53 protein-coding genes, 7 tRNA genes and 1 pseudogene are annotated in these 48598 nt (G+C 38.3%); 5 read left to right on the forward strand and 56 right to left on the reverse strand.

Going from position 1 to position 48598, the window contains the following annotated elements; translation table 11 throughout:
• Window positions 1–809 precede the first annotated feature (809 nt).
• Window positions 810–1601, reverse strand: coding sequence for a carbon-nitrogen family hydrolase (locus FC19_RS10705; RefSeq protein ID WP_057876936.1), 792 nt, complete (start codon window positions 1599–1601; stop codon window positions 810–812).
• Between the two features lie 237 nt (window positions 1602–1838).
• Here FC19_RS10705 and FC19_RS10710 point away from each other — a divergent pair, with 237 nt between their 5' ends.
• Entirely contained in the window at window positions 1839–2753 is a 915-nt protein-coding gene (locus tag FC19_RS10710) for an L-lactate dehydrogenase (RefSeq protein WP_057876937.1), read from the forward strand.
• Window positions 2754–2885: 132 nt separating this feature from the next.
• Here FC19_RS10710 and FC19_RS10715 read toward each other — a convergent pair whose 3' ends face one another.
• The 6 genes from FC19_RS10715 to FC19_RS10745 form a co-directional block, all read right to left on the reverse strand.
• Window positions 2886–3833 (reverse strand): metal ABC transporter substrate-binding protein, encoded by a 948-nt coding sequence (locus tag FC19_RS10715; protein WP_057876938.1) that lies wholly within the window; start codon window positions 3831–3833, stop codon window positions 2886–2888.
• Window positions 3830–4672, reverse strand: a complete 843-nt coding sequence (locus FC19_RS10720; protein ID WP_057876939.1) for a metal ABC transporter permease — start codon at window positions 4670–4672, stop codon at window positions 3830–3832. Before FC19_RS10720 ends, FC19_RS10715 begins: the two co-directional genes overlap by 4 nt.
• A gap of 1 nt (window position 4673) precedes the next feature.
• Window positions 4674–5396, reverse strand: a complete 723-nt coding sequence (locus FC19_RS10725; RefSeq protein ID WP_057876940.1) for a metal ABC transporter ATP-binding protein — start codon at window positions 5394–5396, stop codon at window positions 4674–4676.
• Window positions 5397–5584: 188 nt separating this feature from the next.
• Entirely contained in the window at window positions 5585–6562 is a 978-nt protein-coding gene (locus FC19_RS10730) for a DUF3114 domain-containing protein (RefSeq protein WP_057876941.1), read from the reverse strand.
• Between the two features lie 276 nt (window positions 6563–6838).
• Entirely contained in the window at window positions 6839–7207 is a 369-nt protein-coding gene (locus tag FC19_RS10740; RefSeq protein ID WP_057876943.1) for a hypothetical protein, read from the reverse strand.
• 252 nt (window positions 7208–7459) lie between these two features.
• Entirely contained in the window at window positions 7460–11701 is a 4242-nt protein-coding gene (locus tag FC19_RS10745) for a 2-hydroxyacyl-CoA dehydratase (protein WP_057876944.1), read from the reverse strand.
• Window positions 11702–11886: 185 nt separating this feature from the next.
• Between FC19_RS10745 and FC19_RS10750 the strand changes: the two genes are divergently transcribed.
• Window positions 11887–12492, forward strand: a complete 606-nt coding sequence (locus FC19_RS10750; RefSeq protein ID WP_057876945.1) for a TetR/AcrR family transcriptional regulator — start codon at window positions 11887–11889, stop codon at window positions 12490–12492.
• Window positions 12493–12762: 270 nt separating this feature from the next.
• On the opposite strand, the gene rpsI is transcribed toward FC19_RS10750, so the two are convergent.
• The 35 genes from rpsI to rpsJ all read right to left on the reverse strand — a co-directional run bounded on the left by rpsI (window position 12763) and on the right by rpsJ (window position 31416).
• Window positions 12763–13155, reverse strand: a complete 393-nt coding sequence (rpsI, locus tag FC19_RS10755; protein WP_057876946.1) for a 30S ribosomal protein S9 — start codon at window positions 13153–13155, stop codon at window positions 12763–12765.
• A gap of 12 nt (window positions 13156–13167) precedes the next feature.
• Window positions 13168–13611, reverse strand: a complete 444-nt coding sequence (rplM, locus tag FC19_RS10760; protein WP_057876947.1) for a 50S ribosomal protein L13 — start codon at window positions 13609–13611, stop codon at window positions 13168–13170.
• 123 nt (window positions 13612–13734) lie between these two features.
• The gene (gene truA / locus FC19_RS10765) at window positions 13735–14514 is read right to left on the reverse strand and encodes a tRNA pseudouridine(38-40) synthase TruA (RefSeq protein ID WP_057876948.1); all 780 of its coding nucleotides are present in this window, start codon (window positions 14512–14514) and stop codon (window positions 13735–13737) included.
• A 17-nt stretch (window positions 14515–14531) separates the two neighbouring features.
• A complete protein-coding gene (locus FC19_RS10770; RefSeq protein WP_057876949.1) occupies window positions 14532–15329 on the reverse strand; it encodes an energy-coupling factor transporter transmembrane component T family protein in 798 nt (265 codons plus the stop codon).
• A gap of 1 nt (window position 15330) precedes the next feature.
• Window positions 15331–16197: an energy-coupling factor ABC transporter ATP-binding protein gene (locus FC19_RS10775; protein WP_057876950.1), complete on the reverse strand. Its 867-nt coding sequence runs from the start codon at window positions 16195–16197 to the stop codon at window positions 15331–15333.
• Window positions 16173–17012 carry an energy-coupling factor ABC transporter ATP-binding protein gene (locus FC19_RS10780; protein WP_057876951.1) on the reverse strand — a complete coding sequence of 280 codons (840 nt, stop codon included), beginning with the start codon at window positions 17010–17012 and terminating at the stop codon, window positions 16173–16175. The genes FC19_RS10775 and FC19_RS10780 overlap by 25 nt, the downstream gene beginning before the upstream one ends.
• Window positions 17013–17297: 285 nt before the next feature.
• Complete coding sequence (gene rplQ / locus FC19_RS10785; protein ID WP_057737874.1) at window positions 17298–17681, reverse strand: 50S ribosomal protein L17; 384 nt, start codon at window positions 17679–17681, stop codon at window positions 17298–17300.
• 26 nt (window positions 17682–17707) lie between these two features.
• Window positions 17708–18652 carry a DNA-directed RNA polymerase subunit alpha gene (locus tag FC19_RS10790; RefSeq protein ID WP_057737872.1) on the reverse strand — a complete coding sequence of 315 codons (945 nt, stop codon included), beginning with the start codon at window positions 18650–18652 and terminating at the stop codon, window positions 17708–17710.
• Between the two features lie 84 nt (window positions 18653–18736).
• Window positions 18737–19126, reverse strand: coding sequence for a 30S ribosomal protein S11 (gene rpsK / locus FC19_RS10795; protein ID WP_057876952.1), 390 nt, complete (start codon window positions 19124–19126; stop codon window positions 18737–18739).
• 31 nt (window positions 19127–19157) lie between these two features.
• Window positions 19158–19523 carry a 30S ribosomal protein S13 gene (rpsM, locus tag FC19_RS10800; protein WP_057876953.1) on the reverse strand — a complete coding sequence of 122 codons (366 nt, stop codon included), beginning with the start codon at window positions 19521–19523 and terminating at the stop codon, window positions 19158–19160.
• 25 nt (window positions 19524–19548) lie between these two features.
• The gene (gene rpmJ / locus FC19_RS10805) at window positions 19549–19662 is read right to left on the reverse strand and encodes a 50S ribosomal protein L36 (RefSeq protein WP_003689393.1); all 114 of its coding nucleotides are present in this window, start codon (window positions 19660–19662) and stop codon (window positions 19549–19551) included.
• Window positions 19663–19696: 34 nt separating this feature from the next.
• Window positions 19697–19915 carry a translation initiation factor IF-1 gene (gene infA / locus FC19_RS10810; protein WP_003689399.1) on the reverse strand — a complete coding sequence of 73 codons (219 nt, stop codon included), beginning with the start codon at window positions 19913–19915 and terminating at the stop codon, window positions 19697–19699.
• A gap of 186 nt (window positions 19916–20101) precedes the next feature.
• Window positions 20102–20755: an adenylate kinase gene (locus FC19_RS10815; protein WP_057876985.1), complete on the reverse strand. Its 654-nt coding sequence runs from the start codon at window positions 20753–20755 to the stop codon at window positions 20102–20104.
• A 164-nt stretch (window positions 20756–20919) separates the two neighbouring features.
• Window positions 20920–22215: a preprotein translocase subunit SecY gene (gene secY / locus FC19_RS10820; protein ID WP_057876954.1), complete on the reverse strand. Its 1296-nt coding sequence runs from the start codon at window positions 22213–22215 to the stop codon at window positions 20920–20922.
• Window positions 22215–22649 carry a 50S ribosomal protein L15 gene (rplO, locus tag FC19_RS10825; RefSeq protein ID WP_057876955.1) on the reverse strand — a complete coding sequence of 145 codons (435 nt, stop codon included), beginning with the start codon at window positions 22647–22649 and terminating at the stop codon, window positions 22215–22217. The genes secY and rplO overlap by 1 nt, the downstream gene beginning before the upstream one ends.
• A 46-nt stretch (window positions 22650–22695) precedes the next feature.
• Entirely contained in the window at window positions 22696–22878 is a 183-nt protein-coding gene (gene rpmD / locus FC19_RS10830) for a 50S ribosomal protein L30 (RefSeq protein ID WP_057876956.1), read from the reverse strand.
• 13 nt (window positions 22879–22891) lie between these two features.
• Window positions 22892–23392 (reverse strand): 30S ribosomal protein S5, encoded by a 501-nt coding sequence (rpsE, locus tag FC19_RS10835; RefSeq protein WP_057876957.1) that lies wholly within the window; start codon window positions 23390–23392, stop codon window positions 22892–22894.
• A gap of 21 nt (window positions 23393–23413) precedes the next feature.
• Window positions 23414–23779 (reverse strand): 50S ribosomal protein L18, encoded by a 366-nt coding sequence (gene rplR, locus FC19_RS10840; RefSeq protein ID WP_057876958.1) that lies wholly within the window; start codon window positions 23777–23779, stop codon window positions 23414–23416.
• Between the two features lie 40 nt (window positions 23780–23819).
• Window positions 23820–24356: a 50S ribosomal protein L6 gene (rplF, locus tag FC19_RS10845; RefSeq protein WP_057876959.1), complete on the reverse strand. Its 537-nt coding sequence runs from the start codon at window positions 24354–24356 to the stop codon at window positions 23820–23822.
• A gap of 30 nt (window positions 24357–24386) precedes the next feature.
• Window positions 24387–24785 (reverse strand): 30S ribosomal protein S8, encoded by a 399-nt coding sequence (gene rpsH, locus FC19_RS10850; protein ID WP_057876960.1) that lies wholly within the window; start codon window positions 24783–24785, stop codon window positions 24387–24389.
• Between the two features lie 27 nt (window positions 24786–24812).
• A complete protein-coding gene (locus FC19_RS10855) occupies window positions 24813–24998 on the reverse strand; it encodes a type Z 30S ribosomal protein S14 (RefSeq protein ID WP_057876961.1) in 186 nt (61 codons plus the stop codon).
• Window positions 24999–25011: 13 nt separating this feature from the next.
• Window positions 25012–25554 (reverse strand): 50S ribosomal protein L5, encoded by a 543-nt coding sequence (gene rplE / locus FC19_RS10860; protein WP_057876962.1) that lies wholly within the window; start codon window positions 25552–25554, stop codon window positions 25012–25014.
• Window positions 25555–25574: 20 nt separating this feature from the next.
• Window positions 25575–25904, reverse strand: a complete 330-nt coding sequence (gene rplX, locus FC19_RS10865) for a 50S ribosomal protein L24 (RefSeq protein ID WP_057876963.1) — start codon at window positions 25902–25904, stop codon at window positions 25575–25577.
• A gap of 34 nt (window positions 25905–25938) precedes the next feature.
• Window positions 25939–26307, reverse strand: a complete 369-nt coding sequence (gene rplN / locus FC19_RS10870) for a 50S ribosomal protein L14 (protein ID WP_034989706.1) — start codon at window positions 26305–26307, stop codon at window positions 25939–25941.
• A 69-nt stretch (window positions 26308–26376) separates the two neighbouring features.
• Window positions 26377–26643, reverse strand: coding sequence for a 30S ribosomal protein S17 (rpsQ, locus tag FC19_RS10875; RefSeq protein WP_057876964.1), 267 nt, complete (start codon window positions 26641–26643; stop codon window positions 26377–26379).
• A 25-nt stretch (window positions 26644–26668) separates the two neighbouring features.
• Window positions 26669–26863, reverse strand: coding sequence for a 50S ribosomal protein L29 (gene rpmC, locus FC19_RS10880; protein ID WP_034989704.1), 195 nt, complete (start codon window positions 26861–26863; stop codon window positions 26669–26671).
• Window positions 26853–27287 carry a 50S ribosomal protein L16 gene (rplP, locus tag FC19_RS10885; protein ID WP_057876965.1) on the reverse strand — a complete coding sequence of 145 codons (435 nt, stop codon included), beginning with the start codon at window positions 27285–27287 and terminating at the stop codon, window positions 26853–26855. Before rplP ends, rpmC begins: the two co-directional genes overlap by 11 nt.
• A 3-nt stretch (window positions 27288–27290) precedes the next feature.
• Entirely contained in the window at window positions 27291–27947 is a 657-nt protein-coding gene (gene rpsC, locus FC19_RS10890) for a 30S ribosomal protein S3 (RefSeq protein WP_057876966.1), read from the reverse strand.
• Between the two features lie 13 nt (window positions 27948–27960).
• Window positions 27961–28308, reverse strand: coding sequence for a 50S ribosomal protein L22 (gene rplV / locus FC19_RS10895; protein ID WP_057737836.1), 348 nt, complete (start codon window positions 28306–28308; stop codon window positions 27961–27963).
• A 14-nt stretch (window positions 28309–28322) separates the two neighbouring features.
• Window positions 28323–28607: a 30S ribosomal protein S19 gene (gene rpsS, locus FC19_RS10900; RefSeq protein ID WP_057876967.1), complete on the reverse strand. Its 285-nt coding sequence runs from the start codon at window positions 28605–28607 to the stop codon at window positions 28323–28325.
• A 51-nt stretch (window positions 28608–28658) separates the two neighbouring features.
• A complete protein-coding gene (gene rplB, locus FC19_RS10905; protein WP_057876968.1) occupies window positions 28659–29489 on the reverse strand; it encodes a 50S ribosomal protein L2 in 831 nt (276 codons plus the stop codon).
• A gap of 26 nt (window positions 29490–29515) precedes the next feature.
• Window positions 29516–29800: a 50S ribosomal protein L23 gene (gene rplW, locus FC19_RS10910; RefSeq protein WP_057876969.1), complete on the reverse strand. Its 285-nt coding sequence runs from the start codon at window positions 29798–29800 to the stop codon at window positions 29516–29518.
• Complete coding sequence (gene rplD, locus FC19_RS10915; RefSeq protein ID WP_057876970.1) at window positions 29800–30423, reverse strand: 50S ribosomal protein L4; 624 nt, start codon at window positions 30421–30423, stop codon at window positions 29800–29802. The genes rplW and rplD overlap by 1 nt, the downstream gene beginning before the upstream one ends.
• Window positions 30424–30446: 23 nt before the next feature.
• Window positions 30447–31076: a 50S ribosomal protein L3 gene (gene rplC, locus FC19_RS10920; RefSeq protein WP_057876971.1), complete on the reverse strand. Its 630-nt coding sequence runs from the start codon at window positions 31074–31076 to the stop codon at window positions 30447–30449.
• A 31-nt stretch (window positions 31077–31107) separates the two neighbouring features.
• Window positions 31108–31416 carry a 30S ribosomal protein S10 gene (rpsJ, locus tag FC19_RS10925; protein ID WP_034989694.1) on the reverse strand — a complete coding sequence of 103 codons (309 nt, stop codon included), beginning with the start codon at window positions 31414–31416 and terminating at the stop codon, window positions 31108–31110.
• 266 nt (window positions 31417–31682) lie between these two features.
• Between rpsJ and FC19_RS10930 the strand changes: the two genes are divergently transcribed.
• Window positions 31683–32234 (forward strand): cysteine hydrolase family protein, encoded by a 552-nt coding sequence (locus tag FC19_RS10930; protein WP_057876972.1) that lies wholly within the window; start codon window positions 31683–31685, stop codon window positions 32232–32234.
• Between the two features lie 83 nt (window positions 32235–32317).
• On the opposite strand, the gene fusA is transcribed toward FC19_RS10930, so the two are convergent.
• From fusA to rpsL, 3 genes are all read right to left on the reverse strand, one after another.
• On the reverse strand, window positions 32318–34411 hold the full coding sequence (gene fusA / locus FC19_RS10935; protein WP_057876973.1) for an elongation factor G: 2094 nt from the start codon (window positions 34409–34411) through the stop codon (window positions 32318–32320).
• Between the two features lie 112 nt (window positions 34412–34523).
• Window positions 34524–34994, reverse strand: coding sequence for a 30S ribosomal protein S7 (gene rpsG, locus FC19_RS10940; RefSeq protein WP_057876974.1), 471 nt, complete (start codon window positions 34992–34994; stop codon window positions 34524–34526).
• A 28-nt stretch (window positions 34995–35022) separates the two neighbouring features.
• On the reverse strand, window positions 35023–35436 hold the full coding sequence (gene rpsL / locus FC19_RS10945; RefSeq protein WP_057876975.1) for a 30S ribosomal protein S12: 414 nt from the start codon (window positions 35434–35436) through the stop codon (window positions 35023–35025).
• 276 nt (window positions 35437–35712) lie between these two features.
• Here rpsL and FC19_RS12020 point away from each other — a divergent pair.
• Together FC19_RS12020 and FC19_RS11875 are read left to right on the forward strand one after the other, a co-directional pair.
• A pseudogene (locus FC19_RS12020) lies at window positions 35713–35970 on the forward strand (prepilin peptidase); the annotation flags it as partial.
• 51 nt (window positions 35971–36021) lie between these two features.
• A complete protein-coding gene (locus tag FC19_RS11875) occupies window positions 36022–36414 on the forward strand; it encodes a prepilin peptidase (RefSeq protein WP_235809380.1) in 393 nt (130 codons plus the stop codon).
• Between the two features lie 495 nt (window positions 36415–36909).
• Here the strand turns inward: FC19_RS11875 and rpoC are convergent, their stop codons facing one another.
• The 11 genes from rpoC to FC19_RS11005 all read right to left on the reverse strand — a co-directional run bounded on the left by rpoC (window position 36910) and on the right by FC19_RS11005 (window position 48542).
• The gene (gene rpoC / locus FC19_RS10955) at window positions 36910–40572 is read right to left on the reverse strand and encodes a DNA-directed RNA polymerase subunit beta' (RefSeq protein ID WP_057876977.1); all 3663 of its coding nucleotides are present in this window, start codon (window positions 40570–40572) and stop codon (window positions 36910–36912) included.
• Between the two features lie 70 nt (window positions 40573–40642).
• A complete protein-coding gene (gene rpoB, locus FC19_RS10960; protein WP_157061324.1) occupies window positions 40643–44239 on the reverse strand; it encodes a DNA-directed RNA polymerase subunit beta in 3597 nt (1198 codons plus the stop codon).
• Window positions 44240–44674: 435 nt separating this feature from the next.
• Window positions 44675–47155, reverse strand: a complete 2481-nt coding sequence (locus FC19_RS10965) for an ATP-dependent Clp protease ATP-binding subunit (RefSeq protein ID WP_057876979.1) — start codon at window positions 47153–47155, stop codon at window positions 44675–44677.
• A gap of 17 nt (window positions 47156–47172) precedes the next feature.
• A complete protein-coding gene (locus FC19_RS10970; protein WP_057876980.1) occupies window positions 47173–47640 on the reverse strand; it encodes a CtsR family transcriptional regulator in 468 nt (155 codons plus the stop codon).
• A gap of 226 nt (window positions 47641–47866) precedes the next feature.
• Window positions 47867–47940 (reverse strand) — tRNA-Pro (locus FC19_RS10975).
• A gap of 56 nt (window positions 47941–47996) precedes the next feature.
• Window positions 47997–48070: transfer RNA gene (locus tag FC19_RS10980), tRNA-Pro, on the reverse strand.
• 7 nt (window positions 48071–48077) lie between these two features.
• A tRNA-Arg gene (locus FC19_RS10985) sits at window positions 48078–48151 on the reverse strand.
• Window positions 48152–48169: 18 nt separating this feature from the next.
• Window positions 48170–48255 (reverse strand) — tRNA-Leu (locus FC19_RS10990).
• A gap of 31 nt (window positions 48256–48286) precedes the next feature.
• Window positions 48287–48358, reverse strand: a tRNA-Gly gene (locus tag FC19_RS10995).
• Window positions 48359–48364: 6 nt separating this feature from the next.
• A tRNA-Thr gene (locus tag FC19_RS11000) sits at window positions 48365–48440 on the reverse strand.
• Window positions 48441–48457: 17 nt separating this feature from the next.
• Window positions 48458–48542: transfer RNA gene (locus FC19_RS11005), tRNA-Leu, on the reverse strand.
• Window positions 48543–48598 lie beyond the last annotated feature (56 nt).

Below are 48598 nucleotides of genomic sequence, written 5' to 3' on the forward strand. Positions count from 1 at the left end.
GCATGTATTTTACACTAATATGTTTAAAAATTCTAAAAATATGTTTCTAGCTAAAAACATGCTATCTATATTACTCTCAGCACATCCTTGGTGCAATTATTACAGAATTATCTATAAACATACCAGCACTAAACTACATAATCTCTATTCTACTATTTCTTTGCCAAAATTTAAATAACATATCGTAATATGTATTATTTAAATTATTAAAAATGATAATTTTTTACTTATTAATATTCACACCCTACCGCAACTAATCAATACTCTGATTTATCAATAGCATTTCCCTCTCTTTAATAAACAATTGCCTAATCCTCAGCAGCATTTTGGTCACTCTTGCCACTCACTACACTTAACAGTAAAAAAGTCATTACAGTAGCACAAAACCAGCCCTTATTCATTCTACATTTTTTCAAGGCCGTAGTGGTTGGACAATGACATTGCCAGAAGTAGTTATATAATGTTTTACCTGTTTTTTCACCTTAGTAAGTATTGAAACAATGAACCCACAAACCTTTCTCTCTTCAATTGAGCTCGCTGAATGTCATTTTTTATATAGATTAAAAAGATTGATATCCATTGTTTTTTGACCATTTAAATTTAGATAACAAATTAAATGAGTCTGTTTTTTTCTTTTACTACTATTTCTATTGTAGGACTATTTTTTATAGCCTCGATCGTTAAAAAGCTCATGGAAGCATTACTTTACAAAAAGATAATGGGCAGACAGTATACATACTTTGTTGCTGATATTACACCTCACTTCGCAAAACATGAACCATCTAGCTCGCTTTTTAAGCTTTTCGTAACTAATGATACAGTTCCGTCCGTCGATCTGAAAAAACTGGTATTTCACCACGTATTTTTTCGAGAGAACCCATATTCAAATTAACTGTAAAGCCACCTTCCTTGTCATCGGGGACCCTTAGCAATATATTCCCTAATGGATCAATTGCAAGTGAATGCCCACTAAAGTGTTCACCATTGGGACCTTCACCAATTCGATTAACAGCTACCACAAAAGCCTGATTTTCAATTGCGCGTGACTGCAACATAATTTTCCACTGCTCTATTCTTTCCTTCGGCCACTGTGCACTAACAAATAAAATTTTACCACCCTTACTCATCAAAGTTCTTTCCCATTCAGGAAAACGGATATCATAACAGATAACTCCCGCCGCTGGAATATCATCCAAAACAAAACGATTCATTTTTTTACCTGCTGTTATCCACTTATCTTCATGCATCAATCCAAAAAGGTGAACTTTGTCATATTCGCTGCAAAGTTCACCTTCGCGGTTGAAAACATAACTAGTATTATAGTATGCATTCCCTTTTGCTGTAGCCACTGACCCTCCCACAATATTCACATGGAAGCGCTGAGCAAGACCTGCAAGAAAACACTTTGTCGTGCGGCCGTCTTTGTCAGCTACTTCATTCAATTTCTCCAATGCATATCCAACATTCCACATCTCAGGAAGAACAATCACATCTGGGTTCTCGACAACCGCTTCTTCAATCAATCGCTGTACCCTTTCATAATTAGCATTTGCTCGTGCATATTCCACATTCATCTGTATCAAGCTCACTTTTAAAACCATTCGTTATCATCCCTTCTATAACTGCATCTATTCCATTTCAACTTTGATCAATTATTTTCAGTGCATCATTTCTATTAAAAAAATATTTCTAACCTAAACTTAATCTTACCAAAAAAAATCCTGTTTTTAAAAGTAATTTACCAGTTAAAAGTTCCTGTCTTTAGTTGACTTTACACACAGAACATTTAAAATTGGCATTATAATAAATTTAGATTATTTTAATGGAGGCTTTTATACATGAGAAAAATTGGTGTGATAGGTCTAGGACATGTAGGTGCGACCATTGCTTATACACTTGTGACCAAGGGAATTGCTGATGAACTTGTTCTAATCGATTCAAATGCGGAAAAAGCAGTTGCAGAGGAATATGATCTTAGAGACACAATCTCACGTTTAGATACTTTCACAAAAATTATTCCTCAAAAGTATAGCGCCTTACAAGATGCAGATGTCATTATAACGGCTTTTGGGAATATTTCGTCTATCAAAATGGATGGAGATCGTTTCGGTGAATTGAACTACAACGCTAAAGTTGTTTCAGAAGTCGCACAAAAAATTAAGAATTCTGGATTTAACGGTGTTTTGATTAATATAAGCAATCCATGTGACGTTATTACCACTCTTCTACAACGTCAAATTGGTCTTAGTAAAAAGCAAGTACTCGGTACAGGAACTTTTCTAGATACTGCAAGAATGCAGCGTGCAGTCGGTCAAGCAATACATGAAGATCCTAAGAATATAAGCGGTTATGTCCTTGGAGAACACGGTGAATCCCAATTCACAGCTTGGTCAACGGTGGAAATTAAGGGACATCCAATTGCAGAAGTCGCCTCTGCAAGGGGCCTCGATCTTGATGAATTGGACCAGCGTGCTAGACGTGGAGGCTGGCTTGTTTTTTCCGGTAAACATTATACCTGTTACGCGATTGCAACCTGTGCCATCAAACTGACTCTTGCTGTTCTTTCTGATGCACACCTCGCGTGTCCCACATCAGTTTATCTAGAAAACTACGCTCATTATATTGGTTATCCATCTGTTATAGGTCGTCAAGGTGTGATTGAGGTGAATAAAATTAATCTCACTGTCGAAGAACAAGCTAAGTTAGACAATTCTGCCAAGGTCATTTCTGAAAAGTTAGGTACATTAAAGTAACAGCCTTTTTATATTTTTTACAGGATCAAAACAAGGGAATGGGCAAAAATAATTACTTAGCCCACTCCCTTGTTTTAGCCTTATATTTTGAAACTCAACGTTCCTACTTCGACGTATATAAAGTCTGATCTCTTATTGAGACAATCCGCTAATTATTTTTTCTAAGTTCCACTTCATCATTGCATAATAACTGTCTCCAGCTCGACCTTTTTCTGCAACTGAATCGGTAAATAATTCAGAATAAATTGGAATTCCAGTATCCTTAGAAACAGTCTTCATAGATCTTTCATCGACACTATTTTCTACAAAAAGCACCGGAATAGAGGAATCGGTAAGTCTGGAAATCAATCTTTCTAACTGCCTTGGTGTTCCCTCTTGTTCTGTATTTATTCCCCAGATATAAATTGAAGGAATATTATAAGCCCTAGAAAAATATCTAAAACTTCCTTCGCTTGTGACAATCATTTTTTTCTTAGTGGGAATATCTCCAAATTCACGCTTAGCTTTATTATGAAGAACATTCAGTTTCTTTACATAAGCTCTTCTATTCTTTTTATAAAAGGCTTTGTTTTTTGGATCTTTAGCTGAAAGCTGCTTTTCAATATTTTTAGCATAGATCATCCCATTCTTAAGATCCATCCATGCATGTGGATCTTCCTTACCTTTTTCTGCTTTTCCTTCTAAATAAATTTTTCTGACCCCATCGCTAACTGCATAATAGTCTTTATTTGATCTCTTTCTTGTATTTTTAACTAACTTTTCAAACCAAGCGTTACCACCAGTTTCTAGATTAAGCCCATTATAAAAAATAAGATCTGTTTCAGCTGTCTTCTTTATATCTTTTGGTAATGGTTCATATTCATGGGGATTTTTCCCAACTGGAACAATACTATGCACCGTGATCCTATCTTTCCCGATATTTTTAGCAATATCAGCTATGATGGAATTGGTTGCTACCACTTTTAAAGTCTCTGTCTCCTCTGCTGTTTTATTTTTATCCAGAGAAGAACATCCTACCAGAAAAAAAACAACTAAAATAACTGAAAAAAAACATCCCAGCCATGAACCTATCGCTTTCATTTGTCATGTCCCCTCTTTTTTAAATACCTCTGTTTTGGAGAGACGAAAAAACTGATCAAGAAAACTACTGCCGCCGTTAAAACGATGCTTGAACCAACAGCAATGTTATAACTATATCCTACAAAAAGCCCTACAACTGAAACCACAGCCCCGATTGCTGCTGACAAAAAGATCATCTTTTTCAAGGTCTTAGTAAATAAGTAGGCTGTAGCGGCAGGAGTAATCAGCAATGCAACAATTAAAATCGTTCCAACGCTCTGCATTGCTGTAACAGCGACTAGCGTCAATAGCATCATCAGCATATAATGATAAAAATTAACACGCATTCCTAAAGCTTTTGCCATCTGCGGATCAAAAGATGTTAATAAAAGTTCCTTGAAATAAAGAACAATCATTACGATCACAAAAATTGAAACTGCGATTGTCATCCACTTGTCACTATCTTGCACTGCAAGAATATTCCCAAAAAGTATGTGAAATAAGTCAGTCGAAGTGCGTGCAACCCCAATCAGAATAACTCCAAGCGCTAAAAATGAGCTAAATGTTATTCCAATTGCAGTATCACTTTTAATAACACTGTTTTCTTTAATATAGGTGATAATTACAGAAGATAATATTCCAAAGGCAATTGCTCCAATGAAAAAATTGATATTCAAAATGTAAGAGATGGCTACTCCTGGGAGGACGGCGTGCGAGATTGCATCTCCCATTAGTGACATTCCTCGCAGAATAATGAAGCATCCCACAACTCCAGAAACAATTCCAACAACAACCGCAGTTATCAAAGCATTTTGTAAAAAGTGAAATTCCAGTAATCCTTGAATAAACTCTGCGGCCATCCTATTCACCTCCATCTATAAAAATTTTTTCTCCATAGGTACGCTTCAAATTGTTTGTGTTAAAGACATCACTAGTTTTTCCAACAGCAATCATTTTATTATTTAACATTACTAGCTGATCAAAATAATCCTCAACTTTACTCAAATCGTGGTGCACAATTAATATCGTTTTTCCACTCTCTTTTAAATCTTTTAAAATTTTTACTATAATATTTTCACTTACCATATCAACCCCTACAAAAGGTTCGTCCAAAAACAAATATTCAGCATCTTGAACTAGGCACCGTGCAATCAGAACACGTTGAAATTGCCCCCCTGACAAGGCATTGATTTGTCTTTCCTGCTGTTCTTTCAAGCCAACCACTTCTAGAGCTTCTTCAACTTTTTTCCATTCGCCCTTTCTGATTGTTTTAAAAAGACCTACATTTGATATTGTCCCCAACGCCACACATTCCTTAACTGTTATTGGAAACGAAAGGTCGATCAGAGTTTTCTGAGCAACATATGCGACTTTTTTTAGCATTTTTTTAGAAGAAACACCATTTATGCTAACCTCGCCTGTTAACTGAATCATTCCCAATATCGCTTTCAATAGCGTGGATTTACCAGATCCATTTGGTCCGATTATCCCCATTATTGTTGGCCCCTTAATCCTCAAATTAATTTTCTTCAAAGCTTGTACTCCATTATTATACGTAACGCTGATATTTTGGCATTCAATCATTTCCGTCACCTCTTGTCTAAAAATCAAACATTTATCTCTTTTGTTTTTTAGGTTACCCGAAACATTTAATCTAGTCAATTTTAAAAACTGATATTGCTTCCGAATTTTCCCAGGAAATATTATTTCAACCATTTTGATGAGTTTCTGAAATTAGATGGCATTCAATTTGCTAAAATTTCATTTCAAATTTAAGACAACTTTTTTTCAAATTCGCGCACTGCGAGCTGATTTATTTGATATGCACTTTGATTAGCAGCAGCATATATTGGATCATTTTTAAGCTTGTATCTTATCAAAGAAGGCGCTTTATATCTCCTCGTAAATTCTGTGCGGAATTCAGGCTCCATTTTTTTAGGGATGTTAATATCTAATATATAATGCTTCGATCGTTTAGAATTCCATTTTGCCCCGTTTTTACCCCTATAATCGTTCGCATCTGCATAATTAAAACTGGCGCCATTAACTACTCCGTTTTCATTTTCCTTAGATTCTTTTTCCGTTTCAATTTCATTAACAAAACTACCATTGTCGCTAAGAATAAACTCTGAATGGAAATTGACCACCACTTTGATATTTGTTTTCAAATAACCTCTAGGTCCTTGTCCATTTTTAGATTTACGTTTTTGGTGAAGACGCGCCGATTCCTTCAGAGAATATTGTTCTCTCCTTAATCCACTTAAATAGCATGCCAAAGCTGCTTCATCATTCATGTTCAATCGTGAATAATGTTCCCTTATGAATTCCATTTGCTGCAACGAAATAACATAACGAAACTGATGAATTTTTTGGGCTAGCACTTGGTTTGAAGATACCGCCAATCCTTTGGGAAAAGCAATCTGAACTGTCTTTGCCAAATCATTCCAAAAAAAACTATCTGGAGTTATCTCTCCAAAAGACCGCAATAATTTTTGGGTCTGTTTTCTACTTCCATCTAAGGTTTCCATTTCAACTATAGACATTAGTAAAGTAAGTTTATTTTGTGCATTTTCTTTCCGTTTGTTGACCGCATAACTTCTCCACATTTGTGTGAAAAGTTTTGACCCTATCCGATTACTCTCATTTTTGTCGTTACTATAATTTTGCCCTTCGCTCAACCGTTGTTCTATCAGAACTTTGATACTTTCGAACGGCCAATGTATTGAATTTGCCTTACATACTTCCTGCAAAATTTCACCTTGATAAGATAAGATTCAGTTTTTTTAAATCTATCTTCAGATTCTTCACACTTTTTTTTATCAGTTGTTTCAACCAGCATTCATTGAGCCCTTCAGTCCAGTTTAAATTAAGAGTGCTTTTCCTTTCACTTTCATATTTTTTAAGAGCTTGCATCGCACCTTGAATGTTGAGCCACATTTTTTTTAATTGCTCACTATTTTCCTTTAGAGAAATGATGTTTTTTTTGAGCGTTTTTTCTTTGCTTTTGCCTTGCAGGACAATTTTTCTCACCGTTTGATTATTTTTAATTTCAATTTTTTGCCAAATTTTTTTACACCACGGAAAGTTTTTTTCATTTTGGATAATATTCTTTTAAAAAAAAGCAAACGCATTGCGCATTCTCTGTTCTTTTTCCGTTCTCTTACACTTTTTTCGACCTTAAAGAAAAGAACATTAATCATACAAACTTGATCCACATAAACAAACATCCCATTAACGATGCTTAATTTGTTTGCATAATAATTTTCATCATATTTACTTTGCTTTTCACCAACCGTGTTCAAAGAATAAAGAATTTTTGCGCTTTGTTTTTTTAATTGTTCCTTTATTCTCTTTTCGGTTAGAAACTTTATCCTTAATAAGCATCTAGTGATCATTCCTCTGCCTTCTCCCAGTTAGACCGATTTAACAGTCCTCCTAAAGTAACTCTATAAAACTCCTTTCATAAGTGCAATAAAAAAACACTGCCGTTCTGAAAACACAAAAAAAGCAAGAAATTAATTAAAGTCAGAACTTCATCCTGCTTCAGTCATTTTCTTACTCTTCACAACTAAAAAGATTTGCTAGTCAGTGTTGGAATATATTAACCGCTTTATTTACTCTAAAAAAATCCTTTTTGAAGACCTTTATTATCTCACTAAATTTTTGTTTGCAGTTGCTAGCATTAATCGTATCCGATTAAGCTGATTAACAAAGGAAACACTAGGATCATAGTCAATCATTGTAATGTTCGCACCTGGATACTGGCTACGCAGCTCCTTCACGACTCCTTTGCCTACAATATGATTGGGTAGGCATCCAAAGGGCTGCATACAGACGATATTATTAATTCCCATTTTTAAGCACTCTATCATTTCTCCCGTCAAGAACCAGCCTTCACCAGTTTGATTACCCAACGATAAAATAGCACTTGCATCGTCTGCCATTTGTTCAATTGCTTCGATCCCTGTAAACCTATTAGATGCTTTTAGTGCCACATTCATCGGTTTTTCACACCATTTGATTACTTTGAGAGCTAACTCTGCAAAGAGCTTACTTTTGCCTGAAAATCCTAGATGATCGTGTCGATAAATTTGATTATATAAAGAATAATTCATAAACCCGACAATATCAGGACAAATAACCTCTGCACCCTCCTCTTCAAGGAGACGAACGATATTGTTATTCGCAATTGGTGAGTATTTGACAAGTATTTCTCCTACAATACCAACTCTTGGTTTTTTTATATCTCTAAGCGGTAAGTTGTCAAAGTCTCTTACAATGTTTTGCACATTTCGCTTAAATTCTCGAAAACTACCATTGATCACATTTTTTCTGACACGCTTCAACCATGCTGCATGTAACTTATCAACTTGTCCAAGCTGAATCTCATACGGTCTAGTTCGATAAACAACCCTTTCGAACAGATCTCCATATAAAAACGCCAAAGCAGTTCTTTTTGCAAGCGGGATCGTCAGTTTAAAACCAGGTGTTTCTTCAACCCCTTGATTACCAAGTGAAACAGAAACAACTGGAACCTGTCCAAAACCGGCATCATTTAAAGCCTTCCGAATTAATGGAATATAATTTGTTGCCCGGCAACCGCCCCCGGTTTGGCTCATCATGACTGAAGTATTATTGACATCATATTTTCCACTTTTTAACGCTTCAAGCATTTGACCTATTGTTATGATTGCTGGATAACAAGCATCATTATTAACATATTTAGTCCCCATATCAACAGCGTTAGAATCTTTTACAGGTAAATTAACCACATTATATCCAGAAGCCTGCAGAGCAACATCTACCAGCTGTGCTTGGTGAATCGGTGATAACATTGGCATTAATAATGTATGCTTTTTTTTCATTTCTTTAGTAAACTTAACTGGCTGCGGAAGATCATAAAGTTTTTTAGGCTCAACATGCTGTGCATGCCGCTCATTAACAGCTGCCTTTAAGGAACGAAGTCTAATTCTAATCGCACCAACGTTAGTTCCTTCATCAATTTTAAGAACAGTATATAGTCTATTATGCTGTGCAAGTATTTCTTCAACCTGATCTGTTGTTATTGCATCAATCCCGCATCCAAAAGAGTTTAACTGTACAAACTCCAACTCAGGTGTTTTTGCAGCAACTTTAGCGGCTGCAAACAAACGTGAGTGATAGGTCCATTGATTGACAACTCTCAGTCCTGCAACATCTTCCATGTGTGAAATACTGTCCTCTGTCAAAACATGAAATCCTTCTGCAGCAATAATCTGCGAGATCCCATGATTTATCTGTGGGTCTAAATGATAGGGGCGGCCCGCTAAAACTATTCCTTTTTGATGATTTTGTCGCATTAGACGTAAGGTTTCTTCACCACGATTTTGAACCCATTGTTTGAATTTCTTCAGTTCTTTATAACCCTCTTCAAGTGCATCTTCTACTTCACCAAGCGTCACACCCTTATCTTTAAAGGTTTCATATAAATTACGTGCAGCTGATTTATGGTCGTTAAGATTTAAATAAGGATTACGATAGTCGATTTCTCCACTACGAATCTGATCAACATTGTTGCGGATAACATCTGGATAAGATTGGACGATTGGACAATTATAATGATTATCTGCATTCTTGCTTTCTTTGCGTTCAAAAACGATACTTGGGTAAAAAATTGTTTTAATGCCGCGGTCGATCAGCCATTGTACATGACCATGCACCATTTTAGCTGGATAACAAACTGTATCACTAGGAATCGTCTCGATGCCCTTCTCATACATCTGCTCACTCGATCGAGTTGAAAGTTGCGCTCGAATACCCAGTTTTTTAAAGAAAACAGCCCATAAAGGATAATTTTCATAAATGTTCAAAACACGAGGTATCCCAATAATTCCGCGAGTCGCTAATCGTTTGCGTAACGGACGATAATCAAAAAGATGGTGATATTTTTCCTTGACTAGATTAACTCGCTGATCTTGCGGTTGCAACTTGATTCGAAGACCCTTTTCACATCTATTGCCTGTTATAAATTTGCGCCCATCATTAAAAACAGTAATTGTCAACAGGCAATTGTTTTCACAGCGTCCACAATGATCAAATTGTCTCGTAGATGAGAGTCCATCCATTTCTTCTGTTGTCAAGAGACTGGAAACATCTCCAGCTTTAGAACGCTCCTGGGCAATTAATGCTGCTCCATACGCCCCCATCAAGCCTGCAATATTGGGGCGAATCACATCTTGCCCGCTTAACTTTTCAAACGCCCGTAACACAGCTTCGTTATAGAAAGTTCCACCCTGACAAACAATATGTTTACCTAAATCTTTAGCGCTGCGTGCTTTGATAACTTTGAATAATGCATTTTTGATGACTGAAATTGATAAGCCCGCAGAAATATCTCCCACAGAGGAGCCCTCTTTTTGTGCTTGTTTTACTTTTGATTGCATAAAAACAGTACAACGTGAGCCTAAATCAGCTGGATTTTTTGTTAATAATGCTATCTGCGCAAACTTCTTCACATCATACTTCAAAGAATTCGCAAAAGTTTCAATAAAAGATCCACATCCTGAAGAACATGCTTCATTCAACTGAATGGTTGACAATGCACCATTTTTAACATGCATTGCCTTCATGTCTTGACCACCTATATCCAAAATAAAATCAACGTCTGGCATAAAATAATGAGCCGCCTTATAATGTGCCACAGTCTCAACTTCACCCAAATCAGCTTTTAATGCACTCTTTATTAGTTTTTCGCCATAACCAGTAGTACATGTCTTTACAATTTTTACTTTGCTAGGCAAGTGGAGATACATCTCTTTTAAAATGGTAATTGTTTTTTTTAACGGATCACCCTCGTTGTTTCCATACCACGTATATAATAATTTATGATCCTCACCCATCAAAACAATTTTTGTTGTAGTTGAACCAGCATCTATACCTAAAAAGGCATCTCCATGATAAGTTGCAAGGTCTCCCTTTTCAACCCGTGCTTTTTGATGCCGCTCTCTAAATTTTTGTAATTCCTTTTCATCCTTAAACAACGGGGGAAGCGTCTTTGTCGGTTTCAAATTCTGACTATCTGCTTCATCTAAGTGTTCTATTAACTGAGCAATTGTTGTTGGAGACTTGCCTTCTGCGTAGAGTGCTGCTCCTTTAGCCACAAAAAGCTGCGGATTTTTTGGAAAGATTGTATTTTCAGAGGATAAGTTCAATGTTTCAATAAACCGTTGTCGCAATTCGCTCATGAAATAAAGAGGCCCACCTAAGAAAGCAACTTTGCCAGTTATCTTGTGACCGGAAGCCAAACCCGCAATTGTTTGATTGACAACTGCTTGAAAAATACTGGCTGCCAAATCTTCTTTACGTGCACCATCATTAACCAGCGGTTGAATATCCGTCTTGGCAAAAACACCACACCGTGAGGCAATTGGATAAATCGTTTCATATCCCTTGGCCAATTCATTCAACCCTGCTGCATCTGTCTTCAGTAACGTCGCCATTTGATCAATAAAAGCACCGGTTCCGCCAGCACAACTGCCATTCATTCTTTGCTCCAATGAAGCGCCAAAAAAAGTAATTTTAGCGTCTTCACCGCCTAATTCGATTGCAACATTCGTTTCTGGAATTACTGTTTCAACTGTTTTAGTACATGCAATAACTTCTTGAACAAATGTTAGCCCAAGCGTCTCTGCTAATCCCATTCCGCCAGAACCAGTAATTGTGAATGAAATTGGTTGCTGTTTTCCAATTACTTGTGCTGCTTCGCTCAGAACTCTCCTGCTTGCTTTTTTCACATCAGAAAAATGGCGTTGGTAGGTCTCGTACAGAGAATTGTTCTGTTCATCTAATATCACAACTTTAACAGTTGTTGACCCAACATCTATTCCACCACGTAGTTTCTGTCTACCCATCACTTACCCCCTGAGATCACTTTAAACTTTTCGATATCCAGCACCGTGTTGAATAACCAACACCGTGTTGCTATACTTACTTTATATTGTAAGCAATTCAGAACAGCATGCAATCATCAATCTTCTGCATTTTGCTCGTTATGCAACAAATACAGATAATCTGTTGTTTTTAATGGAGGTGTTTTATGAGTAAACAGGACTTACGTATTATACGCACAAAAACAATGATCTTTAACGCCTTTATTGATTTGATTGAAAAAAAGGGATTCGACAACATTACAATCCAAGATATTGCTGATAAAGCAATGATCAATCGATCTACTTTCTATGCACACTTTAAAGACAAACAAGATGTTTATGAACAAATCTTCTCATTCATATTAAATCCGCTTTTCAAAAAGCTAGAGCAAGACATACTCGAAGATGGTAGCATAATTCAGAAACAAAAATTAGTCGAATTATTAACAACCGCCTTTCTTATGATTAAGGAAAATAAAAAATTCTATCTGATTGCTACTGAAGGCAGAAACAATCTTATTCTGACCGATGCATTTTCTGATTTTTTGAGAAACCACTATACTAAGATCTTTGCAAAATTGCGCATCGAAGAAGATGATATTGTTATGCCGACTGATTTCATAATTTCTTACATGATTTCTACTTTCATGGGAACAATTCATTGGTGGTTGCATTCTGATTTTAAGCTTCCCCCTGAACATATGGCCCACCTCATCATCAAATTGCTCCACAATGGCAATTTAACTGTCCTAGGAGTTAAAGTAAAGAAATAGTATCAAAATCGCCTTTTTCTCAAAGGCAATCTTGATACTATTTTTTTATTTATCTAATTACTGATTACATTTTCTAAAATATTTTTATATCAAACTGACAGTAGTTACTCCATCAAACGCTTGATGCTCAACACAATTTTACTAAATATCTACTTCATTTTTAAACGATTTCAAAAAAATTAGACAGCTTTTCCTGCTATTATACGTAATATAAAAAAACACTCCTCAAAATAAGCGAGAAGTGCTTTGAAGCGTTGATAAAAAATAATATTAACGTTTTGAAAATTGTGGAGCCTTACGAGCTTTCTTAAGACCTGGTTTCTTACGTTCTTTCATACGTGCATCACGAGTTAATAAACCAGCACGTTTCAAAACGCCACGGAAATCTGGGTCGATTTCAAGCAAAGCACGAGCAATCCCATGACGAACTGCACCGGCTTGACCAGAAAAGCCCCCGCCATTAACATTCACAGAAACATCATATGAACCTGTTGTTTCTGTAGCTTCAAATGGCTGAACCATAACTTTACGTAAGTTAGCAAATGGAATATATTCTTCTGCAGGTTTGCCGTTCATTGTAATTTTACCTGTTCCGGGTGTTAAAATAACACGCGCAACAGAATCTTTACGACGGCCTGTTCCTCTATATTGTACTTGAGCCAATTAAGTTTCCTCCTAGATTAAGTTTGTGATATCCAATACTTCTGGTTTTTGAGCTTCATGCTTGTGATCTGCACCACGATAAACATGCAACTTCTTAGCTTGTGCTTTTCCGAGTGTTCCTTTTGGAAGCATTCCTTTAATTGATAAAGCAATTAACTTCTCAGGATCATTTTGACGGAATTCGCCAGCAGTACGGCTCTTCAAACCACCTGGATGATCTGTATGATGATAATAAACTTTACGTTCTGCTTTATGACCTGTCAAAGCAATCTTTTCTGCATTAATGACAATAACGAAATCACCTGTATCAACGTTAGGCGTAAATGTTGGCTTATTCTTGCCACGCAAGACAGAAGCCACAACTGAGGACAAACGTCCCAGTGGAACATCAGTTGCATCTACGACATACCATTTACGTTCCACTTCACCTGGTTTTGCAATATATGTTGTACGCACGTTTTATTTCCTCCATTTTTATATGCTTGTTTGACACAAAATAAGTTTCCGGGGCCTACTGTGGGGCAAACAATACCAGATACTATGATACTTTTTTTATCCCATAAAGTCAATGATTAAAAATCAATTAGTTATATTGTTTGCAGCGTTTTCTTTATAATAAACTTTTTTCAAGTACAAACCACTTGCTGGGGCAGTTGCTCGACATTGATTGCGATCTTTTACTTCATACAATCTTAAAAAGTCATGGACCGGTCGCTTTCTGTTCCCAATTTCGAGTAAAGCAGCTACCATGATTCTTACTTGATTATATAAAAAGCCATTACCATAAAATTCAAAAATAATTTCTTTATTTTCAAGATCTTGTTTGATAGTAGCATCATAGATAGTTCTGACATGACTTTTTGTCTGACTCCCAGAAGCAACAAAGCTTGAGAAATCATGCGTTCCAATCACATCAGGTAAGGCTTTCTTCATCAACTCCAAATCTAAAGAATACTTATAGTGGCCCGTGTAAAAACGTTTGAACGGATTAACAAATCTACCTAAGCTAACCCGATATAAATAACGTTTGCCATGAGTTGTGAAACGCGCATGGAATGTTGAGGCGACTTTTTTTGCATCTAAAATTTCAATATCCAACGGCAAAAGACTGTTCAGTCCATTTACTATTCCCTTCTCCGGAATATCATTCTCAAGGTCAAAATGAATAACCTGCCCCAACGCATGTACCCCCGCATCTGTTCTTCCCGAACCAAAAATATGCACAAAGGAAGCCGCTGTGCTCATTTTGTTAACAGCTGTTTCGAGCACAGACTGAACAGTCCGCTGATTAGGCTGGCTCTGAAAACCCGCAAATTTAGTTCCATCATACGCTAGAGTCACCATATATCTATTCGTCATCTTTTTTCACCATTCCATTACCAATTTCGCAAACCTAATAATATAACTGTTAAAAAAGCAAATACAACGCAGGCCAATGTATCATTTAATCTCCAAAAATGCACACGATATTTTGTGCGGCCCTCACCGCCACGATATCCTCTCGCTTCCATCGCAGTTGCAAGATCTTCAGCTCGATTAAAAGAGCTAACAAACAAAGGAATCAGTAGCGGTATAACAGATTTTATCTGCTGCACAATACTTCCTTCCCCAAAATTAACTCCTCTTGAACGCTGAGCATTCATTATTTTTTCTGTCTCATCCATCAAAGTTGGAACAAACCGCAAAGCAATTGACAGCATTAACGAAATTTCATAAACAGGCACTTTAATTTTTTTTAAAGGTCCCATGAGCGATTCCATAGCATCAGCAATCTCTAAGGGAGCGGTGGTTAATGTTAGCAATGTTGACATAAAAATAATCAAAACAAAACGACAAAAAACGTAACTACCATTGATCACACCAGAGCTTGTTAGGGACAAAGGTCCAAATTGCCAATATACAGTGCCACCCCGTGAAAAGAATACTTGCAGTAAAACAGTAAACAAGATAAGCCAAATGAGAGGTCTTACACCCTTCAAAAAAAAACTGAAGCTAACGCCAGACATAAAAACGGACATTATTGTAAAAAATGAAAGTAATGCATACGTCTGCCAGTTATTGGCAAGAAAAATAACAACAATAAAGTAAAAGCTCAGGATAAGCTTTGAACGCGGATCCAAGCGATGAATAATAGACTTTCCTGGGATATAACGGCCTAGAATTACTTTATTCAGTTTAATTGCCTCCCCTCTTCAAAGAATTTGCTATGGCAGCCGCAAGGTCCTTTTCCGTTAACGGCATTTTATCAAAAGAAAACTTCCCTGTTTTCTGTAATTCATACGCAAATTTTGTTGCCTTAGGCAAAGCTAAGTGGTGTTCAAGAAGCCATTGAGGGTTTTTAAACACCTCTTTCGGTGGTGCCGCGGCAATAACTTCACCTTTTTCTAAAACAATTGTATGACTCGCATAATTAGCAACATCATCCATCTGATGTGTCACCAAAACAATCGTCAGCTGCTGTCGCTGATGCAACTTTTCAAACATCTGCATCATTTCAAGACGCCCTTTAGGATCAAGACCAGCTGTTGGTTCGTCAAGTACCAACACATCAGGCTTCATTGCTAAAATACCTGCAATCGCTACACGGCGCATTTGCCCCCCAGATAGTTCAAAAGGTGATCCATTCAAAATATTATCGGGTAAACCAACTAAATCTGCCATTTCAATCGCAATTTTTTCTGCTTCTTCTTGAGTCTTACCAAAATTTTTTGGTGCAAAGGCAATATCCTTGACTACAGTCTCCTCAAAAAGCTGCGCCTCAGGAAACTGAAAGACAATACCGACATGCTTTCTTAATTCACCAAGTTCTTTATTCTTTGTCGTGGAAGTTATTTCCTTGTCTGCAACTGTCACATGTCCACTGGACGGCTTTAAGAGTCCATTAAGATGCTGCAGCAAAGTCGACTTTCCACTCCCTGTGTGTCCAATAATAGCCGTATAACTCCCCTTAGGGATTGAGACAGTTACGTTCTTCAATGCTTGATGTTCAAATGGTGTTCCTGCTTGATAGATATAATTTACTTTTTCGAAATGAATTGACACAACCAGTCCACCATCCCTTTTTCAGTAAGATATTCTTGCGGTACTTCAATCCCATAATTTTTTATTTCGTTTTTCAGTTTTTCTGAGAATGGAATATCAAGTCCGCTTTCAATTAAAGCCGCCCCACGTTGAAACACATTCTCTGGCTTATCGTTTTGCACTAAAACACCATCATCAATAACGACCACCCTTTCAGCCAAAGAAGCCTCTTCAATATCATGTGTAATTGAAATAACAGTAAACCCGTTTTTCTGATTTAAATTTTTAATAAGCTGAATAATTTCTTTTCTTCCTTCAGGGTCGAGCATACTCGTTGCTTCATCCATAATAATGATTTTTGGTCGAAGAGCGATCACTCCCGCTAAAGCAACTCTCTGTTTTTGTCCGCCAGACAAACGTGCCGGTTCGTGTTGTGCAAAATCCCACATTCCTACACTTTCAAGTGCAGAGCGCACGCGCTCAATCATTTGCTCTCTTGGAACACCTTGATTTTCCAATCCAAAAGCCACATCTTCTTCAACGTTCGCTCCCACAAATTGGTTATCAGGGTTTTGAAATACCATTCCTATATTTTTCCGAATATCCCATAAAGTTTCCGAGGTCAACGAAACTCCTGCAATTTTTACCGTTCCTGTTTCGGGAACCAGCAAGCCATCAACCAACTTTGCAAGAGTACTCTTACCACTCCCATTGTGTCCAATCACAGCCACCCATTCTCCAGAAGTAACTGTTAAATCAAGATGACTCAAAGCCTCCCGCTTTTGCTGCGGATATTTAAAAGATAAATCGGAAATCTCAATTATTGGTTCTTCCATGGATGTCTCCTTTTTTCACTTTTATACAGACTATCATACCATAAGTGTGCTGAATCAGCTGCAAGTACTCCTCAAAATCACTAATTGTTTATTCTAAAAAAACCGAGATACAAGCATGCACACTGCACACCTCTGTCCCGGTAAAATATAAAAATTATTATAATAAAAAATCACTTTTTATAACGAAAGTTTCCCATCAAAGATGGTACTTAGGACTAGACTCGGTTTAACCCCAACATCGTAACGCCCAGTTATCGTTATAAAAGTGACAAATAAAGCTAGATATTAATCGACTAACTCAAGAACAACTAACTTAGCAGCATCGCCGCGACGTTCACTCATCTTGAGAATACGTGTATATCCACCGTTGCGTTCAGCATAACGAGGAGCAACTTCTGCAAATAATTTTTGCAAAGCCGATTGGATAGTAATATCATCGCCATCTTCTTTAACATCGGCAACAACATCCATTAAAAAGGCAGCAGCACGACGACGTGCAACCAAATCGCCTTTTTTGCCAAGCGATATCATTTTTTCAGCTGTTTTGCGAACTTCTTTTGCACGGGTTTCAGTTGTAACGATTTTACCGTTAACAATCAAATCTGTCGTCAAATTACGCAACATTGATTTACGATGAGCGCTTGTGCGTCCTAACTTACGGTAACTCATGAATAATTTCCCTCCCTCAACAAATATTAGTCATCATGACGTAATGATAAACCAAGATCGATTAACTTATTTTTAACCTCTTCAAGTGACTTACGTCCTAAATTACGGACCTTCATCATGTCGGCCTCTGATTTATTCGTTAACTCTTGAACAGTATTGATGCCAGCGCGTTTCAAACAGTTGTAAGAACGAACTGATAAATCAAGCTCTTCAATCGTCATTTCAAGCATTTTTTCTTTATGTGTTTCTTCTTTTTCAACCATGATTTCAGCATTTTTAGCTTCATCGGTCAAATCAACAAATAAAGTCAAATGCTCCGTTAAAATCTTCGCAGATAAACTAATAGCCTCACTCGGCGTGATAGAACCATTAGTCCAAACATCGAGTGTCAATTTATCATAATCATCTTTTTGACCAACACGCGTTTTTTCTACTTGATAGTTGACACGTTCAATCGGGGTATAAATTGAGTCGATTGGCAAAACACCGATCGGCATTTCATCGGACTTAGCCTTGTTTTCATCAGCTGAAACATAGCCGCGTCCAGTATTAGCAGTCATCCGAACATGGAATGACGCCCCTTCTGCTACTGTACAAATGTACAAGTCTGGATTCAAGACTTCAACTTCACTGCTGCCTTGGATATCTCCAGCTGTAACTTCTATAGGCCCTGTAACATTGATTTCCAATGTTTGATCCTCTTCAGAATCAATACGCAAAGCAACTTTTTTCAAATTCAGAATAATTTGCGTTACATCCTCGAGTACACCCTTTATGGTTGAGAATTCATGCAAAACACCATCAATTTGAATATTTGTTATTGCTGCTCCAGGTAGGGAAGAAAGCAGAATTCGGCGAAGAGAATTACCTAATGTTGTACCATAACCACGTTCAAGAGGTTCTACAACAAATTTGCCATAATTAGGACTTTCTTCAATTTTATGAATTTTTGGTTTTTCAAATTCGATCATTCTTATCTTTACCCCTTTCAAAACGTAACGTGTAATCTGGCGAAAACATTATGAAGATTTACCTCAAAATGAATATGAGCCACATTAAACACGACGGCGTTTTGGAGGACGACACCCATTATGAGGAACAGGCGTAACATCGCGAATTGACGTCACTTCAAGACCTGTTGTTTGCAAAGCACGAATTGCAGCTTCACGACCAGAGCCTGGTCCCTTAACGGCAACTTCGACACTCTTCATACCATGTTCCATCGAACCTTTTGCAGCAGCTTCAGCAGCCATTTGAGCAGCAAATGGTGTTGATTTACGACTACCCCTAAAACCTAATGAACCAGCTGATGCCCATGCAATTGCATTTCCATGAACATCGGTAATCATAACAAGTGTATTGTTAAACGTTGAATGAATATGTGCAATTCCGCTCTCAATATTTTTCTTGACGCGGCGTTTACGTGAACCTTTTTTAACTGCCATGAACTAGCTAACCTCCTTTATTTTATATTATTTATTTTTTTCTGCCGGCAATTGATGCGGCTGGGCCTTTACGTGTGTGCGCGTTGTTCTTGGTATTTTGACCACGAACAGGTAAATGGCGACGATGACGTAAGCCTCGGTATGAGCCGATCTCGGACAGACGTTTGATATTTAAGCTAACCTCACGACGAAGATCACCTTCAACTTTGTAGCTATCAACAACTGCACGAATTTTATCTTCCTGATCAGTTGTTAAGTCACGCACACGAATATCTTCAGAAACTTCTGCTTCTGCCAGAATCTTTTGTGCGCTTGAATTACCGATTCCATAAATGTAAGTTAAGCCGATCACGATACGCTTATCACGTGGTAAATCGACACCTGCAATACGAGCCATAACAATTACACCTCCTGATTATTTATTATCCTTGACGTTGTTTGTGTTTTGGATTTGAACATATTACCATAACACGGCCTTTGCGCTTAATTACTTTACAGTGTTCGCACATTGGTTTTACTGATGGTCTTACTTTCATGAATTATACCTCCCAAATGTATTTGAAGTACAATCTATTTAAAGCGATAGGTAATGCGACCCTTAGTCAAATCGTAAGGGGACATTTCAACCGTCACTTTATCGCCAGGCAAAATACGAATATAATGCATCCTAATTTTCCCTGAAACGTGAGCTAAAATTTCATGTCCGTTTTCGAGTTCAACTTTGAACATCGCATTGGGTAACGTTTCTTTGATCGTACCCTCAATTTCAATCACATCATCTTTCGCCACGCAAAAGTACCTCCTTAAATGGTTTTATAACTTAACACGCAAATCCGTGGACCAATCAAAAAAGATTGATCCGCTTGTTTCCGCAAGCTAATCCATCCAAATGGACAGACTAATCCTATAGAAAAGATAAACCTGGAATAGTATATCATTCCAAGCCTACTATTGCAAGCTCTGCTGCGCAAAAAATTATTTTAAATTATCCAAAATTTCTTTTACATCCGCAAAAACTTTTTGAATTTCTTGATTGCCATTTACTTCATGCAAAATGTTTTTTTGTTTGTAAAAATCAAGTAATGGCGTATTCATCTTAATATTCACATCAAGACGGTTCTTGACAGTTTCAGGCTTGTCATCTTCTCGTTGAAAGAATTCTTTGCCTCCACAACGATCGCAGACGCCCTCTACTTTAGTAGGGTTAAATACCTTATGATAGGTTGCACCACATTTGCGACAAATATAACGGCCTGTCAAACGTTCCAGCAAAGAATCCGGATCAACATGGATATTGATAACACCAGTTAACTTTCGATCTAATTCTTGTCCGATTTCATCTAAAGCTTTTGCTTGGACCATATTACGTGGAAATCCATCAAGTAAATAACCGTTTTTTGTATCATCTTTGGTTAGTCGTTCCTTAACGATCCCGTTAGTTACCTCATCTGGAACAAGTTCACCCTTGTCAATGAACCCTTTTGCCTTTAAACCCATTGGGGTTTCATTTTTAATAGCAGCTCTAAAAATATCGCCTGTTGAAATATGCGGAATCTTATACTGATCGACAATCCGCTCTGCTTGTGTTCCCTTTCCAGCACCGGGAAGCCCCATCAGCATTAAATTCATTGCAGTCATTTCTAAAAAACCTCCATTTTAAATTTTATAATCAGTAAAAAGTATTTTTCTACAGCAATTGCATAACCAATAAAAGCCAAGCTTATCATTACTAGTAAATACTGCAAAAATTAAAAAGTTGGCTCCACAAAAGTGCAGCCGAACCTTTTTACCTATTACCTAATAAAACCGACATATTCGCGTTTCATCATCATACCTTTAAGTTGTCTTATCGATTCTAAAGCAACACCAACAACAATCAAAAGACTAGTGCCGCCTAAACCAATAGATTCATCAAGGCCCCAGACATTTGAAGCAACAAGTGGGATTAATGATACTAATCCTAAGAAAATCGAACCAACTGAGCTTAAACGCATCAACAAACGTGAAACATATTTCTCAGTTTCTTTTCCTGGCCAGACACTTGGAATATAACTTCCTTGTTTCTGCAGATTTTCCGATAACTTTTCAGGATTTACCTGAACAAAAGCATAGAAGAATGTAAAGAGAACAATCAAAACTGTATATAGAATCATTCCGCCTGTTGCCTGCATATTAAAAATATTCGTCATGACACGATACCACGTATCTTCGGAATGATTTTGCGTAAATGCCATTAAAATTGTTTGCGGTGTAGCAATAAAGGAGCTCGCAAAAATGACTGGGATAACACCAGCAACATTTATTTTAAGTGGCAAATAAGAGCTCTCGGTTGCTCCCGCCAAACGACGAGTATACTGGATTGGAATTTTGTAATTAGCCTGTTGAACGTATGTAACGAAAGCAACAATAACTAATACAGCAATAACCAAAACTGCAACAAATAAAATACCTTTCCAGTAATCACTCGATGACGAGTCTAAAAACTGTTCAGTATATATCTGTTGAACACCTGTCGGAACCCGCGCAAGTATCCCAGCCATAATGATCATTGAAATACCATTACCAAATCCACGATCAGTAATCATATCTCCCAACCAAGTTGTAAACATTGAACCACCAGTCAGAATCAATCCTATACTTAAATATGTTTCCATACCCGGATTGGTAACTAAATTCAAGCTGCTCAAGGCGTTAAAACCGGCTGTAATCCCGATCGATTGTACGAACGCCAGCACAATAGTTAAGTATCTTGTGGCTTGGTTAAGTTTCCTTCTTCCAACTTCCCCTTGCTTACTCCATTCAACAAAACGCGGAACAATATCCATCTGTAACAACTGAACAACAATTTGTGCAGTTATATATGGAGAAACTCCCATCGCTAAAATCGAATAGTTCGTTAAGCCGCCACCACTAAAAGTATTTAAGATACTAACTAACCCTGAAGACGCAACACTATCTAAAGCTTTAGCGTTGATCCCAGGGACTGTGATATATGTGCCTAAACGAAATACAATCAAGACGCCTAACGTAAACAAAATCTTCTCACGAATATCTTTCACAGCTAAGGCGTTCTTCATTGTTTTAAGCATTAAATCACCTCAGCTTGACCGCCAACTGCTTCAATGGCATCTTTAGCAGCAGTTGAGAATTTATTAGCTTTCACTGTTAATTTCTTCGTCAACTTACCATTAGCTAAAACTTTAATACCATCTTTTTCATCTTTGATTACACCATTCTCAGCTAGCAATACTGGTGTAACTTCTGTTCCTTCGTCGAATTTTTCAAGAGTTTCCAGATTAACAACTGCGTATTCTTTGCGGTTGATATTTTGAAAACCACGCTTAGGCATACGACGGAACAATGGCATTTGACCACCTTCAAAACCTAAACGTACTTTACCACGAGCTTTTTGACCTTTTTGACCACGACCAGCCGTTTTACCATTGCCGGACGATGTTCCACGTCCAACACGATTACGAACTTTACGTGATCCTTCACTTGCTTTTAACTCATGCAATTTCATCAGGTCGACACCTCCTTGTTGATATATTATAACATGTCATCAGTAATTAGTCGGCAACCGTAACATCAACCAAATGATTGATTTTTGCAACAGCACCACGAGTTGCAGCATTATCAGGCAGAACAACTGAGCTTTGAACACGGCCTAAGCCCAGAGCTTTAACGATATCGCGTTGTTTTTGAGGACGCCCAATGATACTACTCGTTAACGTAATTTTTAAATTAACCACAAGTGAGCCCTCCTTATTCTGCTAAATGTTGTGTTGACACACCACGAAGAGAAGCAACGTCAGCGGCACTCTTCATTTTTGTTAGTCCGTCCATTGTTGCACGAACAACATTGATTGGTGTGTTTGAGCCAAGTGATTTACTTGTAACATCAGCAACACCAGCCAATTCCATGACGGCACGAACTGCACCACCGGCAGCAACTCCAGAACCAGCGATCGCTGGTTTTAACATAATGCGGCTACCACTATATTCGCCAATCACTTCATGTGGAAGTGTTTCTTCAACCATAGGAACCTTGATCAAGTTCTTACGAGCAGCTTCAACAGCTTTGCGAATAGCATCTGGAACTTCTTGTGCTTTACCAGTGCCAAAACCAACGTGACCATTGTGGTCTCCCACAATAACCAAAGCTGCAAAGCGTAGACGACGTCCACCTTTAACAACTTTTGTAATACGATTGATTGCAACAACACGATCTTCTAAATCTAATTGAGCTGGATCGATAAAAGTCATAAATGCGTTTCCCTCCTTTTCCTAAAAGTCTAATCCATTCTTACGAGCAGCTTCAGCAAGTGCTTCGATACGGCCATGGTAGAGATACCCGCCACGATCAAAGACTACTTCTTTGATATCTTTTTCTGCTGCACGTTTTGCAACAACTTCTCCGACTGAAGCAGCTTTCTCAGTCTTTGTGTTGCCTTTAACTTCATTATCTAATGTAGAGGCACTAACTAGCGTCACACCCGCTACGTCATCAATTACTTGAGCGTAGATGTTTTTGTTTGAACGATAAACATTTAAGCGTGGGCACTTAGCTGTACCAGATATCTTACCGCGAACACGCAAGTGACGCTTTTGGCGTGTCTTATTCTTGTCTGGTTTTGAAATCAAAATATTCACCTCTTGAATTTTTTATCTCGTAATTCACTATGACTGTTAACTATTTACCAGTCTTACCTTCCTTACGACGGACATATTCGCCAACATAACGTATACCTTTACCTTTATAAGGTTCTGGGGCACGAGTCAAACGAATTTGAGCTGCTAAATCACCAACAGCTTGTTTTGAAATACCGGAAACAATAATTGAAGTTGCAGAAGGCGTCTCCAACTTCAGACCTTCCCAAGTTTCAAACTCTACTGGATGTGAGTAACCAACATTCAGTACAAGTGTATTGCCCTTCATTTGTGCACGATAACCAACACCACGGAGTTCCAATTCTTTTTTGAAACCTTCCGTTACACCAACTACCATATTATGAAAGTTAGCTCTTGTTGTACCATGCAAAGCTTTTGTTTTGCTGTCATCGCTTGAACGATCAAACGAAACAACATTGCCTTCGATCTTCATAGTAATTTTATCAGTAAATTCACGTGTTAATTCACCTTTAGGACCTTTAACAGTCACAGCATTGCCGTTTGTTTTAACTTCAACACCTTCAGGTAATACAACGTCTTTATAACCAATTCGACTCACGGTTGTTACACCTCCTTGTGATATCTAATTTTACCAAACGTAAGCTAATACTTCGCCACCAACATTTTTGGCGCGGGCTTCTTTATCTGTCATAACCCCTTCTGAGGTAGAGATAATTGCAATCCCAAGTCCATTTAAAACCTTAGGAACTGCGTCAGCTTTAACGTATGAGCGTAAGCCTGGCTTTGAAATACGTTTGATGCCGGAAATAACACGTTCACTGTCTTTTCCATATTTTAAGAACACACGAATGATTCCTTGTTTATCATCATCGATATATTCAACATCGCGTACAAAACCTTCATTTTTTAGAATTTCAGCAATATCGTGCTTAATTTTTGATGCAGGTACTTCAAGTGATTCATGTTTTGCTAAATTAGCATTACGAACACGAGTCAAGAAGTCTGCTATTGGATCAGTCATGACCATTTGTTTGCCCTCCTTTACTTTATTGGATTACCAGCTAGCCTTTTTCATCCCAGGAATTTGACCCTTATGTGCAAGATCTCGCAGGCAAACACGGCATAACTTAAATTTGCGATAAACTGAATGTGGACGACCACAACGTTCACAGCGTGTATATTCTTGCGTCGAGAACTTAGCTTGGCGTTTGTTCTTTACAATTTGCGACTTTTTAGCCAATGTGAAACCCCCTTTATTTAGCGAATGGCATTCCTAATTGCGTCAATAATTCTTTAGATTCTTCATCACTATTAGCAGTTGTAACAATGACAACATCCATTCCACGAACTTTATTAACATCATCAAAATCAATTTCAGGAAAAATTAATTGTTCGCGGATACCCAATGTATAGTTCCCACGGCCGTCAAACGCACGTTTGCTGACCCCATGAAAATCACGAACACGTGGTAATGAAACTGAAACTAATTTATCCAAGAAATCATACATCCGTTGGCCACGTAAAGTAACTTTTGTTCCAATCGGCATACCTTCACGTAAACGGAATCCCGCAATTGACTTTTTAGCTTTAGTAATAACAGGTTTTTGTCCTGAAATTAAAGTTAATTCCTCAACAGCTTCATCCAAGTTTTTAGCATTACTTACAGCATCACCAACACCCATATTGATAACAATTTTATCAACCTTAGGTGCTTGCATGATTGAAGTATAGCTAAACTTTTCCATCAAAGATGGAACAATTTCTTTATCATATCTTTCTTTTAAACGATTAACCATGAAGAGAGTATCCTCCTTCCCTATTCTTTGTCCTCTGGTGCATTATTTAAAACTTCACCAGTTTTTTTGGATACACGGACTTTTTTACCGTCAACAACCTTAACACCTACACGAGTTGTTTCATTGTTAGATGGATCGATCAACATAACATTTGAAGCATGAATTGGCGCTTCAATTTCAACGATTCCACCATTAGGATTGGCATTAGTTGGTTTTTGATGTTTTTTAATAATATTTACACCTTTTACGATTACGCGGTTTTTTCCAGGTAAAACTTTTTCAACGATGCCTTCTTTACCCTTATCTTTCCCAGCAATCACTTTAACTTTATCATTCTTTTTAACAAACATTTTTGTTCCGCACCTCCTTACCAAAATGGTTTTTTTACAATACCTCAGGTGCTAAGGAAACGATCTTCATAAAGTTTCCGTCACGCAATTCACGAGCAACTGGTCCAAAAATACGTGTACCCTTTGGTGATTTGTCATCGCCAATGATTACAGCTGCATTTTCATCGAATTTGATATAAGAACCATCTGCACGATGTGCACCGAATTTTGTACGAACAATAACTGCTTTAACAACATCGCTCTTTTTGACAACACCACCTGGTGTTGCTTGTTTGACAGTAGCAACAATTACGTCACCGATATTTGCAGTCTTAACACGAGAACCACCCAAAATTTTAATTACTAAAAGTTCACGAGCTCCCGAGTTATCAGCGACCTTTAAACGACTTTCTTGTTGGATCACAGTATGTGACCTCCTTTCGTTAACGAATCAGAATACGAATCAAAGTACATTTTATTCAGCAAATAATTGCTAAATAATAACTGCTTTTTCAACGACATCTAATAAGCGGAAACGCTTTGTAGCTGACAATGGACGAGTTTCCATAATTTTCACGATATCTCCAACTTTTGCTTCGTTCTTTTCATCGTGTGCCTTAAATGTCTTGGAATACTTAACACGCTTGCCATAAACCTTGTGGTTCTTATATGTCTCAACGACAACTGCAATTGTTTTATCCATTTTGTCCGAAACAACACGTCCTTGATAGACTTTACGTTGGTTACGAGCTTCAGTCATACTTTATTTGCCTCCTTTTCGTATTCTACTTGTTGATTTCTTGTTGACGCAATGCTGTTTTAATACGAGCAATCGTCTTGCGGACTTCACCTAAGCGTGCCGTGTTTTCTAATTGTCCGGTAGCTAATTGGAAGCGCAGATTGAATAATTCTTCTTTGAATTGTTTTTCTTTTTCAAGCATTTCAGCAGTGGTTAATTCATTAATTTCTTTAGCCTTCATTTGATTCGCCACCTACTTCCTCACGTTTTACAACCTTCGTTTTCACTGGGAGTTTATGGGAAGCCAAACGTAATGCTTCACGGGCAACTTCTTCAGAAACGCCGCCTACTTCAAACATAATTTTCCCACGTTTTACTGGAGATACCCAACCTTCAGGAGCACCTTTCCCAGAACCCATACGAACACCAATAGCTTTGGCTGTGTATGATTTGTGAGGGAAAATTTTAATCCAAACTTTCCCACCACGTTTCATATAACGTGTTATCGCAACACGGGCTGCTTCGATTTGACGGTTTGTGATCCAATGTGAATCAACTGCTTGCAAACCATAATCACCAAAAGCAACAGACTTACCGCCCTTTGCTTCGCCACGCATCTTACCACGGAACTCACGACGATGCTTTGTACGTTTTGGTACTAACATAGACTATTTCCCTCCTTTACGATTATCTTTCTTTGCAGGGAGAACTTCACCACGATAAATCCAAACTTTAACGCCTAATTTACCATAAGTTGTGGTTGCTTCTACCCAAGCATAATCGATATCAGCGCGAAGTGTATGCAATGGAACTGTGCCTTCAGAAAAATGTTCTACACGTGACATATCTGCCCCGTTCAAACGTCCAGCAACTTGTACTTTAATCCCTTTTGCACCAGAACGCATTGTGCGCTGAATACCTTGCTTCATAGCACGACGAAATGCAACACGATTTTCCAATTGTACTGCAATATTTTCACCAACTAATTGAGCATCTAAATCAGGTCTCTTGATCTCAATAATGTTGATATGAACTCTCTTACCTGTTAAATTGTTTAATTCTTTACGAAGCTTTTCAACTTCAGATCCACCTTTACCGATAACCATACCAGGTTTTGCTGTATGGATTGAAACATTAACGCGCTTTGCTGCACGCTCAATTTCAACGGTAGAGACAGATGCATCGGCTAATTTTTTTTGAATATATTCACGGATGTGCAAATCTTCGTGCAAATTAGTTGCAAAATCTTTCTCAGCATACCATTTTGCATCCCAGTCACGAATGATTCCGACACGTAATCCCGTTGGATTTACTTTTTGACCCACGCATTATCCCTCCTTATTTTACAGATACAACTACAGTTATATGACTTGTACGCTTGTTAATTGGAGAAGCAGAACCTTTAGCACGTGGACGAAAACGCTTGAGCGTTGGTCCTTCATTGGCATAGGCTTCACTTACAACCAAATCTTCAACATCCAAATCAAAATTATTTTCTGCATTCGCAATTGCAGAGTTCAGCACTTTTTCAATAATTTCAGATCCAGCTCTTGGTGTGAACTTTAAAATTCCTAATGCTTCAGCGACACTTTTACCGCGAATAAGATCGATCACCAGACGTGCTTTACGTGCAGGGATTCGAACTGTTTTGGCAGTTGCATTTGCTGATGTTACTTGTTCAGCCATTTTTATACCCTCCCTTACTTAGCTACTTCTGTCTTCTTATCTACACTGCCATGACCATGGAATGTACGTGTAGGAACAAATTCACCTAATTTATGTCCAACCATATCTTCTTGGATATATACTGGGACATGCTTACGCCCATCATACACAGCGATTGTATACCCGATAAAACTAGGGAAAATTGTTGAACGACGTGACCATGTCTTAATAACAGTCTTTTTTTCTTGATCTGCTTGTGCTTCGATCTTTTTCATAAGATGTGCATCTGCAAATGGTCCTTTTTTCAAACTACGACTCAATGTGAATCCTCCTTTCGGATCAGCTCTATTCTTTACGCGCTAACACCGTAATTATTTATTCCGTTTACGAACAATAAACTTATCAGATTGGGCTTTCTTAGAACGAGTCTTATAACCCATTGTTTTCTTACCCCATGGAGACATTGGACTTGGACGACCAACAGGAGCTTTACCTTCACCACCACCATGAGGGTGATCGTTAGGGTTCATTACTGAACCACGAACTGTAGGACGTTTGCCTGCCCAACGAGAACGACCGGCTTTACCAATCTTAATAAGTTCATGTTGTTCATTTCCAACTGCTCCAATTGATGCACGGCATGTTGAAAGAATCATACGAACTTCGCCGGAAGTAAGTCTGACAAGCACGTATTTTCCTTCTTTACCAAGGATTTGTGCTGAAGCGCCAGCAGAGCGAACTAATTGTCCACCTTTTCCTGGTTTTAATTCAACATTATGAACAATTGTACCAACTGGGATATCTGAAAGTGGCAGAGTGTTACCAACCTTGATATCTGCGTCCTTACCAGATTGAACTACTTGTCCTACGACAAGACCCTTTGGTGCAAGAATATATGACTTAACCCCATCAGCATATACAAGTAAAGCAATATTTGCTGAACGGTTTGGATCATATTCGATAGCTTTAACTGTTGCAGGCACTTCGTCTTTGATACGTTTGAAGTCAATCAAACGATATTGGCGTTTGTGTCCACCGCCACGATGGCGAACTGTAATACGACCATAGCTATTACGGCCAGCCGTTTTGCTTTGTGATTCAAGCAATGATTTTTCTGGAGTTGTTTTTGTGATTTCAGAAAAATCTGAACCAGTCATATTACGACGTCCGTTTGAGGTCGGTTTAAATTTTTTGATCCCCAAGTGAATTCCCTCCTAATTAGTTATTTTTATTCTTCGAATAATTTGATTTCTTTTGAGTCAGAGCTCAAAGTAACAATTGCTTTGCGACGCTTTTTTGTATAGCCAGCGTAACGACCCATACGTTTGAGTTTTCCTCTGACATTCATGATGTTTACTTTAACAACTTTAACATCAAAAATCTCTTCAATCGCTTTTTTAACTTGTGTTTTAGTTGCACGTGTATCTACATCGAATGTATAACGTTTGTCATCCATATCAGCCATAGATGCTTCAGTGACAACTGGTTTTAATATAACTTTACGTGATTCCATTATGCAAGAACCTCCTCTACTTGAGAAAGAGCTTCTTGAGTCATGACTAACTTATCGTTGTTGATTACATTTAAGACATTAACGCCTTTTGGATCAACGACCGTAACATTTTTTAAGTTGCGAGCTGAAAGTGCAGCTAAGTCATTGCCATCTTCAAGAACTACTAAGACTTTTGTATTAACATTTAAGTTATTTAAAACTTCTGCAAAGGCCTTTGTCTTCGGTTGTTCGAAAGACAACTTGTCTACTATAAGCAAACCTTCATCCAATACCTTTTGTGAAAGAACAGACTTGATTGCTAAGCGACGAACCTTTTTAGGAAGTTTGTAACTATATGATCTTGGTGTTGGTCCGAAAACTGTTCCACCACCAACCCATTGTGGTGAACGGATCGATCCTTGACGTGCACGACCTGTTCCCTTTTGACGCCATGGCTTCTTACCACCACCAGACACAGCACTTCTGTTTTTGACAGCATGTGTGCCTTGACGCAATGATGCTCGTTGCATAACGACTGCATCAAAAACGACATTGTTATTTGGTTCGATACCAAAAACAGTTTCGTTTAACTTAACTTCACCATTTTTGCTACCATCTTGTTTGAATAATGCAACTGTTGGCATTTAAAATTCCTCCCTTCCTCGAATTAGTTTTCTTTAACTGAACCTGTAATTGTCAATAGTGATTTGTTTGCACCTGGTACGTTACCCTTGATCAATAAAACATTATTATCTGTGTCAGCCTTAACAATCTCCAAGTTCTTGATTGTTACACGATTTCCACCCATGCGTCCTGGTAACAACTTGCCCTTGAAAACACGGTTGATAATAACACCCATTGAACCTGGGCGACGATGGTAACGAGATCCATGGGCCATTGGTCCACGAGCTTGCCCCCAACGCTTAATGTTTCCTTGGAAGCCATGTCCCTTGGATGTACCTGAAACATTAACGATATCGCCTGTTTCAAAAACATCTGCCTTGACTTCGTCACCGACTTTGTATTCTCCAAGCTCAACATCTTTAATTTCACGAATGAAGCGCTTAGGAGCAGTTTTTGCTTTTGCTGCATGACCTTTAGCAGGTTTGTTTGCCAAAACTTCACGAAGATCATCAAAGCCTAATTGAACTGCTTCGTAACCATCATTTTCGACTGTTTTAACTTGCAAAACAACATTAGCCCCAACTTCAACAACTGTTACAGGAACTAATTCGCCGTTTTCAGTAAAAACTTGTGTCATCCCTACTTTTTTACCTAAGATTCCTTTTGTGGTCATGAGTACACCTCCAATTTATTTTTATTTATAATTATAATTTAATTTCGATATCAACGCCGCTCGGTAAATCTAACTTCATTAATGAGTCAACCGTTTTTGGTGTTGGATTAACAATATCAATTAAGCGCTTGTGAGTACGGATTTCAAATTGTTCACGTGAATCCTTGTATTTATGTGGTGAACGGATAACCGTATATAAAGTACGCTCTGTTGGTAATGGAATTGGGCCTGAAATTGCAGCGCCAGTTCTCTTTGCCGTTTCAACAATCTTGTCAGCAGATTGATCTAATGTACGATGCTCGTACGCCTTCAAACGAATACGAATCTTTTGTTTTGCCATTGTGTTCCCTCCTTCGTCTATTTTAAAAACAAGACTAGCTCCGCAAAAATTCCCGCCGCACCCCATGGCAAAGCTTCCGGGTGTGTCGCAACCTTCTGCATCATAGCTTGAAATTTATTTCATAGGTGCGCACTTATCCCTTAAAACAAGTACTTATCTATAATACCCTTTTTCACTTTCTATCGCAAGCTTTTTTTTAAGAACTTTTATTTATATACTATTTGTTATATGATTTGTCTAACTATTAATTGAAGGAGGATTTAAATATGTCTAAAAAAGCTCTCTTGATCATCGATTATACTAACGATTTTGTTCATGATAAAGGCACCTTGACGTGTGGAAAACCAGGTCAGAAAATTGAAGAAACTATCATTTCACTCGCTGATGACTTTTTAAGCACGGATGACTATGTAATTTTACCAACTGATTGCCACAAAACAGACGACCCTTTTCACCCTGAGACAAAGCTTTTCCCTCCACACAATATTGCACACACTTGGGGAAGAGAATTCTATGGAAGATTAAATACTTGGTACAATAAAAATCGTGATTCAAAGAATGTGTATTTCTTTGATAAAAATCGCTACTCTTCTTTCGCCAATACTAACTTAGAAAATTATTTACGTAGCAGGGAAATCACTGATATCCATCTAACCGGCGTCTGTACAGATATTTGCGTACTTCATACTGCAGTTGATGCTTATAATAAAAACTTTAATTTGTTTGTGCATCAAAACGCAACAGCAAGCTTTGACCCCGTTGGCCACGAATGGGCAATCAAACATTTTAAAAATTGCCTTGGAGCTAAAATAGTTTAAAAAAAAGACCGTTAATGACATATACCTAAGAAGTTAAAAACAACTCGGGTGTGCGTGCCATAAATGGTCTCTTTTTTGATTAACTATTTAGCGTCTCCGCCATTTTTCTTAATAATTTCTTCTTGGATAGACTTAGGAACTGGTTCGTAATGATCCATTGTCATTGTGAATGTTCCACGTCCTTGAGTTGCAGAACGTAATGTTGTAGCATAACCGAACATTTCAGCAAGTGGCACAAAAGCGTTAACGACCTGTGCGTTTCCACGAGCTTCCATCCCTTCAACTCGACCACGACGAGCTGTAACGTGTCCCATTACATCACCTAAGTAATCTTCTGGAGCAACAATTTCAACCTTCATGATCGGTTCAAGAATGACAGCACCGGCTTTTTTAGAAGCATTACGCAATGCAAGCGAAGCAGCAACTTTGAAGGCTGCTTCACTTGAATCGACATCATGATAACTTCCATCATACAACTTAGCTTTAACATCAATTAATGGATAGCCAGCTAAGACACCATTTTTCATTGATTCTTTCAAGCCTTGTTCAACTGAAGGAATATATTCACGAGGAACAACACCACCGACGATCGCATTCTCAAATTCAAAGCCTGCGCCTTCATCATTAGGTGTAAATTCAACCCAAACATCACCATATTGTCCTTTACCACCAGATTGGCGAACAAACTTACCTTGTGCAGATACTTGTTTTGTAAAGGTTTCACGATATGCAACTTGAGGAGCTCCTACTTTAGCTTCAACCTTGAACTCACGCTTCATACGATCAACGATGATATCCAAATGCAATTCGCCCATTCCAGCAATAAGAGTTTCACCAGTTTCAGGGTTAGTTTCAGCTTTGAAAGTAGGATCTTCTTCAGCAAGCTTTTGCAAAGCAACATCCATCTTGTCTTGATCTGCTTTTGTATTAGGTTCGATTGAAACCTGGATAACTGGATCAGGGAATTCCATTGATTCAAGAATCAATGGGTGCTTGATATCAGTTAATGAATCTCCAGTTGTTGTGTCTTTCAAACCAATAGCTGCAGCTATATCACCTGCGAAAACTTCAGGAATTTCTTTACGGTGATTTGAATGCATCTGCAGCAGACGACCAACACGTTCACGTTTATCCTTAGTTGCATTCAAAACATATGAACCAGCTTCAAGTGTACCAGCGTAAACACGGAAGAAAGTAAGACGACCAACAAAAGGATCAGTTGCGATCTTGAAAGCCAATCCTGCAAAAGGCTTGTCATCACCAGCAACTAATTCAACCTCTTCATCTGTGTCAGGGTCAGTTGCCTTGTAAGGTTTAACATCTAATGGTGATGGCAGATAGTCATTAACTGCATCAAGCATCATTTGAACACCTTTGTTTTTGAATGCTGAGCCTGCAAGAACCGGGTACAACTCTAAGTTCAGTGTTGCTTTACGGATAGCAGCCTTGATTTCATCATTTGAAATCTCTTCACCCTCAAGGTATTTTTCCATGAGGTCTTCATCAACATCAGCAATAGCTTCAATCATTGCTTCACGACGTTTTTGAGCGTCCTCTTTGTATTCATCTGGAATGTCAACCGTATCCCACTTTGAACCAAGTTCATCTTCATCGTAGATATCAGCTTTCATTTCAATTAAATCAATAACACCTTCGAAGTTATCTTCTGCCCCGATAGGCATTTGGATAGCAACAGCATTAGCTTGAAGACGATCCTTGATCGTACTTACTGAATAATCAAAGTTAGCTCCAATTTTATCCATCTTATTGACAAACACAATACGAGGTACCGAATATGTTGTAGCTTGACGCCAAACATTTTCAGTTTGAGGTTCAACCCCTGACTGAGCATCCAGCACAACTACTGCTCCATCAAGAACACGCAATGAACGCTCAACTTCTACTGTAAAATCAACGTGTCCTGGTGTATCAATAATATTGATCCGATGATCTTTCCATTGAGCAGTTGTTGCAGCAGAAGTAATAGTGATACCACGTTCTTGCTCTTGTGCCATCCAATCCATTTGTGAAGCACCTTCATGGGTTTCACCGATTTTGTGGATTTTTCCAGTATAATACAAGATACGTTCAGTTGTCGTCGTTTTACCTGCATCGATATGAGCAACGATTCCGATATTACGTGTCTTTTCTAGTGGAAATTCACGTTTATTAGCCATCTGAGATTTTATCTCCTTCCAAACCTAATTAATATCTTTTAAAATTATGTTTTACTCAAAAAATGACTACTATAGGATTTCTTGAAATCATATAATAGCCATTTTCAAAAAATTACCAGCGATAATGTGCAAATGCACGGTTGGCATCAGCCATTTTATGCGTATCTTCACGTTTTTTCACTGAAGCACCAGTATTATTAGATGCATCAATGATTTCTTTAGCTAAACGCTCTGGCATTGTGTGTTCGCCACGTAAGCGTGAATAGTTAACTAACCATCTCAAGCCTAACGTTGTACGACGCTCCGGACGTACTTCAATAGGAACTTGATAGTTAGAACCACCAACACGGCGTGCCTTTACTTCAAGCACAGGCATAACATTCTTCAATGCTTCTTCGAACACATCTAATGGTTCGTTACCTGTTTCTTCTTTTATTTGATCAAATGCTTCATATAATAATTTTGATGCAGTCCCGCGTTTGCCATCAATCATAATACGATTAATCAAACGAGTTACCAATTTAGAATTATAAATTGGATCGGGAAGCACTTCGCGCTTTGAAATAGCACCTTTTCTTGGCATCTAAATAACCTCCTCAAATACTTTACAATTATTTCTTAGGTCTCTTTGTACCATACTTAGAACGACTTTGTCTACGGTCTGTAACACCCGCAGTATCCAAGGCTCCACGTACGATATGATAACGAACACCAGGAAGATCTTTTACACGACCTCCACGAATCAAAACAACACTATGCTCTTGCAAGTTGTGTCCAATTCCTGGAATGTAAGCTGTGACTTCGATCAAGTTTGAAAGACGAACACGAGCATATTTACGTAAAGCAGAGTTAGGTTTTTTAGGTGTCATTGTCCCTACACGAGTTGCCACTCCACGTTTTTGTGGTGCAGGATTGTTAGTCTGCACTCTCTTGTAACTGTTATACCCAAAGTTTAAAGCTGGGGAATCAGATTTTGAACCTTTAGATTTACGCCCTTTACGGATCAATTGATTAATTGTTGGCATCTAAAGCTTCCTCCTTCCTTAATTTACATGTCTTAAGTACACACATCCAGGCGATTCATTTTTTAGCAAAAAAATAAACCCTGAATGCACAACAAATTGTATGCCACCGTAACACAGTCAGCATGTCCCATTCCATCATGAGAGAACTGTCCACATAAAGCACCTTTTACAGACTAACACGTTACAGTTTAAACTGTCAACAACTTAATTAGAAAATAGTATTACATTTTTATTTTTGCGCGTATTTTATCTGAAGAAGGAGATGATTCTATTAAAATGCTCTTAATTTACACTTTGATTTTTATCACCGGGACAATATGTGGTTCTTTCGCTGTCTGTTACGGTTGGCGTTTTGCTAATTCTTACTCTATCATATATTCTCGCTCTTTTTGCGAAAAATGCCACACTCAGCTAAAAAAGATCTATTTAATACCAATCATTGGTTTCCTGATCCAAGGCGGTCGTTGTACTACGTGCCATTCAAGTATTTCTATAGTAAGTCTTATAGTCGAATTTTTTTTTGGCAGCTACTTTCTCCTCTTGTCATTTCTAACCACCAATGCTGAAAATTTTATCTTTGTCACCTTGTTATCACTTTGGGCGCTCCTTCTTGCTCTTCAAGATTTTTATAGTTTAACGGTTTCGAGTTACCTCCTCTGTTTCGGCAGCTTTTTTTTCTTACTTCAAAATCTTTTTAAAATTCAAAATCATTTCGTTGACTGGCCGTTCATTCTTCTTTTTCTTATCTCGCTTGCTATTTTTACATCTTTCAAGTTTTTGGGACTGGGTGATGTTATTTATCTCGGATTTCTTTTCTTTATTTTAGGCTTTTATGACACACTATATATTATAATGATTGGTTCATCTTGTGCTGGGATCTATCATCTTTTCGCCCAGGAAAAGAAAATTGCTTTTATTCCCTTCTTGTCTTTCGGTTTATTCCTACTTTTGATATATCAAGAAAGCAGTTTATATTGAATACAAAAAAGTAAGTACGGCAAAAATCAAACATTGCCCTACTTACTTTTTTGATTTAACCACGCATCTTTTATTTTGTCACTTTAAAAACTAACTGACTAACTATCATGAATTTTAACAACAAAACATCTTCCAATCTAATCATAAAAATAAGCATTCGTAATTGTCCAATTTACAATAACTGAACTTAATACTGTTCTGTTCGTAATACTACAAGTATTCCCCTGCTTCAGAACAAGGATAAACCATTAATTTCTGCAAATAACTTATAAAACTGGCATCTGCTCCGCGAATCAGTTGCTTATCTCTTCAATGTCCAAAACACTTGGAAAAGATTTTTTTCAATTTTGCCCATTTTATTCAAAAAAGGATTGAGCACAAAATAATACTGGCTCAATCCTTTTTTCTGTATTTTCACATCAAAGTGTGCCAAAAAGTTTTTTTCAGGCTCACTTTGCTATGCTATTGCTGTATTTCTATCCAAAGATTTGCAAACTAATTATTATCGTTTTGCGGCTGTTTTTCTTCTGCCTTCAATTTTTTCTCTAAATCAGAAATTGAATAAACATTTTCAGAAACAGCTCCAACTTCTTTAGGCTTAATACCGCGATAATCCGGCATCCCTGTTCCAGCTGGAATAATCTTACCGATAATAACGTTTTCCTTCAAACCAATCAAAGGATCATTCTTCCCACGAATTGCAGCATCTGTTAAGACACGCGTTGTTTCCTGGAAGGAAGCTGCAGACAAGAAACTGTTAGTTTCAAGTGATGCTTTTGTAATTCCCAGCAAGACTGGACGTGCAGTTGCAGGTATACTTCCTTTGATCAAAGTTTGATAGTTTTGATCTCTAAAGTCATTGATATCCATCAATGTACCTGGTAATAGTTCTGTATCACCAGGATCCATGACACGTACTTTACGTAACATTTGACGCGCCATAACTTCAATATGCTTATCAGAGATCTCTACACCTTGCATACGATATACTTTTTGTACTTCACGTAAGATATAGTTTTCAGTTGAAAGAACATCTCGCACTTTAATCAGTTGTTTTGGATCAACTGAACCAACCGTTAATGCTTCACCACGATGAATTGAGTCTCCTTCACCAACTTTAAGCACTGACGTAAACGGTAGACTGTATGTTCGAGTATCAGTTTCACCCTTAACAGTAACTTCCTTTGTCCGTTCTGCTGGATTCTCCTCAATACTTTCGATAATACCGGTAACTTCAGAAATTTCAGCACGACCTTTAGGATTACGTGCCTCAAAGATTTCTTGAACACGAGGAAGTCCTTGTGTAATATCGTCCCCAGCAACACCACCAGTATGGAAAGTCCGCATAGTTAACTGCGTACCAGGTTCACCAATCGATTGGGCAGCAACTGTTCCGACTGCTTCACCAACTTCAACCTCATCTCCAGTAGCCATATTACGACCATAGCAGCGTTCACACACACCATGTTTAGTATTGCAAGTAAAGGCTGAGCGAATAGTAACTTTTTCGATTCCAGCTTTTACAATCGCCTGAGCCATATTCTCATCAATCAATTCATTTGCAGGAACAATAACTTCACCAGTTTTAGGATTTTTGACTGTTTTCATTGCGTAACGGCCCAGAACACGATCAAACAATGGTTCAATCAGCTCATTACCCTCACGTATCGAAGTTACATCAAGTCCACGGTCAGTCCCACAATCTTTTTCACGAATAATAACATCTTGGGCCACATCTACTAAACGACGAGTCAAGTATCCTGAATCGGCGGTCTTTAAAGCCGTATCAGTCATTCCCTTACGAGCCCCATGGGTAGAAATAAACATTTCCATAACCGACAATCCCTCACGGAAGTTAGCAACAATAGGTAATTCCATTGTTTTACCGTTAGGAGCAGCCATTAAGCCACGCATGCCAGCCAACTGAGTAAAGTTAGAGATGTTCCCACGCGCTCCAGAATCTGACATCATCTGAATTGGATTTTCTGGATCCATATTCTGAACAAGTTTATCCTGAATTTCATCTTTAGCATTGTTCCAGATTGCGATAACTCGTTCATAACGTTCATCCTCAGTAATTAAACCGCGACGAAACTGTTTAGCCACATTATTAACTTCCTTATGAGCATCCTCAATAATGCCAGGTTTTTCCTTCAAATCTGTAATATCGGAAATTCCCACTGTTAAACCAGACTTAGTTGACTCATAATATCCTAAGTCTTTCAGTCTATCCAGTAATTTGGAAGTTTCTGTAACCTTAAACTTCTTATAAACTTCTGCAACAATATCACTCAAAAAACCAGCCTTGAATGGTCCAACAAGTTCATGATCTTCTAAGAACTGATGAATATCTGTTCCTGGTTCAACGAAATACTTATCAGGTGTTTTCTCAGTTAGGTTTTCAGAAGTAGGTTCATTCAAATATGGGAAGTCAGCAGGTAAAATCTCATTGAAGATTGCTTTTCCTGCAGTAGTTACCATAACACGTTCCTTTTGCCAATCTGAAAATGGTTTTCCAGCAGCTGCCAATGTTGCAGTCTGCAATCCAATTCGTGTATGCAAATGAACATAATTGTTCAAGTAAGCTGTACGGACCTCATTAACATCTTTGAAGACCATACCTTCGCCTTCACGTTTTGCCTCTTCAATTGTCAGATAATAGTTTCCAATAACCATATCTTGTGATGGTGTCACAATTGGCTTACCATCTTTTGGAGCCAAGATATGATGTGCGGCCAACATCAGCAAACGTGCTTCAGCTTGAGCTTCATCTGATAACGGGACATGGATCGCCATTTGATCCCCATCAAAATCGGCATTGTACGCTTCACAAGCCAAGGGGTGCAGTCTCATTGACTTACCGTTAACCAGCTTAGGTTCAAAAGCTTGGATTCCCAAACGATGCAAAGTAGGCGCGCGGTTAAGAAGAACTGGATGTTCCTTGATGACATCTTCCAAAACGTCCCAGATATCTTCATCACGGCGATCAATCTTACGTTTAGCATTTTTTATGTTAGAAGCCATTTCACGCTTAACGAGTTCCTTCATCATGAATGGCTTGAATAACTCTAACGCCATTTCATGTGGGATACCCATCTGGTTCATTTTTAACTTAGGTCCAACATCAATAACTGAACGTCCTGAATAATCAACACGTTTACCAAGCAGATTTTGACGGAAACGCCCTTGCTTACCTTTAAGCATGTGTGACAAAGACTTGAGTGGACGATTACCGGGCCCAGTTACTGGACGCCCACGGCGGCCATTGTCGATTAATGCATCAACAGCCTCTTGCAGCATCCTCTTTTCATTCTGAACAATGATTCCAGGTGCATTTAAATCAAGCAATCTTTTCAAACGATTGTTACGGTTGATTACACGACGATAGAGGTCATTTAAATCAGATGTTGCAAAACGTCCACCTTCTAATTGGACCATTGGACGTAAGTCCGGTGGAATAACAGGAATTGCATCCATAACCATCCATGCGGGCTCATTTCCAGATTTCAAGAAAGACTCAAGAATATCTAACCGTCTAACAGCACGAGTCCGTTTTTGACCAGTTGCTTCTTTCAATTCTTCCTTCAATTCGGTACATTCAGTTTCAAGCTCAACATCGCGCAACAAACTTCTAATCGCTTCAGCGCCCATGCCTGCTTTGAATTCTTTCCCATACTGCTCACGTTTTTCACGATATTCGCGTTCGGTCAGTAACTGTTTTTTCTCTAATGGCGTATTACCAGGTTCAGTTACCACATATGAGGCAAAATAGATAATTTCTTCGAGCGCACGTGGACTCATGTCGAGTACAAGACCCATCCGACTAGGGATACCCTTAAAGTACCAAATATGTGTTACTGGTGCTGCAAGTTCGATATGCGCCATTCTTTCACGCCGTACCTTTGCACGAGTAACTTCAACCCCGCAACGGTCACAAACAATACCTTTATAACGGATGCGTTTGTATTTACCGCAAGCACATTCCCAGTCTTTAGTAGGTCCAAATATTCTTTCGTCGAACAAACCATCTTTTTCAGGCTTCAACGTACGATAGTTGATTGTTTCTGGTTTCTTTACTTCTCCATAAGACCAGCTGCGGATCTTATCAGAAGAAGCCAAGCCAATCTGCATGCTATCGAATTTATTGACATCGATCAAGAGACCGACCTCCTTTTCTTTAGTTGATTTCTAAACACTAAATTTTCTTAGTGCTATCCCATATTCTGCCTTATTTTTCTGTTTTAGTTTCAGCTTTCTCTGCATCTTCTGCCTGTTCTTTAGCCTTTTTTTCTGCCTGTTCTTTAGCAAGCTTACTCAAAGCATCAACATTCACAACGTCATCATCATCTTCGTCCATGTCTCTGAGTTCAATTTCCTTTTTCTCAGAATCAAGAACCTTCATATCCAATCCTAATGACTGTAATTCTTTGACCAGAACACGGAATGATTCAGGAACACCTGGTTTTGGAATTGGTTCGCCCTTCACGATTGCCTCGTAAGTTTTTACACGCCCCACAACATCATCAGACTTGTAAGTCATGATTTCTTGCAATGTGTACGCTGCACCATATGCTTCAAGTGCCCAAACTTCCATTTCACCAAACCTTTGGCCACCAAATTGTGCCTTACCACCAAGAGGCTGTTGTGTAACAAGAGAGTACGGTCCAATAGAACGTGCATGAATCTTATCGTCAACCATATGAGCAAGTTTCAGATAGTACATAACACCAACTGAGATACGATTATCGAATGGTTCACCTGTCCGACCATCATAGACAACGGTTTTACCATCACTTGAAATACCGGCTTCTTTTAATGCTTCCCAAATATCTTCATCACGTGCACCATCAAAAACAGGCGATGCTACATGGATTCCCAACTTACGTGCGGCAATTCCTAAGTGAAGTTCAAGCACTTGCCCGATATTCATACGGGAAGGAACACCCATTGGGCTCAGCATAATATCGATCGGTGTACCATCTGGGAGATACGGCATATCTTCTTCGGGAATAACGATTGAAACAGTCCCTTTATTACCATGACGTCCAGCCATTTTATCCCCAACTTGAATCTTACGTTTTTGTGCGATGTAGACCCGAACCATCATGTTGACACCTGGAGACAATTCATCCCCAGCCTCACGTGTAAAGATCTTAACATCTTGCACAATTCCGCCACCACCATGAGGTACACGTAGCGAAGTATCTCTAACTTCACGCGCTTTCTCACCGAAAATGGCATGCAGCAAACGCTCTTCAGCAGATAATTCAGTCACACCTTTAGGAGTTACTTTACCGACCAGAATATCACCATCATGAACCTCTGCACCAATACGGACAATTCCAAATTCATCAAGATCTTTTAATGCATCTTCACCGACATTGGGTATTTCACGTGTCATTTCTTCCGGCCCAAGCTTAGTATCACGCGCTTCAGATTCATGCTCCTCAATATGAATAGAAGTATAGACATCTTCCTTGACGAGGCGTTCATTAATTGCGATCGCATCTTCAAAGTTATATCCATCCCATGTCATAAAGGCAATCAGTGGGTTTTGACCCAGTGCCAATTCTCCATTTTCCATTGATGGTCCATCAGCCAAAACTTCATCAGCATCAACATGATCGCCTACACGAACTATCGGACGCTGATTATAGTTTTTACCACCATTTGAACGGCGAAACTTCATTAACTTGTATTTGTCAAGTGAACCGTCATCACGGCGAACACGTACTTCGCGTGCATCGACATATTCAACTGTTCCTTCATTTTTACAAATCAAAGCAACTCCGGAATCATGTGCTGCTTTGTATTCTATACCGGTTCCTACCAAAGGTGCATGCGGGTTAAGCAATGGAACAGCTTGTCTCTGCATATTAGCTCCCATTAACGCACGGTTAGAATCATCATTTTCCAAGAAAGGAATACATGCTGTCGCAACGGCAACTACTTGTTTAGGTGAGACGTCCATATAATCGACTTTGTCGATTGAGATTTCAATATTCTCACTTTTAGCACGTGCCATAACAATATCATCAACAAACGAACCATCATCATTTAAAGGTGAGTTAGCTTGTGCGATTACATAATTATCTTCTTCATCTGCAGTTAAATAATCAATTTTTTCTGTAACCTTATGCGTTGTCCAAGAAACACGACGATAAGGGGTTTCAATAAACCCATATTTATTGATGCGTGCGTAAGAAGACAGACTATTGATCAACCCAATATTAGGTCCTTCAGGAGTTTCAATTGGGCACATCCGGCCATAATGCGTGTAATGAACATCACGAACTTCATACCCAGCACGATCACGAGTCAAACCACCAGGTCCCAAAGCAGATAATCGACGTTTATGCGTTAATTCGCCAAGCGGATTAGTTTGATCCATAAATTGTGACAATTGTGAACTACCAAAAAATTCCTTAATTGAGGCAACCACGGGCCGAATATTGATTAATTGCTGCGGTGTAACGGTCGATGTATCCTGAATTGACATTCTTTCACGAACAACACGTTCCATTCTTGAAAGACCGATTCTAAATTGGTTTTGAAGTAATTCTCCAACAGAACGGATACGTCTATTCCCCAAATGATCAATATCATCTGCAAAACCAATACCTTCTTGCAGGTTGAAGAAATAATTCATTGAAGAAATAATATCAGCAGGGAGAATGTGCTTATACTTCAAATCAATATGACCATTACCAATCATTTTGACAACTTTTTCTGGATCTTTTTCAGAATAAACATTAATGATCTGCAAAGTCATCGGATCCGTAACAACACCCTCTTCTGAAGGATGGAAAGTTACCGTTTTAAAATCTTCACGGTCAAGGTACGGAGCCAATTTATCCATAATATGCTTATCGATAACAGTATCTTTTTTAGCAATAATTTCACCAGTATCTGGATCTGCTAGTGTTTCTGCTAAGGTTTTGTTCAATAAGCGTGTTTTCAGGTTCAACTTTTTGTTGACCTTATAACGTCCAACAGGCGCAAAATCGTAACGTTTTGGATCGAAGAAACGCGCAGTCAATAAACTGCGGGCACTATCAGCCGTTTTAGGTTCACCTGGACGAAGACGTTCATAAACATCTTTCAGAGATTCAGCGACTCTTGAATCTTCAGTATTTTTATGAACATCTTTTTCTAATGTCAGCATTAAACTGTCATTAGTCCCCAACATTTTGATGATTTCATCATCTGAGCTGTACCCCAATGCCCGAACTAATTCCGTAAGCGGAATTTTACGCGTGCGGTCAATCCGAACATAAGCAATATTTTTTGCATCTGTTTCATATTCAAGCCAAGCACCACGGTTAGGGATCACCGTAGTTCCATAATTTTCGCGGCCATTTTTATCTAATTCTTCACTATAATAAACACCTGGTGAACGAACTAATTGAGAAACAATTACACGTTCTGCACCATTTATAATAAATGTTCCTTGTTCTGTCATTAAAGGAAAATCACCAAAGAAAACATCTTGTGACTTGATTTCACCAGTTTCATGATTAATTAGATTCAATGTGACATGAAGCGGAGCTGAATAATTTGCATCATGCTGTCTTGCTTCATCGACTGTATATTTTGGTTCTAACAATTGATAGTCGACAAATTCAAGTGACAAATTACCAGCAAAGTCTTCAATCGGCATAATGTCTTCGAACATTTCACGAAGACCTTCGTCTAAGAACCACTTGTAGGAATTTGACTGAATTTCGATCAAGTTTGGTAACTCCAAAACTTCTTTGATCCGGGCATAACTTCTACGTGTACGGTGTTTACCGTATTTTACTAAATGTCCTGCCAAATTGTTCACCTCTCAAATTTTTTCTGCGAATCATCCCAAAAAGCAGCAATTAAATATTACATTTTGATTACAATTAATTTTTTGCTGCTTTTTTGGCAAAAAAAAACCAAAAACAGTATATGTCTGTCTGTCGACCATCACTATTTTTGCTTTTTCTTAAGTCAGTTATGGACAATATATCATAACCAACTAAATTCACAGTATTTTCCAATTACAAATTTTAACAACTAATAGCAGCATTGTCAAGTCTAGTAAATGACCTGAACCATTTTTATTAAAATGAGTGCTGCTAGAAAACAGTCATCACTATATTCTACAAAACATCTAAAAAGAATAAGAGATAAAGAAAGTTCTAGGAACTCTTTCTCATGAATTCCTAGAACTAACCTTAAGTTATGACTTAGACTAACATACAGTCTTTCTTCTTATTCATCTCGTTTAAAACTACTTAGTAAGCTGACCAGCTGTTTTTTGATCATCATCTTGTACTTTTATATTGATTTTTCCTTTGCTTGCTCCGATTGTTACCTTACTGTTAACTTTAATTTGACCAGTGATCAAAGCCTCGCTTAATTTATCCTCGACTTCCGTTTGCAACGCTCTTCTTAATGGTCGAGCACCATATTCGGGATCAAAGCCCACTTTTGCAACCACATCAATTGCAGCAGGGGTAATCTTAATATCAACTTTTTGTTCACGAACACGATCTAATACACCTTTGGCCATCAGTTTTACGATTGCATGCAATTCCTTCGACGTAAGCGAATGAAAAATAACTGTTTCATCAATCCGATTAAGGAATTCAGGTCTAAAGGTCTTTTTCAAAGCCTCATGTATCTTAGAAGACATCGCCTTAAAGTCATCTGAAGCTTTTGAGCTTCCAAAACCAACTTGCTTTTCATCACGTAAAGCGGTAGCTCCCAAGTTCGAGGTCATAATAATAATGGTATTTCTAAAGTCAACTCGGCGCCCCTTAGAATCAGTTAAATATCCATCATCTAAGACCTGCAAAAGAATATTAAAAACATCAGGATGAGCCTTTTCAACCTCATCGAATAAAACAACAGAATATGGATGCTGACGTACTTTCTCTGTTAACTGCCCGCCTTCTTCGTAACCAACGTAACCTGGCGGAGATCCTACCAAACGACTAGTAGCATATTTTTCCATATACTCACTCATATCTATTCTGATAATCGAATCTTCAGTTCCAAACATAGCATCCGCTAAAGCCTTCGCCAATTCCGTTTTTCCAACACCCGTCGGTCCTAAAAACATAAATGAACCAATTGGCCGAACCGGATCCTTTAAACCACTGCGTGCACGGCGAATGGCACGTGATACAGCTGAGACCGCTTCTTCTTGTCCAATAACACGTTTGTGAAGAACATCTTCCAATCCAACTAGACGATCAGATTCCGATTTCTTCATCTGAGTCAGAGGCACACCCGTCCATTCAGACACGATTTCAGCAACATTTTCTTCAGTAACGCTAATCCCATATTTAGTTTTACCCGATTCATTGTCCTGCTCTTTTTGCTCCAACTTTTGCAATTGTTTCTTTGTGCGTAGTTCTTTTTGTCGAATATCCGCAGCTAATTCAAAGTTTTCAGAACTAAGGGCTTCAATTTTTTGCGTCGCTAATTCATCCAACAAATCTTTTTTATCAGTTGTTTTTTTAGTTTGACCTGATGTTTCTAACCGGACTCTTGCAGCCGATTCATCCATCAAATCGATTGCTTTATCTGGTAAGAAGCGATTAGTAATGTACCTTGTGCTTAAACGAACAGCTGCTTCAATCGCTTCATCTGTAATTTCAAGATGATGATGTGCTTCATACTTTGGTCGAAGTCCCTTCAAAATCTGGACAGTTTCTTGAGGTGAAGGTTCATCAACTATAATTTTAGCAAAACGACGCTCAAGGGCAGAATCCGTCTCGATGTATTTCTGAAATTCATCAAGTGTCGTTGCCCCGATTACTTGAACCTCTCCACGAGCCAAAGCTGGTTTTAAGATGTTCGAAGCATCGATTGCACCCTCTGCACCACCAGCACCGATCAATGTATGCAACTCATCGATAAAAAGAATAACATTTCCATCTGAATAAATTTCATCAATGACCTTTTTAACCCGATCCTCAAATTCACCACGATATTTAGTACCTGCAACCAATGAGCCCATATCAAGCATCATAACTCTTTTTTTCTGCAGGCTCTCTGGAACGTCACCATTAACAATACTCTGTGCCAAGCCTTCTGCAACAGCAGTTTTACCAACACCAGGTTCTCCAAGTAAGACTGGATTATTCTTAGTCCTGCGGCTGAGGACTTGAATTATACGTTTAACTTCTTTTTCACGTCCTATAACTGGGTCAATTTTGTTATCCTCAGCTAGCACATTTAAATTCCGTGCCAATGAATTCAATGTAGGTGTTCCATTTTTCTTTGTAACTTTTTTATCATACTTCTTAATCTGGGCTTCACTTAGACCAAGCTTATGAATAATAGTTTGATACATTTTTCGAGTATCAACATTCAAGCTCCGGAGTATCCGCGCAGATAAAATGTCATCGTTTCTTAAAAGAGCCAATAAAAGATGCTCTGTTCCAATTTTTGTAGAATTAGTTCTTTTGGCTTCATCGCCAGCAATTGATAAGATTTCTTTTGCTCTAGGTGAATAAGGTAAATAATTGTTAGCACCATTGCGTTTTAATGTGCCATAGCCAGTTAGACGTTCTATCTCTTCTCGAATATCTGTCTCAGTCACAATAAACTGTTGGAGTACTTTACTGGCTATTCCATTTGTTTCAAGCGTCAATGCCAGCAGCAAATGCTCCGTTCCAACAGCTTGATGTCTAAAATACTTTGCCTGTTCTTGAGCCAATACTAGAACTTGTCTAGCACTCGGTGTAAATAAGTTATCCATAATATAGCCCTCACTTTCTAATCGTCGTACTTTAGACGATTCAGTATACTGATCAAGATTCGAGCACGAACAGCATTTTCAACTCTTTTATCTTCAAATGCTAAAGTTTGCTGATCGATTGCTGCCAAAATAAGGTTTGCTTCTTTTTGCGTCAAAACATTATCTTCAAATAAACTCTGAATGATTTGGAATGCTTGCGTAGAACTGATGTTATTACCAATTACAGTCATTAAATCATCCAATACGTCTGCATCACTGATCAAATTGACCTTTGCAATCCTAATATAGCCGCCTCCACCTCTTTTACTACGAACAACATACCCATTTTGAATAGTAAAACGTGTGTTGATTACATAATTGATTTGGGATGGTACACAATTAAACAGTTGTGCTATCTCAGAACGTTTGATCTCAATCTGATGCGTATCAGCCAAGATTCTTTTTAGATATTCCTCAATGATATCAGAAATATTTTGTCCTTGCATATATCTCATCCTCTAAACTTTTGACTAATGTTGACTATCATTATACGTAAAAAATCCATAAATGCAAAGATACAGCTCTGATTGTTTAATCTTACTTTTCATATTATAAAATTACTTTTAGCAAACCACAATCCCAACTCCTTATTTTGAACAAGGATACATACTACAAACCCTACAAGCAATCAAAAAAACTCGTAACGTTATCTCCGTTACGAGTTTTTAATTATCGGGAAAACAAGATTCGAACTTGCGACCCCTACGTCCCGAACGTAGTGCTCTACCAAGCTGAGCTATTTCCCGAAAAAACTATCCTAAGCAATAAGAGCCCAGTTAAACCACAAGCAGTTGTTGACCAATCGGGAAGACAGGATTCGAACCTGCGACCCCCTGGTCCCAAACCAGGTGCTCTACCAAGCTGAGCTACTTCCCGATGAATATGCACCCAGTAGGAGTCGAACCTACAACCTTCTGATTCGTAGTCAGACACTCTATCCAATTGCGCTATGGGTGCAATATAATTAAATGAAAATGCCGAGGACCGGAATCGAACCGGTACGGTAATCACTTACCGCAGGATTTTAAGTCCTGTGCGTCTGCCAGTTCCGCCACCCCGGCAAAAAATAATAAACAAGCATTGACATTAACAAGCGGAAGACGGGATTCGAACCCGCGACCCCCACCTTGGCAAGGTGATGTTCTACCACTGAACTACTTCCGCATAATATGGTGCCGACTAGACGATTCGAACGCCCGACCCTCTGATTACAAATCAGATGCTCTACCAACTGAGCTAAGTCGGCAATACAAATAAAAAAAATGGTGCGGGTGAAGGGATTTGAACCCCCACGTCTTTCGACGCTAGAACCTAAATCTAGTGCGTCTGCCAATTCCGCCACACCCGCAAAATTGACCTATGAGTCGTGACAGGCTCGAACTGTCGACCCTCTGATTAAAAGTC

It is taken from the genome of Liquorilactobacillus aquaticus DSM 21051, assembly GCF_001436755.1.
Lineage (GTDB): Bacteria > Bacillota > Bacilli > Lactobacillales > Lactobacillaceae > Liquorilactobacillus > Liquorilactobacillus aquaticus.

Coding starts and splice junctions, on each gene's coding strand:
- rpsM (WP_057876953.1), bottom strand. CDS start 19,523: ATGGCTCGTATTGCAGGTGTCGATTTACCACGTGATAAGCGTATCGTG.
- rplV (WP_057737836.1), bottom strand. CDS start 28,308: ATGGCTGAACAAGTAACATCAGCAAATGCAACTGCCAAAACAGTTCGA.
- FC19_RS10725 (WP_057876940.1), bottom strand. CDS start 5,396: ATGATTGAATGCCAAAATATCAGCGTTACGTATAATAATGGAGTACAA.
- rplW (WP_057876969.1), bottom strand. CDS start 29,800: ATGGAATCACGTAAAGTTATATTAAAACCAGTTGTCACTGAAGCATCT.
- truA (WP_057876948.1), bottom strand. CDS start 14,514: ATGACGAATAGATATATGGTGACTCTAGCGTATGATGGAACTAAATTT.
- rplQ (WP_057737874.1), bottom strand. CDS start 17,681: ATGAGTTACCGTAAGTTAGGACGCACAAGCGCTCATCGTAAATCAATG.
- rplD (WP_057876970.1), bottom strand. CDS start 30,423: ATGCCAACAGTTGCATTATTCAAACAAGATGGTAGCAAAAATGGTGAA.
- FC19_RS10790 (WP_057737872.1), bottom strand. CDS start 18,652: ATGATCGAATTTGAAAAACCAAAAATTCATAAAATTGAAGAAAGTCCT.
- rplC (WP_057876971.1), bottom strand. CDS start 31,076: ATGACCACAAAAGGAATCTTAGGTAAAAAAGTAGGGATGACACAAGTT.
- rpsG (WP_057876974.1), bottom strand. CDS start 34,994: ATGCCAAGAAAAGGTGCTATTTCAAAGCGCGAAGTGCTTCCCGATCCA.
- rpmC (WP_034989704.1), bottom strand. CDS start 26,863: ATGAAGGCTAAAGAAATTAATGAATTAACCACTGCTGAAATGCTTGAA.
- FC19_RS10930 (WP_057876972.1), top strand. CDS start 31,683: ATGTCTAAAAAAGCTCTCTTGATCATCGATTATACTAACGATTTTGTT.
- rpsQ (WP_057876964.1), bottom strand. CDS start 26,643: ATGACTGAAGCTCGTAACCAACGTAAAGTCTATCAAGGACGTGTTGTT.
- rpsL (WP_057876975.1), bottom strand. CDS start 35,436: ATGCCAACAATTAATCAATTGATCCGTAAAGGGCGTAAATCTAAAGGT.
- rpmJ (WP_003689393.1), bottom strand. CDS start 19,662: ATGAAAGTAAGACCATCAGTAAAACCAATGTGCGAACACTGTAAAGTA.
- FC19_RS10970 (WP_057876980.1), bottom strand. CDS start 47,640: ATGCAAGGACAAAATATTTCTGATATCATTGAGGAATATCTAAAAAGA.
- FC19_RS10715 (WP_057876938.1), bottom strand. CDS start 3,833: ATGAAAGCGATAGGTTCATGGCTGGGATGTTTTTTTTCAGTTATTTTA.
- rplP (WP_057876965.1), bottom strand. CDS start 27,287: ATGTTAGTACCAAAACGTACAAAGCATCGTCGTGAGTTCCGTGGTAAG.
- FC19_RS10740 (WP_057876943.1), bottom strand. CDS start 7,207: ATGATCACTAGATGCTTATTAAGGATAAAGTTTCTAACCGAAAAGAGA.
- rpsK (WP_057876952.1), bottom strand. CDS start 19,126: ATGGCAGTTAAAAAAGGTTCACGTAAACGCCGCGTCAAGAAAAATATT.
- rplO (WP_057876955.1), bottom strand. CDS start 22,649: ATGAAATTGCATGAGTTAAAAGCAAGTGAAGGATCACGTAAAGTTCGT.
- secY (WP_057876954.1), bottom strand. CDS start 22,215: ATGCTTAAAACAATGAAGAACGCCTTAGCTGTGAAAGATATTCGTGAG.
- FC19_RS10710 (WP_057876937.1), top strand. CDS start 1,839: ATGAGAAAAATTGGTGTGATAGGTCTAGGACATGTAGGTGCGACCATT.
- rpsH (WP_057876960.1), bottom strand. CDS start 24,785: ATGGTCATGACTGATCCAATAGCAGACTTCTTGACTCGTGTTCGTAAT.
- FC19_RS10750 (WP_057876945.1), top strand. CDS start 11,887: ATGAGTAAACAGGACTTACGTATTATACGCACAAAAACAATGATCTTT.
- rplX (WP_057876963.1), bottom strand. CDS start 25,904: ATGTTTGTTAAAAAGAATGATAAAGTTAAAGTGATTGCTGGGAAAGAT.
- fusA (WP_057876973.1), bottom strand. CDS start 34,411: ATGGCTAATAAACGTGAATTTCCACTAGAAAAGACACGTAATATCGGA.
- FC19_RS10965 (WP_057876979.1), bottom strand. CDS start 47,155: ATGGATAACTTATTTACACCGAGTGCTAGACAAGTTCTAGTATTGGCT.
- rplE (WP_057876962.1), bottom strand. CDS start 25,554: ATGGTTAATCGTTTAAAAGAAAGATATGATAAAGAAATTGTTCCATCT.
- FC19_RS10705 (WP_057876936.1), bottom strand. CDS start 1,601: ATGGTTTTAAAAGTGAGCTTGATACAGATGAATGTGGAATATGCACGA.
- FC19_RS10720 (WP_057876939.1), bottom strand. CDS start 4,672: ATGGCCGCAGAGTTTATTCAAGGATTACTGGAATTTCACTTTTTACAA.
- rpsE (WP_057876957.1), bottom strand. CDS start 23,392: ATGACTTTTATCGATCCAGCTCAATTAGATTTAGAAGATCGTGTTGTT.
- FC19_RS10745 (WP_057876944.1), bottom strand. CDS start 11,701: ATGGGTAGACAGAAACTACGTGGTGGAATAGATGTTGGGTCAACAACT.
- FC19_RS10815 (WP_057876985.1), bottom strand. CDS start 20,755: ATGAATTTAATGCTGATGGGGCTTCCCGGTGCTGGAAAGGGAACACAA.
- FC19_RS10780 (WP_057876951.1), bottom strand. CDS start 17,012: ATGGAAGAACCAATAATTGAGATTTCCGATTTATCTTTTAAATATCCG.
- rpsJ (WP_034989694.1), bottom strand. CDS start 31,416: ATGGCAAAACAAAAGATTCGTATTCGTTTGAAGGCGTACGAGCATCGT.